This is a genomic window from Spongiactinospora sp. TRM90649 (genome assembly GCF_029382225.1).
Taxonomy (GTDB): Bacteria; Actinomycetota; Actinomycetes; order Streptosporangiales; family Streptosporangiaceae; genus Spongiactinospora.
The window spans coordinates 1-41,631 of record NZ_JARLTC010000055.1 but is presented as its reverse complement, the minus strand read 5'-3'; the positions used below and the strand labels follow the sequence as shown (position 1 = coordinate 41,631).

Sequence of the window (41,631 nt, the reverse complement as noted above, 5' to 3'; positions counted from 1 at the left end):
CTTCACAAACCGATCGTCAACACCCTTCGCCATTCCCGCACTCCACGCGGCAGCGACTTAAGACTTACTCGTCTAGCCACCCTGCCCACCAAGGGCGGCGGCCAGCGCGGGCAGGCTTCCCAGCGCGCGGGCGAAGCCGACGTGGTCGCCGTAGTCGCGCGATTCGACGATGACACCGTCGCGTACCCGCACCCACGGTCTTTCGTCACTTCCCCACGAAGGAAGCGCTGATCGAGGCGACCCTGCTGCGCCACTTCGACAGGCTCACCGCCCGCGCACAGATCCTCGCCGACGCTCCCGACCCGGTCGAAGGCCTCCACACGCTGATCCGGGAAATGATCGAGACCAGCGCCACCAATCTGACCCTCGCCTCCCTGCTAACCGAGAGTGACGGCGTACCGGCCAGCGCCCGAGAGGCATCCCTACGTCTCCGGGACGCCGTCGAACGGGCCCTGCACCGGGCACGTGCCACAGCGGCCGTCCGCTCTTCGATCGACATCGAGGAGGTCTACCTTCTTATCCGCCCCCTCTCCCAGGCGTCCGCCACCCTCCGCCCCTCCCCCGATGTCCTCACCCGCGCCATCGACGTCATCCTCACCGGCCTATCGGCCCCCCCAAGGCGCCGTCAGGAAGCCCACTGCCTCATCTTTCAGGGCGAGAGTGTCACCTGGAGTATTTCATCGCGCAGAATGCGATGAATCTCAACCACGTCGGCGTTGTAGCCCGTCTGGCGCCGGAGCTCCTTCCGTACGGCGTCGATGACCGTCTCGGACAAAAGCGCCTGAGCCAGGGACCTCGGCGAAGTTGCTGCCCGCGCCTTCCAGAGATCGTCGATCAGACGCCGCTTGAAGGCTTCCTTGGTGAGGTAAAAGAGCACGTCAGCCTTGCTCGCCAGACTCGATTCGTCGAGGAGATCCGCTTCGAGCGCAAGATCAATCGCCACCGGGAGACCAGGCGTCATGTGGTATGCCCGCCATACCTGTCCATTCGAAAGGATCATCCATTCGACGCCCTCATTCACCGCGTACATCTGCACCTGCCGCAGATGTTTGGCGGTGAGCTTCTGGCTACAGCGCTTGACCTCGATGAACGCTACCAACTGCTTGTCGATACGCACCCCGTAGTCGGCGAACTCTCCTTTGACCTGATACTCGGTCGTAAGGTCCTCGTACTTGTCGTATCCGAGGGCCTCGCACAGGAAGTCGGTGATGAGAAGCCGGGTGTCACCTTCGTTCGCGTCGCGAACGACCAGGTCATTGAGTGGCTTGTTGAAGCGACGCACCGCCGCACGAACACGACTCCGCGCGTCACTCTCCCACTTCGGAACCACCTTTACGGCCGGGGCCTTCCGAGCTGTGGAAGTAGGCGCCTCTCCCTCGACGACCGGCTGTGCTGCCTGCTCACTCATGGCTTCCTCTGATCTCCAGTGGGGGACATCGCGCGGTACACGCAAAACGCACCCTAAGCACGGAAGAAGATCAATCATCATGACGGTTTGGATCGATGCGGAATCGACTCCGATCGAGATCCATAAACTGCCGTCAATAACACATCTTTCGCAAGTCGCGCAAATAGTCTTCAAATGGGCGTTGCGGCGGTAACGCGACAGACCTCAGAGTTGCTGGACCAAGCCAGGCATCGCCCTGCACGGCGGTTTAGCACGACGGTCAACAAGAAGACCCCTTCCGAGACCGGAAGGGGTCTTCTGAGCTGGAGCCGCCTAAGGGAATCGAACCCTTGACCTACGCATTACGAGTGCGTCGCTCTGGCCGACTGAGCTAAGGCGGCGTGCCGTGTGCCATGCACACAGCGATCCTGAGTCTACAGGCATCGGTGCCGTTCGCGCGCCCTCAGGGGGCGATCTAGGACAGGAAGTACAAGTCCTCCATCGGGTACGGCATGCGGGAAGCAGACGGGTGCTGGAGTGCGGTGGCCCCAGAGCGGCGTGCCGCCGGTCACTGCAGGGTGCTGCCTGGCCGCGTCCGGGACATGCGGCGAAGGCTTTTCGCAGCGGCGGCCGACTAAGGGTCGCTCGGACATCGAAGCTGTCCGATGACCGCTACCGAGTAGGGACCGGCAGGAGGACCTCCATCGCCCCGTGACCGCCAGGGCCTGTCCCACCGACTGCCTGGCGGCCTGGGCGCGCGAGCGCCGGCCGTAGGCCGCGCGATGCGCCGCCCGGGGCGGGCGGGTGGGTAGCAAGCGTGTTCCAAGGCTCCTTTGGGGAGACGGCTTCGCGGGGCCTGTATGGGAGGTGTGTACCGAATGCGTACGGGACGCGTACTCGCTCGTCCCGTACGGCCTGCCGTACTGTTCGCTGCTCCCCAACGGGCCCCGCAGAGGCATCGGGTCAGATGATGGCGGGGCAGCGGGTGTTGGGGGGCGGGGGTTTGGCCGTCAGGAGGTAGGTGTCCACGTGGCCGTCGATGCAGGGGGAGCCGGTCATGTAGGCCGTGTGGCCGTCGCCGTCGAAGCCCAGCAGGACGCCGGACGACAGCGTCGCCGCCAGTGCCTTCGCCCACCGATAGGGGGTCGCCGGGTCGCGTTCGGTGCCGACGACCAGGATGGGGGGTGCGCCCTTGGCTTCCAGGGGGTCGGGGGCGGGGGTGGCCCGGGCCGGCCAGAAGGCGCAGGGCAGGGAGCCCCACATGACCGATTCGCCGAATCTCGGCGCGTCCTTGGCCGCGCGTTCGGCCGCCTCCGTGAAGGCGTCGGTGCTCTGCGGGAACTTGCCGTCCACGCAGTTGATCGCCATGTTGGCCTCGGCCTGGTTGGAGTAGGTGCCGTCCTGGCGGCGGTCGACGAGGATGTCGGCCATCCGCAGCAGCGCGGTGCCCTCGCCCTTGAAGGCCGTGCTCAGCGCCTGCCGCAGCGCGGGCCAGGAGCGCCGGTCGTACAAGGGAGTGATCACGCCGAGCGACGCCCACGCCTCGGTGATCTGGCGGCCGTCGTTGGCGGAGTTGCGCAGCGGTTCCCGATCAGTACGGCGCAGCAGCTCGGCGAGCTCGTCCAGCGCGCCGTTCACCGTGCGCGCCTTGAACGGGCAGTCGGGCCGCTGCTGGAAGCAGTCCTGCACGAAGGCCCGCATGGCGACCTCGAACCCCTTGGCCTGGCTGAGGTTCAGATCGACAGGGTCCAGCGCGGGATCGACGGCGCCGTCGAGCACCAGCGCCCGCACCCGCTTGGGGAACAGGTCCGCGTAGACCGCCCCGAGATAGGTGCCATATGACTTACCCAGATATGTCAGCTTCGGCTCCCCCAGGGCGGACCGCAGCACGTCTATATCGCGGGCCGCGTTGACCGTGCCGACGTGCGGCAGCAGGCGTCCGGCTCCGGCCTGGCAGCCGTCCGCGAACTCCCGGGCGCTCTTCTCCAGCTCCTTGGTCTCGTCGGCCGAGTCGGGGGTGTTGTCGGTGGCCAGGTAGGCGTCGAGCCGTTCGGTGGACAGGCATCGGACGGGGCTGGAGTCCCCGACGCCGCGCGGGTCGAAGCCGACCACGTCGAAGCGGTCGCGGATCTTGGTGCTGAGCACCGAGGTGGCGGCCCGCGCGTAGGCGATGCCGGATCCGCCGGGTCCGCCGGGGTTGAGGAGGATCGCCCCGATGCGCTGGGCCATGTTCCCCGCCCGCAGGCGGTTCACACTGAGCTGGATGCGCTCGCCGTCCGGTTTGTCGTAGTCGAGCGGGACTTGCAGTTTGGCGCACTGGTAACCGTCGCCGCACTCGTCCCATTCGAGCCGCTGGTGGTAGTACGGCTGGAGTTCGGCGGACGGCGGCTTCTCGGTGGGCGCCGGGTCGGGGTGGGCGTCGCTGGCGGCGGGACGCAGCGGCGGGGCCTGAGGTGTCGAGCAGGCACCCGTCACCAGGACGGCGAGCAGCGTCAACGCCGCCGCCCAGGGGCGGTGATCACGCATCGCCGGTCACACCGCCGTACATGCTGTCGTGCTGCTTGCGCGGCGAGCACACCGAGGCCGAGGGGCAGGCGCAGCGGCGTCCGCCGTCGTCGAGGCGGACCACGACGGAGTCGGACGGCACGTTGCGGCCGACCACGGTGCCCGAGCCCTCGGGGGTGTCCACCTTCAGCCCGAGCCTGGGCATCCGCTCGTGGGCCTTGACGTAGAGCGGGTGCTCGTACTTCAGGCAGCACATCAGGCGTCCGCACGCACCGGCGATGCGCAGCGGATTGACCGGAAGGTCCTGGTCCTTGGCCATTCGCACGGAGACCGGCTCGAAGTCCTTCAGGAAGGTCGCGCAGCACAGATCGCGCCCACAGGGGCCGATGCCGCCCTGCAGTCGGGCCTCGTCGCGGGGACCGATCTGCCGGAGTTCGACGCGGGCGCGCAGGTTGCGGGCCAGGTCTCTGACGAGCGCGCGGAAGTCGACGCGATGCGGCGCGGAGAAGTAGACGGTGAACACGTTGTCGCCGTCGAGGTAGTCCACGCCGATGACCTTCATCGGGAGTTCGTGCCGCTTGATCAGCCGCTTGGAGACGCTCCTGGCCTCCGCGCGGCGCTTGCGGTTGGCGTCGTCGCGGCCGAGCTGCTCCTCGCCCGCGATGCCCGCGCACACGGGCAGGCCGTCGATCTCCTCGCTCACCCACTGCGGCGCCCAGACGCACTCGGCGACCTCGGGGCCCGCGTCCGTCGGCACCAGCACCTTGTCGCCGACCTTGGGAGTGTGACCGCCCGGATCAAGGTAGTAGAGCCGCCCGTAGCGGGTGAAGCTGACCGCCATGATCATGCCCATGGAGCCGTGCTCGCCTCCTCGTGCGTGCGGACACATACGTGCGAACTCGCGTACGGCGGGCACGCCGCCGACCCGCCCGGCACGCCGCCAAAGGCCACCCTACGCGTCCAGCCCGCATGGCCGGGAGACACCGGTCACTTACGGCCGCAGCGCGAGCGTCATCGCCTCCACGGCGATCTGCGGGTTGACGTTGGCCGCCAGCCGCTCCCGGCACCGCATGATCGCGTCGATCCGCCGCAGCGACCGCTCGGGGCTGGTGCTACGGGCCATGCCGTCGATGTCGGCCCGGCGGTCCTCGTTGGCCAGCTCCACCTGCGCCCCGAGCTGGACGGCGAGCACGTCGCGGTAGAACGCCACCAGGTCGAGCAGCGCCACGTCGAGGGTGTCGCGCTTGACCCGCGTCGCCCGCGACTTCTGCCGGTCTTCCAGCTCCTTCAACGCCCCCGCGGCGCCGCGCACCAGCCCCTTGTTGAGCCCCTTGCCGGTCGAGCCCTCGCCGTACACCTTGCGCAGCTCGGTCGTCTCGGACTCGTTCAGTTCGGCCGTCGCCGCTATGGCCTCCTCCTCCGCGGTCTTGACCAGCCGCTCGGCGGCGGTCACGCAGTCGCCCACCCCGGTGACGGAGACCGGAATGGACAGGACCGCCTCGCGGCGGCGCCTGGCCTCTCCGTCCAGGGCGAGCCTGCGGGCCCGCGCGATGTGCCCCTGGGCGGCCCGCGCGGCGAACTCGGCCAGTTCGGGCGGGACGGAGTCGCGGGTGGTCAGTTCGTGGGCGACGGCGGCGGTCGGCGGGGTGACCAGGGTGACCAGGCGGCACCTAGAGCGGATGGTGGTGACCATGTCGTCGGGCGAGGGCGAGCACAGCAGCCACACGGTGCGCGGCGGGGGCTCCTCGATGGCCTTGAGCAGGGCGTTGGCGGCCTGCTCTGTGGTGCGGTCGGCGTCTTCGAACAGCACGACGCGCCAGCGGCCGAGGGTGGGCGCGCCCGCGGCGCGCAGGATCAGCGCGCGGGTCTGCTTGACGCTGTAGGACAGGCCGTCGGGGCGCACCGACTCCAGGTCGGGGTGGGAGCCGATGTCCACCTGGTGGCACAGGTCGCAGTGGCCGCAGCCGCCGTCGGGGCACAGCAGCGCGGCGGCGAACGCGCGGGCGGCGGCCGACAGGCCCGAGCCGGGCGGGCCGGAGAACAGCCAGGCGTGGGTCATGCCCGCGCCGCGGCCGCCCGCCACCGCCTCGGCGGCGGCACCGGCGGCCGTGGCCAGTACGGCGGCGGCCCGCCGCTGACCTACAAGATCGTCGAAGACGCTCACGACTAAAGGCTAGTCGCGGATGGCCGGGATGGTGCCCGTGGCGTCCTCGGAGTCGTCGGGAACCGGGTCGGGCAGGATCTCGCGCACCCGGTCCTGGATCAGCCTGGAAACCTCCTCCTGCGGCTGGGTGCCGTCGATGACCACGTAGCGGTCGGGTTCGGCGGCGGCCAGCGTGCGGAACTCGCGCCTGACCCGCTCGTGGAACTCCGGCGGCTCGGACTCGATCCGGTCGGCGGGGGAGGCGAACCTGGACAGCCCGATGGCGGGCGGCACGTCGATGAGCACCGTCAGGTCGGGGGTCAAGCCGCCGGTGGCCCAGGCGTTGATCCTGGTCACGTCGGCGGGGTCGAGGGCGCGACCGGCGCCCTGGTAGGCGAGGGAGGAGTCGACGTAACGGTCGGTGATCACCATCGCGCCCCTGACCAGCGCGGGCATGATCACCTTCTCCACGTGCTCGGCGCGGTCGGCGGCGTACAGCAGCGCCTCGGAACGGGCCGACAGCCCCTGGTGGGCGGCGTCGAGCAGGATCGCCCGCAGCCGCATGCCGACCTTGGTGGAGCCGGGCTCGCGGGTCTGGACCACGTCGAAGCCCTGGTCGCGCAGCCAGATGCCGAGCAGCCGCGACTGGGTGGTCTTGCCGGAGCCCTCGCCGCCCTCGAAGGCGATGAACATGCCGCGCGGCTGCTCCTGCGTCTCCGTCGCGAACCGGCGGCCGCGCGCGGCGGCGACCAGGTCGCCGATGATCGGGATGCCCTGGCGGTCGTCCATCTGGCGCAGCGCGACGAGCCCGACGGCGGACGCGAGGACCGCGCCGACCAGCAGCACCAGGTTGGACCCGTCGAACCGGTAGGCGACCTCGGGGGCGACGCGGACCAGGCGCTCGCCGTACAGACCGGCCAGGGTCGGGGCGACGGCGACCACGAGCAGCAGCACCACACGGGCCAGCGACTGCAGGAACGCGAACGTGCGCCCGCGAAGCTGGTCCTCCACCTCAAGGCCGATCAGCGTGTAGCCGATGATCCACGCGATGCCCGCCAGCGCCCCGAGGACCACGGTCAGCAGCACCACGATGACCAGGTTGTGGATCAGCGCGATGGCCGCGAGCACCACGCCCGCCGCCACGATCGCCAGGCCGAACAGCCGCCGCCTGGACAGCTCGCGCAGCAGCCGCGGCCCGAAGAACATGCCGAACGCCATGCCGGCGAACACCGCGCCGAATACCGTGCCGTAGGCGGAGTCGCCGCCGCCCAGCGCCTCGACGTAGACCCGGGCCACGCCGATCACCGCGCCGCCCGCCGCGAACGCGCCGAGCATCCCGATGACCAGCCCGCGCACGATGCGGCTGGCGCCGACGTAACGCCAGCCCTCGCCGATCTGGCGGAGCACCGACGGGGTGGAGATGCCGGTGTGGTTCTTGGGGAAGTCGGGCAGCGTGAAGATCAGGAACGCCGAGACCAGGTAGACGGCGGCGTTGATGAACAGCGCCAGCCGCGCCGGATCCTCGGCCAGCGGCAGGATGTCGCGCAGCAGGTCGCTGGGCAGGGCCAGGACGGCGAACAGCCCGGCGGCGACGGGCGCGGTGCCGTACGTGACCAGCATATTGAGCTGATTGGCCTCCTCCAGGCGGTCCTTGGGCACCAGGTTGGGCACCGTGGCGTCCTTGGCCGGGACCCAGAACAGGTTCACGCACTCGACGAGCAGGGTGGCGATGATCACCCACTGGTAGGTGCCGGGGGACGGCGTGGACAGCAGCAGCACCAGCGGAATCGACAGCACCAGCGCGAACCGCAGCACGTCGGCGACGACCATCGCCAGCCGCCGGTCGAAGCGGTCGGCCACCGCGCCCGCCAGCGGGCCGAGCAGGATCGCGGGCAGCATCTTCGCCACGAAGACGCCGCCGATGGCCAGGCTCTGCACCTGGTAACCGGACTCGGCGGTGAGGTCGCCCGCCAGCGCGGTCAGTGCGACGATGTTCAGCCAGTCGCCCAGGCTGCACACCGACATCGCCGTCCACAGACGGCGAAACCGGGCATTGGCCAGCACATGCGGGGGTTTGCGTCGCGACGCTGCGCGGCCGGTGCCAGGGGTGGTCATAGTGTCAGCGTATCCAGGTGCCTGCTCGTCATGGGATGAAGTTGAGCCGCCCGGAATGACCCGTCCGCTCGTCGCCCGAGGGTAATACGCCCATGGTGTCCCGCGCAGGTATCGGATGCCGAATAGGTCCCCCTTGTTATCGATGGATCCGCAGCATGGTGATCTCCGGGGGCGCGCCGACGCGGACCGGCGGGCCCCAGAAACCGGCGCCGCGCGTGACGTAGACCTGCGTGCCGTCCACCGTGGCCAGGCCCCGCACCACCGGCTGCTGGAACGGGACGATCAGGTTGAAGGGCACCATCTGGCCGCCGTGCGTGTGCCCGGAGAGCTGGAGGTCCACCCCGTGCGCCGCCGCCTGCGTGACCTGCACGGGCTGGTGGGCGAGCAGCACCGTGGTCCGCGAGGTGTCACGCCCGCCGAGCGCCGCCGTGAAGTCGGGGCCCTGCCCCTCCGGCTCGCCGTAGACGTCGTTCACCCCGGCCAGGTCGAGGACGGCGCCGCCGCGCGCGATCTCCACCCGCTCGTTCTCCAGCGGGCGCACGCCCAGTTCGCGCAGCTCGGCGATCCATTCGGCCGGGCCGTTGGCGGTGTAATACTCGTGGTTGCCGGTCACGAAGTAGGCCCCGTGCGCCGACTCCAGCGAGCGCAGCGGGCGGGCCAGCGCACCCAGTTCGGCCACCGTGCCGTCCACCAGGTCGCCGACGATCGCGACGACGTCGGCCTCCAGCGAGTTGATCATCCGGACGATGCGCTCGGTGTGGGCGCGGCCGGTCAGCGGGCCGATGTGGATGTCGCTCACGACGGCGAAGCGCAGGCCGTCCAGCCGGGCGTCGAGGCCGGGGATCCGCACGGCCACGCGCTCGATCACCGGGTCGCCCAGCGCGGTGCGGACTCCGACGCCCACCGTGGCCAGCGCGCCCGCCCCGGCGACGGCCGCCGCCGTACGCCCGAGGAACAGCCGCCTGCCCATCGCCACCCGGTCCTGAGCCGCCCGGTCTTGAGCCGCCCGGTCTTGGGTCGCCGGAACGGGCGGCGGTGAGTCGGCAGGGGCCACAGGCGGAGCCGCCGAAGCACCCACCGTGGCCGGTACGGCCGGCGGCGTCCTGACGTCCGCCTTCTCACCCGACGGCACGGCACGCCACCTCAACACCAGCGCCGCGACCGCCCTCGGCACCTCCAGCAGCACCAGGAACACCAGCAGGTAGAACATGACCGCGATCCACAGGAACCCCGGCCAGGCCAGCCACCCCGGAAAGTGCGGCGCCGGGACCCGCTGGATCACCATCGTCACCGGCACCAGGACGCCGAACGCGACGGCGACCCAGGTCAGCGTCCTGCGCAGCCGTCCGGGCAAGGTGGTCGCGCAGACCAGCCGCCACCACAGATACAAGTGCACGACGGTCGTGACGACGACGCCCGTCACAACGAACCCCACGGCCACCCCACGTTGGTCCCGGCCGACGCCTGATCTTTGCGCGCCTGATCTTGTGTGCGCGTCCCCGCATGCTACGAGCGAGACGGGTAAGACGCGCACGTCCGCCTGAGAGGACTCTCAGGCGGACGTCCCAGCGCTCATCCGCGGGCCTTCAGGATCCGCGTCCACGTTTACGCGCTCCTGAAGACCACCTGAACCCTGGCCGACGACGGTGACACCATCAACGACCGGGCCCCTTGGCGACTACCCCTTGGCCGCGCCCGCCTTGGCCCGGGTGCGCTTGGGCGCGGGCCCCCGCGCCCGGCGCTCCGCCAGCAGTTCGGCCGCCCGCTCGATGGTGATGCTCTCCACCGCGTCGCCCTTGCGGAGCGAGGCGTTGGTCTCACCGTCGGTCACATAGGGCCCGAACCGGCCTTCCTTGACCACCACCGGCTTCTTGGAGGCCGGGTCGTCGCCCAGCTCCCGCAGCGGCGGCGCGGCGGCGGCCCGCCCCCTGCCCCGCTGCTTGGGCTGCGCGAACAGCTCCTTGGCCTGCTCCAGAGTCACCGTGAACAGGTCTTCCTCGGCCCCGAGCGACCGGGAATCGGTGCCCTTCTTCACATACGGACCGAACCGCCCGTTCTGTGCGGTGACCTCCTGGCCGTCCAGCTCACCGAGCACGCGAGGCAGCGACAGCAGCTTCAGCGCGTCGTCGAGGGTCACCGAGGTGAGGTCCATCGACTTGAACAGCGAGCCGGTGCGCGGCTTCGGAACGTCCTTCTTCCTGGTCTTCTTCGCGCCCTCGGCGGGCTCCTCGGGCTCCGGGATCACCTCGGTGACATACGGCCCGAACCGCCCCGACTTGGCGACGATCTTCCGCCCGGTCTTCGGGTCGGTGCCCAGCTCGCGGTCGCCGCTCGGCTGCGCGAACAGTTCCTCGGCCTTCTCCGCCGTCAGCTCGTCGGGAGCGAGGTCCTCGGGCACGTTGACCCGCGCGCCGTCGCGGTCCAGGTACGGACCGTAGCGGCCGACCCGGATCATGATGTCGGTTCCCTTGATCGGGAACGAGCTGATCTCCTTGGCGTCGATCTCGCCGAGGTCGGTGACCATCTCCTTCAGGCCCTCGTCACCGTCCTCACCGAAGTAGAACCGGCGCAACTCGGGCACCCGCTCGGCGCGGTCGTTGGCGATGTCGTCGAGGACCTTCTCCATCTCGGCGGTGAAGTCGTAGTCGACCAGGTTGCCGAAGTGCTGCTCCAGCAGGTTGACCACGGCGAACGCCAGGAAGGACGGCACCAGCGCGGTGCCCTTCTTGAAGACGTATCCGCGGTCGAGGATGGTCCCGATGATCGAGGAGTACGTGGAGGGCCGGCCGATCTCCCGGTCTTCCAGCTCCTTGATCAGCGACGCCTCGGTGTAACGGGCCGGCGGCTTGGTGGCGTGCGCCAGCACGTTCAGCTCGCTCACCGTCAGCGCGTCGCCCTCGGCCAGGTTGGGCAGCCGCTTCTCGGAGTCGTCACGGTCGGTGGACGGGTCGTCGGCGCCCTCCACGTAGGCCCGCAGGAACCCGTAGAAGGTGATCGTGCGACCGGACGCGCTGAACTCCACGCGCTCGCCGTCGCTGGACCGCCCGGCGGCCTTCACGGTGACCGACTCGCCCGTGGCGTCCTTCATCTGCGACGCGACCGTGCGCTGCCAGATCAGCTCGTACAGGCGGAACATGTCGCCGTTCAGCCCGGTCTCGCCGGGAGTGCGGAACTCCTCACCCGCGGGGCGGATCGCCTCGTGGGCCTCCTGGGCGTTCTTCACCTTGCTGGCGTAGGAACGCGGCTTGTCCGGGACGTACGCCTTGCCGTACAGCTTGATCGCCTGTGACCGCGCCGCGGCCACGGCGGTCTCCGACAGCGTGATGCTGTCGGTACGCATGTACGTGATGTAGCCGTTCTCGTACAGACGCTGGGCGACCTGCATCGTGTACTTGGCGGAGAACCCTAACTTGCGACTGGCCTCCTGCTGCAGCGTCGTCGTGCGGAACGGCGCGTACGGCTTGCGGGTGTACGGCTTGCGCTCGACCGACGCGACCTCGAACGCCGACTCCCGCAGCCGCGTGGCCAGCTCGCCCGCGGCCTGCTCGTCCAGGTGCAGCACGTCGGTGTTCTTGAGCTTGCCGGTGGGCGCGAAGTCGCGGCCCTGCGCGACGCGCTTGCCGTCGACGGAGGTCAGCGACGCCGCGAAGGCGCGCGGGTCCTCGTCCTTCTTCCCGGTGTCGAAGAGCGCGGAAAGGTCCCAGTAGTTGGCGACGGTGAACGCCAGCCGGTCGCGTTCGCGCTCCACCACCAGCCTGGTGGCCACCGACTGCACCCGCCCGGCGGACAGGCGCGGCTTGACCTTGCGCCACAGCACCGGGCTGACCTCGTAGCCGTAGAGGCGGTCGAGGATGCGCCGCGTCTCCTGGGCGTCGACGAGTCGCAGGTTGAGATCGCGGGGATTCGACACCGCTTCCCGGATCGCCTGTGGAGTGATCTCGTGGAACACCATCCGGTGCACCGGCACCTTGGGCTTCAGCACTTCGCGGAGATGCCAGGCGATGGCCTCGCCCTCGCGGTCCTCGTCCGTCGCGAGATACAGCTCGTCGGCGTCCTTGAGGAGCTGCTTCAGCTTCGTCACCTGGGACTTCTTGTCATGGTTGACGACATAGAGCGGCTCGAAGTCGTGATCGACGTTGACGCCCAATCGCGCCCACGTCTGCCCCTTGTACCGCTCCGGGATGTCGTCCGCCCGCTCGGGCAGGTCCCGGATGTGACCGATGCTCGACTCCACGACGTAGCCGCGCCCCAGGTACCCGGCGATGGTCTTCGCCTTCGCGGGCGACTCGACGATCACCAGGCGGGTCCCGGCCGAATTGCCGTTGTTCGCTGGCACGCTGCTTCCTACCTCGCTGTTCTCTAGGTTCCCCCCGAAGGTAACCCGTCACACAGGTTTCCCCATCCCCACGGGCGGCCCGGCTACCCCCGATCCCTTCCAGGTCCACCCACCAGGACGCAGAATAAGGGGCAGAGTGTGCTGCCGTCGTCGTCTAGCCCACCTCGGAGACTAATGGCTGTGCTCGACTACTCATACTTCGATATCTACATACCGCGCGACACCACACGTGAGGCCGCACGGCAGCTCCTGACCGAACACGCCGAGCACGGCGACTGGGAGCTCGACCGTCTGCGGTTGTTTCCCGACGGTACGCGGCGTATCCGCCTTCGCCGAAAAATCATACGGGCCACTCGTACGATGTGACCTGTCGGTGCTACTCATCCTGCTCGCAGGCATGGACACCACTACCTTCAGGCATGCCCAGTCAGCCGTCTCTTATTCGTTCCATGCTCTCCCGTGCCCCCTCGTACCGCTGATCACCCCTTCCCCCGGGCCGTTGTCCAAGCCGGCCCGTCCAGTTCCGGACATGGCTTTGCCCGCCCCGGGCCACGCCCCCGGAACGGGCAAAGCTTTCCACTGCTCCGGCCGTGCCCCAGATCACGGAGCGGAGCGACCGGTACTACCTGTCATCTGCTGCCGACATCGCCGAAGCGGCGCCGTCATGCGTTCCTGCGGCCTGCGTACGTGGCCGCACCTACGACTTACGACCGAAGCGCAGGCGGCGGACCGTGGCGAGCAGCGTCGCCGACACGGCGAACATCCCGCCGAGCATGAGCGCGACAAGAGCACCGGAGTTCATTCCACTGACGCCGAGCGGCTGCTCGGCGCTCATCAGGCCGGGGACCGGCAGGTTCTGCCGGACGGGCAGCCCGCTCACCGGGAGCCCGTCGACCGGCAGGTTCGACGCGGTGTCGCGCACGGCGCCACCGGCCGGGGTGCCGGTCACCAGGTCGGTCACGGGCTTGGCGACGGAAAGGGCGCCGGCGTTCCGGCCGTCCTTGGCACCGTCCTTCGCCCCGCCCTTGGGGGCGGGCGGAGGCACCGGCCGGGACGACATCGCGGTGGTGGCCGCGGCGCCCTTGCCCTTGCCCTTACCTTTACCTTTACCCTTCGGAGCCTGAACACCGGGGACCTTCGGCGCCTTGGGAGTGTTCGCGGCGGGGATCTCGGGAGTGAGGGGCAACCCCTGCAGCAGCGGCAACTGCGACAGCAGCGGAACCTCGGGGCCCGCGGCGGGCTTCGCCGGGTCTCCCGACCCTGACGGGCCGGGCAGGCCCAGCGTGGCGGCGGCGGCCTCTGGGAGCGTGGCCGGTTCTGGCAGGCCAAGGCCGTTGACGGCCTTGCCGACCTCATCGACCAGCGGCACCGGCGGCAGAGCCTCGCCGCCGCCCACCCGCTGAGCGGCCCGCGGGGCCTCCGCAGGCTTGGCCGAGTTCCCGGCGGGCCGGTTCCCGGCCGGTTTGGTCTCGGCGGGCATGTTCTCGGCGGATTGAGCCGGGTCGATCACTTCAACCACGACCGGCGACTGGGTGACATCGCCGACGACCGGCGCACGCCCGGACACCAGCGGAGCCGAACCCAGCGCCGGACCGGCGGGGAGCATGGACAGCAGGCCGTGGTCCGGCGTCTTGCCGTCCACGCCTCTGGTGCCCGGAATGCCCGGGCCCACGGTCTTGGCCCGGACGGGACTGCGGTCCCACCGGCCGTAGCCCCCGGGATCGCCGGGGGTCACCTTCGAGCCGCCCAGGCATCCGGCCGCGGCGTCGCCGAGTACGGCGGCGGCGTTGCCGCAGACGTCGGCCGGGGCGGTGATCGGCGCGATGACCTGGTTGCCGCTGCCGACACCGGCGTCACCGGACGTGTTGTTGTGCCCCGCCCCGTGCCCACCATTTGGCCCACCGTTTGGCCTGCCGTTCACCACGGTGGCGCCGCCCTTGCACCCGGCGAAGGCGTCGCCGAGCACTGCGGCGGCGTTGCCGCAGACATCGATCGGAGCGTTGACCGGCGCGACCGCCTGGTTACCCGACAGCACACCGGCGTCGCCGGAGGTCCGGTTGCCGCCCGCGCCCGATCCGGCGCGGGTGTTGACCACCGAACTTCCGCCCTTGCAGTTCGCGGTGGCGTCGCCGCCGATCGCGTTGCCGCAGACCTCCACCGGCAGGTTGACCGGGGCGACGACCTGGTTGCCGCTGCCGATACCGGCGTCGCCGCTGGTGTCGTTGCCCTGGGATCGCTGCAGGTGGGTCAGCTTGCGGTAGTGGCCGGGGCCGCCGTTGACGACCGACGCCCCGCCCTTGCAGCCGGCCAGCGCCTCCCCGAGCACGGCCGCGGAGTTGCCGCAGACGTTCAGCGGGGCGTTGATCGGCGCGATCACCTGGTTGCCGCCCAGGATGGAGGCGTCGCCGCTGGTCGAGTTGCCACGGGCCGAACCGGGCCCCGTGTTCCGCACCGTGCTGCCGCCCCGACAGCCCGCGGTCGCCTCACCGAAGATCGCGAACGCGTTGCCACAGAGGTCGAGCGGAGCGGTGATCGGCGCGAACACCTGGTTGCCGCCCAGGATGGAGGCGTCACCGCTGGTGTTGTCACCACCCGCGCCGCCGCCACCGGGATTGTGCACCGAGGCGCCGCCCTTGCAACTGGCTTCGGCCTCACCCAGGACGGCGACGGCGTTGCCACAGGCGTTGATCGGGATGTTGATCGGCGCCTCGACCTGGTTGCCGCCCAGGATGCTCGCGTCGCCGGAGGTGTGGTCACCACCGCGGCGCGGCCCGGAGTTCACCACCGTCGCCCCGCCCTGGGAGCCGGCCGACGAGGAACCCAGCACGCTGAGCGCGTTGCCGCTGATGTCGACCGGCAGGTTGACGGGCACCCTGACCTGGTTGCCTCCGCCGATGGAGGCGTCGCCACCGGTGTCCGCGGCGGCGACACCGCCACCGCCGACGGTCATCACGGCCACCGCGAGTAGTGCGGCGGGGGCCGTGCCCTTCGCCCACGTACGCATGACAAATGCTCCTAGTGGTTCTTGGGGGGTTGTACCTGACATCTCGCGACACGGCGGAGGCCGATGAGAGGCGGCTCCGGGATGACCCGTGGACCGATCAGGAGTGCCACCCCGGTGGACTGGTGCCGGGGAACGACGACTCATGGATCCGGCGCGCACCGTCGGCGGACAGGTGCGGCCTGCCTCCCGCACAGCGGGAGCCGTGGACCGTCGCGAGGGGTGAAGATGACGTATCGCCCGCGCACGGACCCGTCGTCACACGACGACAGAGGAATCCGTGGATTTCGAGCAGGACAGACGAGCTAGTCAGGAGAGAAGGAAGGCTCGTCCGCCGCTGTGCGGACGATAGGGGGAAGCATCGACGCCACCGGGGCGCGCTGCACCATAAGCCGCGGGTCGAAGACCGACCGCGCGATGTCCCCCATACCCGGCCCGAACTGGCCGGCGCCACCGCCACTCTGGGGCACGAAACCGTCGGCGCCAGAATTGTGGTCAGCGGTGGTGGGAGTGGGAAGGGCCGGCCCGGACTGACTGGTCAGCCCATCGACGCCGCGCCCTGCCATGGCCTCGGCATTGAGACTCGCCTCGGCGGATTGGGTCCCAGAAGAGGAAGGAACAGCAGAGGAAGACACAGTAGAAGACGGCACCGCAGAAGACGGCACCGCGCTCACCGCCATCGCGGTGTCCGCGGCGGCGGGCGAGGCCCCGAACAGCCCGAGCAGGACGGCCAGCAGCCACCCCGCGCCGATCAGGACACCCACGGTCAGCGATCCGGTGACGGCCTTCCTGACGAAGCCCGCGAACGCACCGGTCGTGCACGCCACTTTCGTGAACCCAGTCGTGCGCACAACGGCCGCGAACCGCGCTGGTCGGCCGCACCGGATCGCCATGCCTTCCGGGGCGGCCACGCGGACGCCCCGGACGACGCGAGGCGACTCCACCCCGCGCCGCGAAACCCGCATGCGTACCACGTGACCTCCCCTCCATGGTCGAGCCGCTCGATGAGCGAACCCAAACCCCCTCAACGGAAAGTTACGTTAGCACTACGCGGCGTCAGCGCAATGCGTTTCCACGGAAACGCTCAGCGCCGGTTCACGAACCTCAGGCGTGATCCAGGAAGCGGTCAAGCACCCGCACCCCGAACCGCAGCGAATCGAGCGGCACCCGTTCGTCCACCCCATGGAACATCCCGGAGAAGTCCAGGTCGGCCGGGAGCTTGAGCGGCGCGAAGCCGAACCCGCGAATCCCCAGCCGGCTGAACGCCTTCAGGTCCGTCCCGCCCGACAGCGTGTACGGCACCGCCCGCGCCCCCGGGTCCTCCGCCTCCAGCGCACCGGCCATCGCCCGCACCAACGGCCCGTCGAACCCGGTCTCCACCGCGATGTCGTGATACACGAACTCCCTGGTCACGTTGGGCCCGAGCAGCTCGTCCACCGTCTCGAAGAACTCCTCCTCGTAGCCCGGCAGGAACCGCCCGTCCACGTGCGCCGTCGCCGTCTGCGGGATCACGTTGGCCTTGTAGCCGCTTTCGAGCATGGTCGGGTTGGTGGTGTTTCGCAGCACCGCGCCGATCATCCTGGCCAGCGGCCCCAGCTTCGCCACCGTGGCCTCGGGGCGCTCGGCGTCGAACTCGATCTCCAGGACCTTCGAGACCTCTTCCAGGAACACCCGCACGGTCGGCGTCAGCCGCACCGGCCACTCGTGCCGGCCCAGCCGTCCAACCGCCTCGGCCAGCTCCGTCACCGCGTTCTCCGCGTTGAGCATCGACCCGTGCCCGGCCCGGCCGCGCGCCGTCAGCCGCATCCAGGCGATGCCCTTCTCCGCGGCCTCGATCAGGTACAGCCGCCGGTCCTGCCCGACGCTCACGCTGAACCCGCCGACCTCGCCGATCGCCTCGGTGCACCCCTCGAACAAGCCGGGATGCTCGGCGGCCAGCCACTGCGCGCCGTACGTGCCGCCGGCCTCCTCGTCCGCCGTGAACGCCAGCACCACATCACGCGACGGCCTGCGCCCTTCGCGCAGCCGCTTCCGCACCACCGCCAGGATCATCGCGTCCATGTCCTTCATGTCCACGGCCCCGCGACCCCACACGCACCCGTCGGCGATCTCCCCGCTCATCGGATGACGCGTCCAGTCCTCAGCGTTGAACGGCACCACGTCCAGATGCCCGTGCAACAACAACGCCTCACGCGCTGGATCGGTCCCCTCGATCCGCGCCACCACACTGGCCCGCCGCGCGTCACTCTCCAAGATCTGGGACTCCACCCCGACCTCGGACAGCCGCTCCGCCACATACTCCGCCGCCGCCCGCTCCCCGGGCCCCGCGTTGTCCCCAGCATTCGTCGAATCGATCCGGATCAGGTCCCGGCACAGCTCGACGACCTCATCCTCACCATTGAGTCCCGACATACCGGCTCCTCCACCTCTGGTACGCCTTGCGCCCCCATCCTGCCCGCCCGCCCCCCGCACCCACACACCGACGCCCCTCCGTCCCCCACCCCTCCATTACCGGTATGACTCACCCCCCGAAGTTTGCTAACCTGATGGCGCCGCCGTGGGAGGGCCACTCCCACAGGCACCCTTGTCCGGGTGGCGGAATAGGCAGACGCGCTAGCTTGAGGTGCTAGTGCCCGGTAACGGGCATGGGGGTTCAAGTCCCCCCTCGGACACTCTCCTTTTGCACACGTGGAGGCTGGGCATGACCCGGGCCTCCACGAGTCGTTTCTGGGGCCGGTAGGTCAACCGCAGCCCGATCCGCGCGTACAAGTCCGCCTTGTCCGCCGGATCAGCCTCCCGCAGAACCTTCACCAGGTCCCTCACGGCCACCAGCACCTCGTGAATCTCCTCCGCCGTCATCGGCCGCCGGGCCTCCACCCGCCGGAGCTGCGCCTGAGCCGCGGCCCGCTGGGTCTGGACCTCGGCCATCCACCCGGTCACCAACGCGGCATCGGCCCCCGCCTCCAACGCGGCCCGATGAGCGGCCAGCTTGCGATCACACTCCGCCACCCGCGCCTGAAGCGCCTCGTCCACGGCGTTACCCGCGCGGTCCTGGCCCTGCGCCGCCAGCACTCGCGCCGTCTCCATACTGTTACCCGCCCCGAACTCAGCGGCGAGCCAGTCGTCCAACGGCGGCAGCACATCCGCCTCCCGCAGATACACCGTCTTGGGATGATCGACCTCAGCAGCCAGCGCGTACTCCGCCGGATACCGGCACCGGTAGTAACACTCCCCGTGGTTGTAGTTGCCCTGCATCCGCCGCTCGCAGTACCCGCAGAACAACACCCCCCGCAGCATGTATGGCCGGCGCGTGCGATGCGGCTTGTGCGTCGTCGGCCCGCGCCCCCGCCCGGCCAGGATCACCTGCACCTGCTCGAACTCCTCCGGTGTGATCAACGCCTCGTGCGTCACCTGCGCCGACCACACCCACCCGTCCCGGTCGTTCCACCGCTGCCGGGTCATGTGCCCCAGCGCGACATCGTTGACATCGATCAGCACCTCATCCTTGCGCTGCTTGTTCCACACCTGCCGGCCGGTGTACCGCGGGTTGATGATGATCGCCCGGACCGCGCCCTTGGACCACGCCGCCCCATCCCGGTGCCGGTTCCGCTCCCGGTCATGCGCCGACGGACACGGCACCCCGTCCCGGGTCAGCCCCTCGGCGATCGCCCAGAACCCCTTCCCGGACCGGAACTCCCGGAAGATCCGCCGCACCACCTCGGCGGTCACCGGATCAGGCGCCAGCCCACGCAACCGCTTCCCATCCGCCGCCTTGGCCGGATTCGGATGCGGCCCCAGATCCACCAGCAGATACCCGTACGGCGGACGCCCGCCCAGGAACCTGCCCTCCGTCTGAGCGAGGGCGGCCATCGCCGTCCGCACCCGCACCTTGATCCGGTTACGCTCCCCCTTACTGATCCCCCCGAACATCGACATGATCAGCTCATGGGCCTCGTTCGCCGGATCGATCGGCCCGCCCACCTCCGGCACCCACAACGGCACCCGGTAATGCTCGAACAGCGGGAACGTCAGCCCGAACTGGTTGCCGTAGAACGCCCGCTGCGGCTCACCCACCACCACCGCGTCGAACCCGCGCGCCGGATCCCCCAGACACGCCAGCAGCCGGGCCGCCTCCGGACGGCGCTGAGGCGGAATCGACCGCGACTTGTCCACATCGAAGAACTCCGTGACGATCCGCCCGCCGTGCGGTTCCACCAACCCCCGCGCCCGCCGAAGCTGCCACGCCCGAGATGCCTCGGGATCCTGCCGGTCCTCCGTCGAGCACCGGCCCCAGAACGCCATATCGATCACTTCTGCTCCTTTCCATCGGTTTCTGATCGGGTCTGCTTGTCGTGGGCGGCCAGCAGGATGCGCAGCAACACCACCGCCGCTTGGGGAGTCAACTCCGGCGAATCCTCGGGAAGGATCACCCGTACGCCGGGCGACGACCGTGCACTTCCAGGCGGTTCGCCGGACGCGCCCTCAGCGGGCCGCGTGGCGTGAGCAACCGAATCATCGGGTGTGATCGACATGATGACTACGTGGGCGGGCCTCAGATCCGCAGCCGCAGTTCACCAACCACCCTTGGCGACCTTCCGGCGTTCCCTGCTCAGGGCGTCAATCGATCAGTCCCGAGCGCAGTCTGGATAGCGCTCACCGATTTCGCAGCGCCGGTACTGCCAGCGCTCGACCTCCACCTTCTCCGCCCGGCCAATGGTCAGCCGGTAGCGCTCGGGCACATACCGCGTCGCCCGTACGCATCCGTCCGGCCCAGGAACGCCGATGGGCGCCGCAACCGCTTCGCCGTCGCAGTCCCACTCCTCGGTGAGAATCCGGGGCTCCACCCGCTTGCCGGTGACCGGCCCATACGGCGCGGCCCCGCACCCCGCGACCGAGGTGAGCGCACCCATCAGGCACAGAGCCCGCGCGAGCACGCGTACCGGCGTGTTCGTCGTCATCCGGATTCCCTCCAATGCAACGAACAGGGCCGCACCGGCGTTGCCGGGGCGGCCCTGGTGGATGGTGTCGTGAAGAGGTCAGGTAAGCGCTCGAAGCAGGGTGTAGCCGGGCATATGCACGTCCGGGCGTACACCGACAGTGATCACCTCGGGCTCACCGAACACCGGCTCCCCGCTGGGGCGACGCGCATACGGCACGCGCCCGTAGTCCACCCCGTCACTGCGGTCATAGGCCATCCAGGTGATGGCCTCCTGCTCCCCCTCGCGCAGTGGATGGTTCGACACCGCACGGGTGAGAACGCCGTCCCGGGTGATCACCCACACCTGGGGAACGGCCAGCACCCACCGGCGCGCGTCGATCTCGACGGCCTTCGCCGCGGCCCTGGTCTCGAACGCCGCAGCCGTGACATCGTCACGCAGGTAGTCGTAGTCACTCAGATACAGCACCCGATCACCCGCCAGAGCAGCGATGGCGGGACAGTCACGGGCCTGAATGCTCTGCTGCAGGCGCGCGACCACATCGAACAGCAACGCCGTCACCTGGTCGTTCATCTGGCGCCCTCCATGCCGCGGCCAGTGGCATCCTGCCACGCCAGGCGCGCCCGCCCTCCGCCTCAGGCCCGGAAGGCGAACGGGCGGCGGACACCGTACGCGGGCGCGTCGGCCACGCCGCGACCGTACCGGCCGCCACGGTCACGCGGGGTTGGCGAGAACCGGCCGCGCCGAGACTCGACCCAGCATCCGCAGCGTCTCCCGGTCCAGTTCCTCGACACCGCCGGTGAGCGCGCGAAGCCGGTTGCGTTCCGCACGGGAGACGCCACGTACGGTCTGCTCATGGTGGACGTAGGTGTTCACCGCTTGCACCACCCCCCACCCGGTGCCCGCCCAAGGCGCAACCCGGTTGTCGTGCCGCCAGAGCTTGACCAGCCCGTCACGCTTGGCCTCCGCCAGAGTCCGCGAACGGCCTGGCTCCACCGGGACGGGCACGTAGGCGTCCAGGAACGCCGACCATTCGCGAGCCGTCACAACCGTGTCGCACAACCGCTTGACCTCGGCGGCGAACGCATCGGCGGTCTCGTACACGATGGCCAGCGCCTGACGGGCCTCAGCAAGCCGTGGTTTCGAGTGCCGGGAATGCTTGATCTTGATCTGCTGACCGCGTTCGGCCAGCCCGGTGGCCATGGTGTTGTCGCACACGACGTTGGTGATCGCGCGCTTGAAAGTCGTGGCGAGTGAGCCATCGAACGACGTCGCGCCGAACAGATGCGGCCGAAACTCCACCCCTTCCGGGGTACGGATGTTGTCGGGCACCTCCACCGAGACCCATGCCACCGCACCACCGCGCAGCAGACCGGCCGAACCGATGGAAAGATCGTCGTTCAGCAGGCGCGCGATCATCTCCAGCAGCCATTCGCGGTACGGATGCCGCTCGTAGCCGTCGGAGAAGATGCCCATCACGCACCCGGTGTCACTGCGCAGGATCGCCTGACGGTCCGGCACCTCGGCCAGACCGCCGGTAATCGGATCTTCCACGTACAGCGGGCGGGACAGAGCGTCCCAAGCGAACAGTCGCCGCTGAACATCGGCCACCGGGATGGCGCCGGGGTAGTGGTTGGGTTCGAGCCCTTGCAGACTCGCGCGATAGTGCCACGCCGTTCCACGCTTGTCGGTGAAACCGATCAGCGTGTTGTCGTTCAGCCACTGCAGCGATTCCTTGGACATGCCGCCTCCAGGCACGACAGGACACCGGGCTGTGATCCGGCGCCGGAGTTCAGGTGGATCGGTGAGCACTGGGCAGGACGGGCATCGCGCCTGTCGGTGCCCGCTCGGCCAGGTCGCCGATCCTCGCGGCCAGGTCAGTGAGATCTTGCTCGGCAAGGACTTCCGGTGGTACGCCGACGCTGAGCCCTTGAAGGATCAAGGTGGCGAATTGATGACCGGGGGCCTCCCGCAACGCGCGTTCGGCGGCGGCGCGCGCCAGTGGCCCGTCACCGATGCGCATGGCCAGCAAGGCGAGATTTACCGCAGGCGCGGGTGCGAACTGAGGCTCTACCCGGCGGGTCACCTCGGCCCACAGGCGTATGGACACGTCGGTCCCGTACTGATCGGCGAACGTCAAGCCGATGTCCCGGATCAGAACCGCCGTCAGCAGGACGCCCACCCAGGCGACGTCATCGGCCGGGATCGGACGGCCCGCCTCGACTTCATCGAAGCACTTCCGGAGTTGCCGCCGTCCCTCCGCGAACCAGAAGTCCGCCTTCGCCGAGCCCAGCATCCGCGTCGTCCGCCGACAGGCCAGCGCCGTCGCCCGGCGGACGGCCTCCCGGTCCGGCCCTCGCACTGGCGCGACGATCCCCTCGAAGGCGGTCCGGTCGGCCATCGCGACCTTCCCCGCGACCACGGCACTCGCCGCAGCCGGGTTGCTGCTCACGTCGTACGGTGTGCCGTCGGGAGAGCAGCAGTCCACGTCCAGGTAGGACCAGTAACGCCCGTCCTCACAACGGAGCATGTCCAAGATCTCGATGCCCGTACCGTCGAGCGCGATCGGTACCGCGTCCATGACCGGCGTGACCTGGCTTCCCGAGCCGTAGCCGATCAGATAGACCTTGGGCGTGCCCATGCGCGTCATCGTCACAGTGCACTGATGGGCGATCAGCATGGCGTCCTCGGCCCGTTCGGGAAGATCGAAGCGAAGGACGCACTTCAACTCGCTCCCTTCGATCGCGATCGCCACGCAACTGGCGCTCGGGTGGTAACCGAGCAGGTACGGCACAACGGCGATGAAGTCCGCTGGGCACTTCAACCGTATGGCGTCGAGATCGGCGCTCTGCGATTCACTCATGACAACCCCCGGATACGACTGATGCGCAAATATGGCCACGATCTGCGTGTACGCGCCGCGCCCCACTCACGCGTGTTTCTCTCTACTTAAATACGGCCGACAAAACACTTCGGACGTCCGCTTGAAAGAAGCCGCGTCTGTGGCCAAAGAAGACAAAAGCCCCGGGGACGCATGCCCCGGGGCTTTCAGAGCGCTAGGTCAGTCGCTCAGGTCCGACTCGGTTTCCACATATACGATGGCATTACGCGCATCGTCGAGGCGCTCATAGAGCTCCTGCAACTCCACGCGCGCCGCGTCACGGACACGAATCACCGCCCGCCGGGAGCCGTACGCGCCGCCCTCGCTTTCTTGGGCGACATTGGCCAGAATTCCCGCCCGCCCCAAGTTCTCCGCCTGCTCGGCCTTCGCGAGGATTCGCCGAAGGGTCGGGAACTCCCGGCCGTCACTGAACGCCTGCTGGAAGATCTCGCCGCTGTACTGAGCGGCGGAGAAAGCCACCGCCGCATGCCGCACATGCGCGCGCCGCCCCCCGGGTTGAGCGCCGGGCGTCGCATCGACGCCATTGCGGGCCACGTCCGCCCGGTAGCCGTTCCGGGCGGCGGCGTCGCGAACCGCCCATCGATGAAGGGTGGTGCGGGTGATGACCATCTCGCCCCCGTCCTTCCGCACGTACAGCCATGCCTGAGTTTCGCGCGTACCGCCGCTCTCCCGCGCTTCCTCGCACTTCGCGAGCACGTCACGCAGGCGCTGGGCGAAGAGAAGTACGGCGTCCTGGCCCACGTCGTCGGAGATGTCGTCGGTGCCGTACGGCGCGTGTCCCTCCCTGAGGACGGTCGCGCTTCCGTCCATGCGCTTACGTGACCGCGTGGAGTCCACCGTGCGGCAGTAGCCGCGCGCGAGCTTCTGGATTTCAGCCCAGTCCTCCGGCGTCACCCGCGCCATGTCGTCGGGCGTCAGGGTCGCCCCCGGCACATTCGCAGGGACGTCTTTCGTAATCTCGAATTTCGCTATGACCGCTCTCCGTTCTCGTACGGCGCACCTTTCGCACCGTCACCTTTTGGCCACCTCAATTCCATCAGAAAACGGAGTTCGCTACAACGATTTCAAGGCAAAGAATGCACTCGGCCACACATCGAACAGGGCATTCAAGGGCTTCGAATGACCCTTCCCGAACACAGGAAAGACATAAGGTCGAGCATTAAGGAAGGATCATCAGCGCAATATTCATGGAGGCAATTTTAAATGCACGACCGGCCCCCATCTACTATGTAATCGTGCCTCAGTACACGTGTCGGAGTCGCCCGAAGACATCTCCCTCGGCTCTACCTGCGGGAACCCCTCTCCAGCAACCCCCGATTAATCGGGAGAGGTAGCACGAAGGCAAGCAGGAAGGGCAGTCGATGCCGATTTCCGCCGCCAATCCAGACCAGAATCGCAGTCGGGAACCGGCTACTCCGGGTTCACCGGCCTTCGTTGTCCGAGTGCAGGTCGAGCGTGAGCTGATCCGCGTCACCTGAGGCGGGTTGGTCGGTGAGCGGGATGCCGGCCACGGCGATGAGGGCGCCCAACATTGTGGGAGTTTTGGCAGAGCGCCGATGGGCCAGGTCGGCCAGGAGAAGCGCGGCGCCGACCGCGTCCCATAGCGCCCGGTGCGGCCGCCCGCCAGGGACGTGCGTTTCCACCTCGCCATAGAGGCCGTATTCGTCGAGGAGGCCGGAGAGGTTCCAGCGTTGGGCGCCGGGTCGGAGCCGGCGGGCGAGACGGGCGGTGTCGAGCAGCCCGGCGGGCCGCACGTCGGGCAGGCGCCGGTGGAGAAGCCGCCAGTCCACGCCGATGTTGTGGCCGACGAGGATGTGGCCGTTCAGCTTCTCCGCGATGATGTCGCGCACCTCGTCCAGGGTGGGAGCGCCGGTGAGTGCGTCGCCGGTCAGGCCGGGTGAGATCCACGGACGGGGGTGGATGCGGCGGCCCGGGTTGATGACGCTGTCCCAGGCCGCCCCCATGTCGGGACGGCCGTGTGCCAGCGGAACGGCCGCGATCTCCAGGATCGCCTCGTCCTGGCGGTCCTGGGCGCCGCTGCCTTCCAGGTCGAGGGCGACGATATCGGCGGCCGTCCACGGCTGGTCGTGCATGGCGTTCTCCCGGGTAGATCAGTCGTCCTCTTCGCGAACGGCAGCGGCGAGCCGGTCGCGGGCGCTGTCGAGGGCGGCCTGCTCGGCGGCGGTCAGTTCGTAGCCTTCCAGGGCGCGGCCGTGCGCGGCGTGCACATGGGGGTGTTCGACCTCCCACATCTGGTAGCCGAGCAAGTGCTGGAGGGCGTACCGGCGCTGCTCTCCGAGCTTGCCGGTCAGCACATGCCCGTCCTCCACCGCGAAGGGCGTGTCCGGGGCGAAACCGAACGAGTCCAGCGCGGCGCGGAATTCCTCGTCGGTCGGCGGGCGCAGCGCGGCGGCGCAGCGGGCCACCTGCCCGGGCGGGCAGATGTCGCACAGCTCGGGTACGCCGAGGTGGCCGTTGTAGTCAGGGAGCTGCCAGCCGTACGTGACACCGCAGGAGGTCTTGCGGAACAGCGGTATGCCGGTCTTCGCCTCCCGCCACGCCTGGACGATGCGGACGTCGAGGTCAGGCGGACGCATCTTGCGACGCTGCCAGCACCGCCCACGCTCAAGCGCACCACAGGTCAGGGCTCGAGCATGCCACTGGACATTTCTGAAATAGTCGAATACTTGTTACCCAAGGCCTACTCTGCTGGTATGCGAGGAGGCACCTTGGGTCACAAGTACTGGTTGGCGGTATACACCGAGGACACCTGGAACGAGTTCATCGCTCACGGTGCTGATGTGGCCGGATTCCCCGTGCGCCGTCGCAAGAGCGTGCACACCATGAAGCGGGGTGATCACCTGGTGTTCTACGTCATGGGGCTGAAGCGGTTGGTTGGCATCGCAGAGATCACCGGCGGACCTTACGAATCGGACGAGCAGATTTGGGCCAGCGGAGACTACCCACTCCGAGTCGGCGTTGACCTGAGCGTACAGGTTTCCAGCCCTGAGCAAGGAGTACCGATCACTGAACTTCTTGGCGAGCTTGACCTGTTCGAGCGGCGCGGCGACCTGGGCTCGTGGGGAGTGCGGCTTCGAGGGACTCCGAAGGTTCTCTCTGACCCGGATGGCCAGGCGATCTTGGCGGCGCTCCACAAAGCTCTGTCGGGTTCAGCGTCAACGCTTCACACAGAGGCCCAATACCTACTGCTAAAGCTTGGTGCGGACCTAGGCCTCGATGTGTACGTGGCAGTGAATGATCGCAGTCGTTTGTACGGTGACGTGCCACTCGGCTCTATGCCGAGGGTTGTGGCTGCCCTACCTCAATCGCTGCCCGACAAGGCCGCTGACGTGGTCAAGTATGTCGATGTGCTCTGGTTCAAGGACGATGCGGTCGTCGCGGCGTTCGAGGTGGAATGCACCACCGACATCAGCCGAGGCTGGGGGAGAATAGCGGATCTTTTGGCTTGCCTGCCGAACCTCAGAATCCCTCACTTCATTGTTGCTCCCCGGGAGCGGCGCGAGAAGGTTCGTCGTGAGGTCAATCGTCCGGCTCTGCGCCGTCTCGGCTCAGAACTTCAACAGGAGTATGTCCGCTATATGCCCATTGAGGATATGCGGATAGAAACTCTTCATCTAGGGTCCGATCTTCGCGGGGCTGGGCCGGCCTGGATTTTACGTCGTATCAGCGAGGATGTTGTTACCCGTTCGCGAGGTATCTGAGCATCTCCGCTATTTCCTGCGCTTCTTCATGGCTTGGTCCGTAGAGAACGCGGAGGTCGTCGAACAGCGGGCTCAGTACCTCGCGTGCCGCTACGACATTACCCTCGCTGGCGAGGAGCGTCCCAATGCTGCGCCGGACCTCGATGGCGGTTTGGGAGATGTCGCTCTCCTTCGCGCGGACCAGACTCAGAACGTCGCGGTACTGCCGGAGCGCATCAGTGACGTGGCCGAGTTCCGCGCGGCAGTCGGCTGCGTGGCGGCGGCAGTCGATGACGTTGTTGCCAGTCGGTCCTTCGGTGGCCTCGTAGGCCCGATTGAGGTCGTCGAACTCCGGTAGCGATCGGCGATAATCTCCGCCGATGAACAGAATCGCGGCCCTCCTCTTGCGCAGGGCGAGGACTCGTGGATGGCGGGCCCCAAGGGCGGCTGCACCTGAGTCGATCACTTCCTGGAGGGCGTCTGCTGCCTGGACGTAGCGCTCGTCGTCCAGGAGCTCGGTGACCTTACGGTTGGCGGCGGCGACGGCATCCTTGAAGTTGGAGTCAACCAGTCCACCTGGAGAAAAAGCAGGTGCTGGCTCGGGGACGCTGGGGGCGGCCTCGGGCGGGCGTGGGGCGTTCGGGCGACGATACATCTGGGTGGGATCCGGACATCCGGCGAACTGAGGACCGCTCCGCGGCGCGGGTGATCCCGGTGGAGGTAAGAACGGTAGAAGACTGAGGTATGCCGTGTAGGCATCCGACGGGCGCTGCTCGGGCTTCTTGGCCAGCAATTCGAGGACAAGCTTCTCCAGGTCCTCGGGGACTTCGGGGCGTAGCACGCGAACCAGCGTCGGTCGGGAATGGCGATGTTGCTCGACGAAGTCGTCCTCGGTGGGGCCGTCGAAGACCGGCCGACCAGTGAGCAGCTCGTGAAGGAGGCAGCCGAGAGCGTAGAGGTCGCTCTGCGGGGTGACTTGGCGGGCCCGGGTCTGTTCGGGCGACATGTACTGGAAGGTCCCCATCGGGATGCCGAGCCTGGTCAGTTGCGGCACATCGGGGCGGAGGATCGCGGCGATGCCGAAGTCGAGCACCTTGACGGTGCCGTCCGCGCTGACCAACACATTGTCGGGCTTGAGATCGCGGTGGACGACGGGAATGGCGTGGGCATGGGACAACACGGTGGCGATCTGCGCGGCCATCGCCGCCGCCCAGGGGATCGGCAGGAGAGCGCCTGGACTGACGTAGGAACGCAAGCTGGTGCCGTGGATGTACTCCATGACCAAGTAGAGCTGGTCATAGGGCTCTTCGAGGACAGCGTCGTAGACCTGGGGAACGCCATGATGGCGAATGCGGGCGGTAATGCGGGCTTCACGGCGGAAACGGTCGGCGAGCTCCTTGGCATCTCGTGCGGACGTGACCACATCTGTCCGGATGACCTTCACCGCGACCTCGCGGTCGAGCACGGCGTCGTAGCCGCGCCAGACCGTGCCCATGCCGCCGGTACTGATCTTCTCGGTCAGCTCGTATCGCCCGGCGACGGGTTCAATCGACACGTTGTCTCCACGAGTCGGCCTCAGCACGTTTGGTGATCAGTGTGACCATGGAAGAGCTCGACTGTCCAACAGAAGCCATCAAGCCACGTCGTCGAGCCCCTCCTGCTCGCGGATAAGCCGCCAGGCCGCACGGCGGGCGGTCTTGGTGAGCGCGACCTTGAATGTGGGGTCCTTGTCGAAGAACTTGTCGCCGAGCGTCTTCAGGTTGTCAACGTGGTCGGCGACCTTCTCCTCGAAGACCTTGTTGAAGACGTGCCCGAAGTTGTCCGGGTCCACATTGGCGACGGCGGCCTGCCGTACCTCGTGGTCGGCGACGGTCTCGTTGAACGGGACGATCATGTCCTGTTCAGTGAAGCTGGTGCCGAACTTCTCATTGAACTTCTCGATCAGCTCCGACAGCAGCGACTTCTCCTCCTCCTTGGACTGGCCGGAACCGTCGCCGAAGCCCTTGAGAACGGAAGCGCCTTCCGGGGTGAGGCCGAGGTCGTGCTCGCCGGTCTTCTCGGTCTTGACATGCGTGAGGTCGATCTCGCCCAGGTCCACGTCACCCCTGGCGCCGTGGGGGAGCCGGGCCAGCAGGTAGCGACCGTAGACGTAGAGCAGCTCCAGGTCCTCGTCCTGGTAGGGGATGACCTGGGAGAGGAATCCGTACTTGCTGACATAGGCGTCCAGGTCGGACCGGAAGTTCTCGGCCTTCTCCTGGTCGTCCTCATCCTCGCTGTCCAGCAGGTCCTTGAACCGGCTGGTAGCGGGCGCGAGCAGCCGGTAGAGCTCAGCGTGCAGCTTCTCGCGAGAGACCCTGGCCTCATCGGCCGCGAAGAGCGCTGCGGCGAAGGCGAGCATCTCCTGCTTGTAGAGCACCTGGTGACCCATGACCTTGCTCAACGCCGTGTACAGCAGGTTCGGGTCCGAGGGGAGCGTCTCTGCCTCCTCGAAGTAAGGGCGGAAAGAATCCCTGATCTGCTCGGCGTCGTTGACGAAGTCGATGACGGCCAGGTCCGCCTGTGACTTGCGCTCAGCGATCCGGTTCAGCCGCGACAGGGTCTGCACGGCGGCGATGCCCGCCAGCTTCTTGTTGACGTACATCGTGGTCAGCAGCGGCTCGTCGAAGCCGGTCTGATACTTGTCGGCCACGACCAGGATCCGATACTCGGCGCGGCCCCTGCCGCCGGCTTTCACGACCTTGTCGTCGGCGCGGGTGTAGGCGAACGCCTTGGGCAGGGCGTCCTCGCCGATGCCGCCGTTCTCCTTGACCTCGGTGATGTCCTTGTCGCCGTCGTGGTCGAGGCTGCCGGAGAAGGCGACCAGCACTCCGATGTCACTGCCGCGGATCTCCAGCTCCTCCTTGATGGCACGTGACATCTGCAACGCGCTGACCCGGTAAGGAGTGACGACCATCGCCTTGGCCCGTCCGCCCATCCTGCCTCGGGTGTGGGCCAGGAAGTGCTCGACGATGACGACCGCCTGCTGCGCGACGGTAGCATCATGGGTGAGGGCGTACCGGGCCAGCTGTGGACTGGCCTTGGACTTGTCCACCTCCCGGTCATCGGGGTTGTTGCTGACCAGCTTCCAGAAGGTGTCGTAGGTGACGTAGGCGCGAAGCGGATCGAGGATGAAGCCCTCCTCGATCGCCTGGCGCATCGCGTAGGTGTGGAACGGCTTGTACGTCTCCTCGCCGTCGATCTTCGCCAGCTTGCCGAACAGCTCCAGGGTCTTGGCTTTCGGCGTGGCCGTGAAGGCGAAGTAGGAGATGTTGGAGGCCATGCCGCGCTCGGCGGCGCTCTGCTTCAGCTTGGCGTCCACACTGGTGGCCCCCTGGGCTTCGTCCTCGGCATCCAGGCCGAGATCACGCAGCGCGGCGCGGACCGCCTTGGCGGCCTCGCCGGACTGGGAGGAGTGCGCCTCGTCTACGACGATCGCGAACGTCCGGCCTTTGATCTCGGTCGGGTTGTCCTTGAGGTACTCCACCAGCACCGGGAAGGTGGCCAGCGTCACCGTGATGATCTTCCCGCTCTCCTTGGAGAGCGCGGTTGCCAACTGTGCCGACTTCGCTCCCTGCCGCTCGTCGATCTTGACGACAAGCCCGGCGGTCTGCTCGAAGCTGCCGACCGTCTCGCGGAGCTGGGCATCCAGGTTGCGCCGGTCGGTGATGATGATCGTCTTGTCGAATACCGGAATGCCCGGTTTGAGCCCTTTGGCCACCGCTGCGGGATCGAGCTCGCGGGCATCGGTCGCCGTGTGCAGCGCGCTCAAGCGGTGCGCCAGCCAGGCGATCGTGTTCGACTTGCCGGAGCCGGCCGAGTGCATGACCAGGTAGTTGTGACCGGCTCCATGCCGTACGGCATGCGCTGTGAGCTTCTTTACGGCATCCCACTGGTGGAACCTGGGGAAGATCGCCGAGCGTCCGCTGCCCTTCTTGTCCTTGGGCTGGTGGACGAAGCGCTCCAGCAGGTCCAGCCAGTTGTCACGCTCCCACACCTGCTCCCACAGGTAGGAGGTCGGATACTTTCCCGGTACGGTCGGCGTCGGGTTTCCGGTGCCGCCGGATTCCCCCGGGCCTTCCGACCCCGTGTTGAAGGGAAGGAACGGGGTGTTCTTGCCGCGCAATCTCGGAGCGACGAAGACCTGGTCGGGGTCGACGGCGAAGTTCGCCACCGACTTTTGGGCGAAGATCGGCTCGGTGGGGTCGCGGTCTTCCCGGTACTGCTTCTTGGCCTGCTCCACGCCCTGCCCGGTGAGCGGGTTCTTCAGCTCGGCGGTGGCGACCGGAATGCCGTTGACGAATAGCACCAGGTCCAGACGGTGGCCCTTGTCCGCCGCTTTGGTGGCGTAGGCGATCTCCCGGATGACCGTGAGCCGGTTGGCGCGATAGTTGGTCAGCACGTCGTCGGATTCGACCAAGTTCGGCTTGAAGTAGGCCAGCCTGATACGAACGCCGCGATCCTTCACGCCGTTCCGCAGCACATTGAGGACGCCTTCGGCGGCGATCTCCTGGTTCAGCCGTTTGACGAAACCCTGCTGGGCGGCATCGGGCTCGTTGCCGTAGAGGGTGAGCAGTTGGTTCCACTCGTCGATTTGGGTCGCGCCGATGAAGGTGAACAGTTCTGCGGCGGCCAGGCCAAGATCGACTCGATAGTCCGAGTGATGGCCCACCTCCCAGCCACACTGCTGCATTTCGGCAAGGATCGTGCTCCGAAAGGCTTCCTCGTTGTGGTGCGCAGCCATCACTACTCCACTTCACGTCCGCTCGCCGATGACACATCGAACTGCCCCGTCACTGCCGCCGTGATCAGTGCCTGTCGATATTCTGCTAGTAGTCCTCTCGACCTCTCAAGCATGGACCGCGCTCGCCGGCTCTCCTCTGCGGCCCTTTCAAGGCTCAGTGCAATTTCATCCTGCCGATTCACAGGAACATTCGGAAGCTCGCAATTCTTAACGACGCCGGTCGGTAGGTTGTTGGCCATACCATCGGCTCCAGAAATGCCGTTTTTGATGTGTTCGCGAACACGATGACTGCGCAACATATTCGCTACGAAGCCGGGTCTCATTCGGGTCTCGTTGAGGCGGATTCGATAGACTTTGTCGCACAGGAGGAGGTTGCCTTCGTAGTCCCCCACTATTCCGGCACTACCGATCAGGTCCCGTGATCCACTTGCTCTTGACATCAAAAGATCGCCCGGATAAAGGCGATACTCTTGTCGCGGGGCGGTCTCTGATGGCAGCGCCTTGTGCTGAAGAGGGTCGAATATGCCAGTGTTAACGCATCCTGCCTTTACTACTGCCCACTCACCGTCTTCTGCTAGCCGATCATCGCACTGTGGCGACCAGCCTTGCTCGATGCTCATCAAGGTGTAGCGTAGGCGAATCGCACCGTATTTGACGACGCAGACCTCATAGACCCCGGAGAGGGCGCTAATCGTGCGCGACAAAATCAGCTGGATTTGATGGGAACGGAGCATCGAGAGGCGGTCGATACGAGCAGTCTCGGCGTCGAGGAAGTTCGCGATCCGTCGCTGCGTGTCGATAGCAGGGGTAGGGATATGGAGATCGCCTACCTGTTCGAAGTTCAAACCGTCGCGGTTTCCTCCGGCCTGCAGCGACAGAATCTGTGCCCATGTTGTGTATGCAGAAAGAGCATATTCGAGGAATCGTGAATCGACGGAGCTTGTCGGCCGCAGGATGCATACGTGCTGATTTACGTTCGCCTCCCCGATTCCCTTTGGGAAGCGTGCCACCCTCCCGATTGACGCCCCAGTTATGTTGAGAAGAACGTCGCCCTCTACGAGTCGCGTGTTCTCCATCTCTCGATGTGTTTCCTCGCTAATGTAAGCGACATCCTCAAGTCTGAGGCCACCGAAATGGATGTTCTGGCTCCGTAGAAATACAACGCCCTCTTCGGGATATGTTTCCGAGCCGCCCATCGGAGTTTTTCCACTCCCGATCTTGGAAACCAAATGCTTAACTCGAGACATATTCGCGAAAGCTTTCATGAACTCGATCATTCGGTCACCTCGCTGAGGAGGGACTGGATCTCAGCCTCAAGGGACTTGAGTTCGGCGTCGATCTCGGCCAGCGGGCGGGGTGGCGTGTAGACGTAGAAGTGCCGGGTAACCGGGATCTCGTAGCCGATCTTCGTCTTCTCGTGGTCGATCCAGGCGTCAGGGACATGCGGTAGGACTTCTCGCTTCAGATAATCCTCGACGTCCTCGTCCAGCGGCACATTCTCGAAGTCGCGCAGGTCCGGGTCGGGTTCCGGATGAGGGTCGCTCTTCTTCTTGCGCTGCACCTCGCCCTTCGGGTCCTTCACGCCGATGGCGTCACGGAGCGACTTGAGGAACGGCGCCTTCGTCGGCCACGGCCTCCCGGCAGCGGCCACCGCCGCGTGCAGAGCCGAGAACGCCTCGATCTTCGTCCACCACGTGGAGCCAAGCAGCGGGCGGATCGCCTCAAGTTGGTCGCTGACACCGATGTCGCTGCCTGCGGCAATCGGATTGTAGACCGTCAGGGAGGTCCGCACCTTGGCGAGGGTCTCTTCGGTGAGCTCGAACCGGAGCTTGAGCGGGCGCTCGACGGTGATGCGGCGGTAGCCGAAATCCTCGTTGCCGAAGATCTTGACCTTGCCGTGCAACGGGTGCTCGGGGTCGTCGGCCACGCTGAGCGCTTCACCGTACAGTCTGGTGATCTCTCTGATCTGGTCCTCGCCGATCGCCTTACGCTTGTCACCGAGGGACTTGCGCATCTTCTGCCAGTACTCCCGCGCGTCCAGCAGGATGACCTTCCCCTGGTGATCGGGGGACTTGCGGTTGCTGAGGATCCAGAAGTAGGTGGAGATCCCGGTGTTGTAGAAGAGCTGGTCGGGCAGGGCGACGATCGCCTCCAGCCAGTCGTTCTCCAGGATCCAGCGGCGGATGTTCGACTCGCCCGAACCGGCGGCACCGGTGAACAGCGGGGAGCCGTTGAAGACGATCGCGATGCGACTCCCGCCCAGCGCGGGCGTCTTCATCTTGGAGATCATGTGCTGGAGAAAGAGCAGCGAGCCGTCGTTGATCCGGGGCAGACCGGCCTGGAACTTGCCCTCCGGTTCGCGTGCCGCCTCGTCCTCGATCTGGGTCTTGATCTTCTTCCACTCGACGCCGAACGGCGGGTTGGCCAGCAGGTAGTCGAACCGCTCCCGCAGGTGGCCGTCGTCGGTGAAGGAGTTGCCGAAGGCGATGTGGTCCGGGTCCTGGCCCTTGATCATGAGGTCGGAGCGGCAGATAGCCCACGACTCGGGGTTAAGCTCCTGGCCGAACGCCTTTACGGTCGCGCCGGGGTTGAACGTCTTGATGTGCTCCTCGGCGGCGCTGAGCATGCCGCCGGTGCCGCACGCCGGGTCGAGCACGGTGCGTACGACACCGCTATCCCGCAGCAGATCGGCGTCAGGTGCGATGAGTAGGTTGACCATCAGCTCGATGACCTCACGCGGGGTGAAGTGCTCACCTGCAGTCTCGTTCGAGGCCTCGGCGAAGCGCCGGATCAGGTCCTCGAAGATGTAGCCCATGGCCTGGTTGGGGACCGCTCGCGGGTCCAGGTCGAGGTCGGCGAACTTGCCCACGACCTGGTAGAGCAGGTCGGCCTCGTCCAGCTTCTTGATCTGCTGGGCGAAGTCGTACTTCTCTAGCACCTCGCGGGCGTTGTCGGAGAAGGCCGCCACGTACTGGTTCATCAGCAAGGCGGCATGCTTCGGATCACCCGCGATCTTCTTAAGTGTGTAGCGGCTGATGTTGTAGAAGTTGTGCCCGGCCGCTCGGCGTAGGAAAAACTCCCGCTCCTCCCCCTTGTCGGCGGCGTCGGCGACGGCGTCACGGGTGGAGTCCAGGACGCATTCGAGGCGGCGCAGCACGGTGAACGGCAGGATCACCTTGCCGTAGTCATGCCTGCGATAGTCACCGCGCAGCAGGTCGGCGACGGCCCAAGCGTGATTGGACAGTTGGGAGTGCTTACCGAGGTCCAACGGGGTCCTTCTCTCGTGGCGACCGGGAGGACAGCGTCCTCCAGTGTGAGGGGACTGCGAAGAGCGGAAGGGCTGATCCAGCGGAAAACTCAACGTTGCGGAGGTTTTAGCCCACCGCCGGTCAGGGCTGAGGAGACGGTTCTGGCGGTTTCGACGGCCAGTTCGTGTATCTGCCGGGCTGCCTCCTCCAACCGGTGCAGCTCACGGAAGGCGGAGCCGTACCGGATCTGCTCCTCCAGTGGGAGGAGCGGCACCTTGAACCGCAGCGGATCGATGGGGATGTAGGAACGCAGACCGGATGCGGCTGCGAGATTCTCCTCCGTGAGTGAGAAGCCGGCCAGGAACCACGGGTCCAGCCGGGACGGGTCGACCCGGAGGGCGACCAGATCGGCGTCCAGCACGGCTCCCGCGTGGCGATCGTCAACCACCCGGAACCTCGCTCGCTCTCGCAAGGCGACCCCCTTGGGAAGGAGGACATCGCCCGCCGCCACGATGACCGGCGTGGCCGGTTCAGGCCGGAGAACGGCAAGCAGGCCACCCCGGACGAGATCGCTGATCAAGGCGGTGCGCCATGTCCTCGGCTGGTCTGACGCAGACCATCGTTGAGAGGAGATCGCTGTGTCTAGATCGGCATGGCTCTGGGAGAGCTCGCTGAGAAGAAGAGCGGCCTGCTGGGAAACCTCTGCCGGGTCGAGCTGCGCACGGTGCAGGTGCCGGATCGGTGTGAGATCGACGTTGTCGCCGAAGAGTTCGACCACGGGGACCGCTCTGGCTCTACCGGGCACCGGTTCAAATTCGTCCGGGTGGTTGAGGAAGGCCCGCCAGGTGGCGAGGGTGGTGCCCGTGAGGGTCTCCCACGCAGGCGTTTCATCGCCGCTTCCTTCGGACAGGTCGAGCATCAGGATCGGTTCGGCAGTCGCATTGGAAGGAGGATTGCGCAACACCCACAGGTGAAGGCCAACGTGCAGCGGAACTGCGAGGCCGGGTGGTAGGGCGATCACTGCTCGGATGGCACCTGCTTTGAGTAGCTCGGTGCGAATCTTCCGGCTGGGCGTGCGCGTGGCCGTGGACGGCGGTAGCAGGAGCACCGCATGGCCACCGGGGGCAAGGTGGGCGAGTGCGTGCTGTACCCATGCCAGCTCGCTTTCACCGCGGGACGGCGTGCCGTACGTCCAGCGAGGGTCGTAGGCCAGTTCGTCGTGACCCCACTCGCGGTCCCCGAACGGTGGGTTGCACAGAACCGCGTCCGCCTTCAGCCCATGGAAGGCATCGGCGCGAAGACTGTCGCCGGCGCGCACCAGCGTCAAGGCCTCCGGTCTGGACAGCGTCAGGCGGAGGGTGCTGCGCAGAGCCTGCACCTCCACCCGATCCTGCCCGAGCAACTCGGTCGCTCCCCGACTGCCGGCAGCATCGAGGAGCGACCCACCGCCGCAGGCAGGGTCGAACACCGTCTCAGGGTAGTGGTCATCCGTCCCCAGCAGGGCTGCCATGAGGTCAGCGAGCTGGCGTGGGGTGGTGAAGGCGCCAGGGGAGTTGCTGTCGGCGAGCTCTCGTTCGGCCAAGACGTCCACGACAGCAAGACCACCCTGGTCGCGCACGCTGTTCACGATGGCTCGGAGCACCGGTGCATCGTCGGTCTCATAGGTCAGTGTGGAGCTTCCTGGGAGGTCAGCGAGACTGACCACGGCCTGGTTGGCCGCTTCAGCGAGCGCCTTGTCCGGCAGTGCGGTCAGGTCGCGCTCGGCTTGCACAGCGGCGAGCACGAAGGGCAGAAGTTGGTGCGCGATGGCGGATCCCTGCCGGAGCCGTAGCAGCGTGCGGAGCTCAGCCAGAGCAGAACCCGATTTTGTCGGCCCGTGAGCTGCCAACCAGACCCGTACGGCATCCAAGTCGTAGAGCGGACTGGTGTCGGCTCCAGCCGCAGGAGGGGGAAAGTCCGCGTGACGCCGCCGCCAGTTGCTGACGGTGGCTCTGGTGACCCCGGCCAGCCGGGAGATCTCGGCGGCGGTCACGTACACCGGCTGCTGCGACATGGTCTCCTCGTTCCCTTGGCGACTGCCGTGATGGTAGCTGCGAAAAGCAGCCTTAGACAAGCAGGAACTATTTAACGGCGCTTTCAGTCATACTTGATGCAAGCGGTCCTACTCATCCTCCGTCCTCGCTTGGAGTGCGCCATGGCACCTGCGACCCTCCCCGCCACCATCTACCGGCTCACCGGCATCACTCCCACCGCGGACGCGATGTTCGAAGCCACCTCCACCGGCCGTCTCGCTGCGCCGGGCGTCGATGTTATGGAGCTCGACATCGACGGTTCGCCAGCGGTTCTCTACTTCCGCCAGCACCCACCCTCCAAGGCCGGGTGGACTCCTGGCCTCTCCGCGCTCACAGGCGTATCGCTTCCGCTGATCAGGCAGGACTGCGAGGCGGTACTGATCGTGGCGGCGGGGCCGTACGTCTATGGGATCGGTTTCGGTCAGGGGTACCTCGCGGTCACTGACTCCCGTGAGCTGGGCTTCGGCCTGCACTGCGCGCTGCGCGCGGTCGACCCGGCACGGGTGCGCGACGTGGACCGACGGGCGCTCGGCGGCCTGTCACGGCACGATTCCACCTACGTCCCGGACGGCATCCCTATCGGTGGTGTCGGCATCCGAGACTACGCCGAGCTGGTCAAGAAGCTCGGCGGCCTGATCAAGGCCGCCGACCTCGGTCTCAACCACCGGGAAAGTGTCTCTGTCGAAGGTGCGGACGGGTTGCGCTTGCCCATCCCGCTGGAGCCGACGGCGTTTCGAGCCCTGCTGCACCGGTTGAACGAGATCAGCGAGCGCGAGGTGCCACCTGACTTCGAACGGCTGGAAGCCATCCGGCCGGTGGGCTCCGAGTCACTCCGCGACAAGTTGGACGCGCTGCTGGATGAGGCACTCCGCGGGCAGGGCGATGCCCGGCTGCATGTGGCGGTCCCGGCCGCCCTGGTCGACCTGCGCCACGAGGCTCGCTCGTACCGCATCAAGGTCGGTAGCGTCGCGATCGTCCGGGAGGAGCTCGACCTCGACGACCTCCGCCTGCGGTGCAAGGTACAGCACTGCACCAGCCCCTCCGTCGCGCTCCGCGACGGGACTGTCGAGATGTGTGCCGACCGTGAAGGAAAGGAGCCGATCGGCAGGGCCCGGGCCATCCGCTGGTTCGAGGCTGTGGCGGCGATTGGGTCACGCATCTACCAGCTCAACGGCGGGGAATGGTACGAGTGTGGTGCCGGCTACGTCGAGTCGATGCGGCGCCGCCTGCAGGAGCTCATCGTGCCCGAGTCGGAGGTGACCATGTTGCCGTGGCGGGCTGGTGAGTCCGAGGAGGAGTACAACATCCGCATGCAGAACACGTTTGGACGAGGTCGGTACCTGTGCCTCGATCGCCAGTTCAGCCGGACCCGGCAGCAGCGCCGGGGTAAGGGTTACGAGGCGTGTGACGGGCTGACCGACCGGCACACGCTTGTGCATGTCAAGGCGGCGCACAGCTCGGAGCCCCTCAGCCATCAGTTCGCCCAGGCGCTGATCTCGACTCGGACGTTGTACAACGAGCCGGATGCTCGCGCAAAGTTTAGCGCGAAGGTGGCGAAGCTGAGCGGCGGCCTGCTCACCGTGCCAGAGAACTTCGTGCCGGGCAAGATCGTGCTGGCCATCCTCCTCAAGGGCAAGGAACTGACTCCCGACTCGCTCTACCCGTTCGCCCAGGTCGCGCTCGTTGCACTCGCCGAGACGCTCCAGCGTGACCACGGGGTGATCGTCGAGGTCGTCGGCATCCCGAGCGATTCCTCGGCTGAGGACGGCGGCTGAGAACCCGCCCACACCACTACCTGGCCTGAATTGGATTGGAAGTCCTCGGCTAACGTAGCTCCGCTGGAAGCGGAAGGCCACGCTGTGGGCTCGGACCGGGGCGCGGTTATCAGCCTTGCGACTGGCCCGTTTCCTCGGCCCGCCCGCCAAACCCGGCGTGCGACTCTCACCGCACCGGGCTCTCCACAAACCCCAGACCGGTACCTTCGCCTCCCCGGACGGTGGCGTCCTCGGGTACGTCGTGGAGGGACAGGCCCGGATCCTGTCCACACCGCGGGAGCGGGTCACGCTTCGCGTCCCGGCCCATGCCGCCTTTGCCCGTGTTCCGCTGTACACGGCTGTTCTGGGGGACGACGCGGAATCGCTGCGGGCCATCGCCGCCGGGGCCGACGGACTGGTCGTCGCCGCCATGGGGGCCGGGCATGTGCCCGCCTGTTACCTGGACACACTGACCGAACTGGCGGGACGGATCCCGGTGGTGCTGGCCTCTCGTACCGGCTCGGGCCCCGTGCTGACCGCCACTTACAGCTTCCCCGGCTCCGAACGCGATCTCCTGGCCCGGGGACTCCTCCACGCCGGTTTCCTGCATCCCTACAAGGCGCGCATCCTGCTCACCGCGCTCGTCACCGCCGGAGCTTCCACCGCCGAGATCAAGGACACGTTCGCGACGGCGGGAGGGGTCAATGCATAGCCACGAACTCGCTCTCGGCCGCACCTTCGGCGTCACTTTCGACCATGGCGAGGACTTCTTCACCGCCTTGGGCGACTTCTGCCGAACCAACGGCGTACGCCAGGGCTACATCCCGATGTTCATCGCCGGGCTCGCAGCGGTCGACATCGTCGGCACCTGCGAAAAGCTCGCCAACCCGCAAGCGCCGGTGTGGTCCAAGGTCCAGCTCTCCAACGTCGAAGCGCTCGGTGGCGGGACCATCGCCCACGACCCTGACACCGGCGGCATCCTCCCTCACATCCACATCGCCGTCGGCCTCAAAGAACACTCAGCCACCTGCTCGCAGCTCAGGTTCAATTCCTCACAGAAATGGTCATCGTCGAGGTGGTGCATCCCACGATGAACCGCGTCCGCAATCTCGACCTTTATGACATACCGCTACTCGGGTTCTCTGTGTAGCCATCGTCCCGACTCAATACCCAATCGGCAGTCGGCGAGCGGATTTCGGCCTCAATTAGACTCGCCCAAAGTCCGCCATTTCCATTTTAGCATCACGAAGCGTGCATTTCGGGCGCCTATTTGTCAGCACGCCGACTTATCCCCTACGCCGCTCCTCGCATTCCAGCAGGCCGCCGAAGGGGGCACGCGGGCAAGATGTCCAAGTGTAGGCAAAATATCAGGCCATACCTGATAGCCATGTCTTCGATTGCCATTCTGGCCATAACGGGCTGCCAATCGGAAGAAGCAACCCAACAAGCTGGGAAAACGCCCGTCCCAACATCCCGAACAACGCGCTCGCCCCACCCTTCACCATCCACCGCGCACGACGCCGTACTGGCCGCCTACCGCAACTACTGGAAGCTTCTCCCACAAGCGGGCCAATCAACGCCCGCACAAGCGCGCGTTTTACTCAAACCACATGTGAGCGGCAAATACTTGGACCATCTGGTCGACGGCGTCAGAAGGATGCGATCAGAGGGCCGCGAGCCGTACGGACAGGTGATCCCGCGCGTGAAAGAAGTGTGGGTGGCCCAGGGGCAGGCGAAGGTCATCGACTGCCAGGACATCGTGAATACCGGCATGGCCGATGCCACCACGCACGAGCGCATACCCGAGACAGGCGAGGCACAGTCCTCGGCCAATGTTGAGGCCATGCTGCAGCGGGCCCCCGGCGGACGATGGGTGCTCACCGGAATGGCCTTCAAGGAGGCGCCGTGCACTCCGCCGTCGCCGTGACCATGGCCGCGTCCGCGCTCGCCGGCGGTTTCCACGGCAGCGCCGACGATGACAGGGGCGCCTCTCCATGGGATGACCACTGGCTGGTTTACGGCCGGCACGAGCAGGCGCGACCCCGACCAGCGACCACCACGGGAGACAATGGCTATCGCGACTGCCACACCCTCTCTGGACGGCACGAATTCGGTACATCCAGTGCGACGAGGCACCGGGTGGCCGGACCAACCTGTTCAACGCCATCGTGCCGAGCAGACCCGGCGCCACTGTCGACGACACGTGAAAACTGGATCAGGCACACATTCCGTGATCGGAGCCTGGTCAATCAGTCAGCAGGATGCGTTTGCGCAGGAGATCGGCGCCTTCTCGGTCGGCTGGGCGCTGCGTCGTCGCTCCGACGCACTGGCCAGAATCAGCAAGGACTGGGGCGCGTATCTCATCGTCGGGGTAATCAGTCTGTCGATCACGCTAATCACCCAAGGGCGGGTTCCGCTACCCATAGGCGCAGCGTTGGTCGCCCTCGGCGGATGGTGCGTGACCTACGGTCTGGTCGGCGTGTGTATGCGCTTCCTCACCCGCCCCCGCCCGGCGATCCGATACCTGGCCGACGCCTCCTACTGGATGTACCTCATGCACCTGCCGATCGTGGTCGCCATCGGGATCAGCCTTGCCGACCTGAGCCTCCCGGTCATGGTCAAGCTGTTGATCACCCTGATCGCTTCCAGCGCGATACTGCTCTTCACGTATCAGCTAGTGGTGCATCACGCAACCTTGGTGGGGTAACTGGTCCATGATCGAATCGGGGAGCTTGCGGCGAAGCTGACCT

30 protein-coding genes and 2 tRNA genes are annotated in these 41,631 nt (G+C 67.1%); 8 read left to right on the top strand and 24 right to left on the bottom strand.

The window, feature by feature from the left end:
• Positions 1-649: 649 nt before the first annotated feature.
• The 8 genes from P3X83_RS41415 to topA form a co-directional block, all read right to left on the bottom strand.
• Positions 650-1,408: a type I restriction enzyme HsdR N-terminal domain-containing protein gene (locus tag P3X83_RS41415; protein WP_277310916.1), complete on the bottom strand. Its 759-nt coding sequence runs from the start codon at positions 1,406-1,408 to the stop codon at positions 650-652.
• A gap of 303 nt (positions 1,409-1,711) precedes the next feature.
• Positions 1,712-1,788, bottom strand: a tRNA-Thr gene (locus tag P3X83_RS41410).
• Positions 1,789-2,350: 562 nt separating this feature from the next.
• Complete coding sequence (locus P3X83_RS41405; RefSeq protein WP_277310915.1) at positions 2,351-3,913, bottom strand: alpha/beta hydrolase; 1,563 nt, start codon at positions 3,911-3,913, stop codon at positions 2,351-2,353.
• Positions 3,906-4,739, bottom strand: a complete 834-nt coding sequence (gene ricT, locus P3X83_RS41400) for a regulatory iron-sulfur-containing complex subunit RicT (protein ID WP_277310918.1) — start codon at positions 4,737-4,739, stop codon at positions 3,906-3,908. Before ricT ends, P3X83_RS41405 begins: the two co-directional genes overlap by 8 nt.
• Before the next feature lie 144 nt (positions 4,740-4,883).
• Positions 4,884-6,056 (bottom strand): DNA polymerase III subunit delta', encoded by a 1,173-nt coding sequence (locus tag P3X83_RS41395; RefSeq protein ID WP_277310914.1) that lies wholly within the window; start codon positions 6,054-6,056, stop codon positions 4,884-4,886.
• 9 nt (positions 6,057-6,065) lie between these two features.
• Positions 6,066-8,150 carry a dTMP kinase gene (gene tmk, locus P3X83_RS41390; protein WP_277310913.1) on the bottom strand — a complete coding sequence of 695 codons (2,085 nt, stop codon included), beginning with the start codon at positions 8,148-8,150 and terminating at the stop codon, positions 6,066-6,068.
• Between the two features lie 136 nt (positions 8,151-8,286).
• Positions 8,287-9,585, bottom strand: coding sequence for a metallophosphoesterase (locus P3X83_RS41385; protein ID WP_277310912.1), 1,299 nt, complete (start codon positions 9,583-9,585; stop codon positions 8,287-8,289).
• 243 nt (positions 9,586-9,828) lie between these two features.
• On the bottom strand, positions 9,829-12,486 hold the full coding sequence (gene topA / locus P3X83_RS41380) for a type I DNA topoisomerase (protein WP_277310911.1): 2,658 nt from the start codon (positions 12,484-12,486) through the stop codon (positions 9,829-9,831).
• A gap of 180 nt (positions 12,487-12,666) precedes the next feature.
• Here topA and P3X83_RS41375 point away from each other — a divergent pair, with 180 nt between their 5' ends.
• Positions 12,667-12,852 carry a DUF5703 family protein gene (locus P3X83_RS41375; protein ID WP_277310910.1) on the top strand — a complete coding sequence of 62 codons (186 nt, stop codon included), beginning with the start codon at positions 12,667-12,669 and terminating at the stop codon, positions 12,850-12,852.
• Positions 12,853-13,183: 331 nt separating this feature from the next.
• On the opposite strand, the gene P3X83_RS41370 is transcribed toward P3X83_RS41375, so the two are convergent.
• The 3 genes from P3X83_RS41370 to P3X83_RS41360 all read right to left on the bottom strand — a co-directional run bounded on the left by P3X83_RS41370 (position 13,184) and on the right by P3X83_RS41360 (position 17,899).
• On the bottom strand, positions 13,184-15,490 hold the full coding sequence (locus P3X83_RS41370; RefSeq protein ID WP_277310909.1) for a chaplin family protein: 2,307 nt from the start codon (positions 15,488-15,490) through the stop codon (positions 13,184-13,186).
• 302 nt (positions 15,491-15,792) lie between these two features.
• Positions 15,793-16,314: a hypothetical protein gene (locus P3X83_RS41365; RefSeq protein ID WP_277310908.1), complete on the bottom strand. Its 522-nt coding sequence runs from the start codon at positions 16,312-16,314 to the stop codon at positions 15,793-15,795.
• Between the two features lie 277 nt (positions 16,315-16,591).
• Positions 16,592-17,899 carry a M20/M25/M40 family metallo-hydrolase gene (locus P3X83_RS41360; RefSeq protein ID WP_277310907.1) on the bottom strand — a complete coding sequence of 436 codons (1,308 nt, stop codon included), beginning with the start codon at positions 17,897-17,899 and terminating at the stop codon, positions 16,592-16,594.
• A 174-nt stretch (positions 17,900-18,073) separates the two neighbouring features.
• Between P3X83_RS41360 and P3X83_RS41355 the strand changes: the two genes are divergently transcribed.
• Positions 18,074-18,159 (top strand) — tRNA-Leu (locus P3X83_RS41355).
• A gap of 1,635 nt (positions 18,160-19,794) precedes the next feature.
• Here P3X83_RS41355 and P3X83_RS41350 read toward each other — a convergent pair.
• The 8 genes from P3X83_RS41350 to P3X83_RS41315 all read right to left on the bottom strand — a co-directional run bounded on the left by P3X83_RS41350 (position 19,795) and on the right by P3X83_RS41315 (position 25,923).
• On the bottom strand, positions 19,795-20,019 hold the full coding sequence (locus tag P3X83_RS41350; protein ID WP_277310906.1) for a hypothetical protein: 225 nt from the start codon (positions 20,017-20,019) through the stop codon (positions 19,795-19,797).
• Between the two features lie 93 nt (positions 20,020-20,112).
• Complete coding sequence (locus P3X83_RS41345; protein WP_277310905.1) at positions 20,113-20,445, bottom strand: hypothetical protein; 333 nt, start codon at positions 20,443-20,445, stop codon at positions 20,113-20,115.
• A 78-nt stretch (positions 20,446-20,523) separates the two neighbouring features.
• Complete coding sequence (locus P3X83_RS41340; protein ID WP_277310904.1) at positions 20,524-20,997, bottom strand: hypothetical protein; 474 nt, start codon at positions 20,995-20,997, stop codon at positions 20,524-20,526.
• 141 nt (positions 20,998-21,138) lie between these two features.
• Positions 21,139-22,167 carry a DUF932 domain-containing protein gene (locus P3X83_RS41335; protein WP_277310903.1) on the bottom strand — a complete coding sequence of 343 codons (1,029 nt, stop codon included), beginning with the start codon at positions 22,165-22,167 and terminating at the stop codon, positions 21,139-21,141.
• Positions 22,168-22,216: 49 nt separating this feature from the next.
• Positions 22,217-23,326, bottom strand: coding sequence for a DUF4192 domain-containing protein (locus P3X83_RS41330; RefSeq protein ID WP_277310902.1), 1,110 nt, complete (start codon positions 23,324-23,326; stop codon positions 22,217-22,219).
• 159 nt (positions 23,327-23,485) lie between these two features.
• Positions 23,486-24,229: a hypothetical protein gene (locus tag P3X83_RS41325; RefSeq protein ID WP_277310901.1), complete on the bottom strand. Its 744-nt coding sequence runs from the start codon at positions 24,227-24,229 to the stop codon at positions 23,486-23,488.
• A gap of 518 nt (positions 24,230-24,747) precedes the next feature.
• Positions 24,748-25,419 carry a 3'-5' exonuclease gene (locus tag P3X83_RS41320; RefSeq protein ID WP_277310900.1) on the bottom strand — a complete coding sequence of 224 codons (672 nt, stop codon included), beginning with the start codon at positions 25,417-25,419 and terminating at the stop codon, positions 24,748-24,750.
• Between the two features lie 18 nt (positions 25,420-25,437).
• On the bottom strand, positions 25,438-25,923 hold the full coding sequence (locus P3X83_RS41315) for a hypothetical protein (RefSeq protein ID WP_277310899.1): 486 nt from the start codon (positions 25,921-25,923) through the stop codon (positions 25,438-25,440).
• Between the two features lie 57 nt (positions 25,924-25,980).
• On the opposite strand from P3X83_RS41315, the gene P3X83_RS41310 reads away from it, so the two are divergent.
• Complete coding sequence (locus P3X83_RS41310) at positions 25,981-27,048, top strand: EVE domain-containing protein (RefSeq protein WP_277310898.1); 1,068 nt, start codon at positions 25,981-25,983, stop codon at positions 27,046-27,048.
• On the opposite strand, the gene P3X83_RS41305 is transcribed toward P3X83_RS41310, so the two are convergent.
• From P3X83_RS41305 to P3X83_RS41285, 5 genes are all read right to left on the bottom strand, one after another.
• On the bottom strand, positions 27,026-28,582 hold the full coding sequence (locus tag P3X83_RS41305; protein ID WP_277310897.1) for a serine/threonine-protein kinase: 1,557 nt from the start codon (positions 28,580-28,582) through the stop codon (positions 27,026-27,028). The genes P3X83_RS41310 and P3X83_RS41305 overlap by 23 nt on opposite strands.
• Before the next feature lie 78 nt (positions 28,583-28,660).
• Positions 28,661-31,807: a type I restriction endonuclease gene (locus tag P3X83_RS41300; RefSeq protein ID WP_277310896.1), complete on the bottom strand. Its 3,147-nt coding sequence runs from the start codon at positions 31,805-31,807 to the stop codon at positions 28,661-28,663.
• A gap of 2 nt (positions 31,808-31,809) precedes the next feature.
• The gene (locus P3X83_RS41295) at positions 31,810-33,084 is read right to left on the bottom strand and encodes a restriction endonuclease subunit S (protein WP_277310895.1); all 1,275 of its coding nucleotides are present in this window, start codon (positions 33,082-33,084) and stop codon (positions 31,810-31,812) included.
• Complete coding sequence (locus P3X83_RS41290; RefSeq protein WP_277310894.1) at positions 33,081-35,075, bottom strand: class I SAM-dependent DNA methyltransferase; 1,995 nt, start codon at positions 35,073-35,075, stop codon at positions 33,081-33,083. Before P3X83_RS41290 ends, P3X83_RS41295 begins: the two co-directional genes overlap by 4 nt.
• A gap of 89 nt (positions 35,076-35,164) precedes the next feature.
• Positions 35,165-37,108: an N-6 DNA methylase gene (locus tag P3X83_RS41285; protein ID WP_277310893.1), complete on the bottom strand. Its 1,944-nt coding sequence runs from the start codon at positions 37,106-37,108 to the stop codon at positions 35,165-35,167.
• Between the two features lie 141 nt (positions 37,109-37,249).
• Between P3X83_RS41285 and P3X83_RS41280 the strand changes: the two genes are divergently transcribed.
• From P3X83_RS41280 to P3X83_RS41260, 5 genes are all read left to right on the top strand, one after another.
• Complete coding sequence (locus tag P3X83_RS41280; RefSeq protein WP_277310892.1) at positions 37,250-38,902, top strand: DUF6119 family protein; 1,653 nt, start codon at positions 37,250-37,252, stop codon at positions 38,900-38,902.
• A gap of 115 nt (positions 38,903-39,017) precedes the next feature.
• Positions 39,018-39,593: a hypothetical protein gene (locus tag P3X83_RS41275; RefSeq protein ID WP_277310891.1), complete on the top strand. Its 576-nt coding sequence runs from the start codon at positions 39,018-39,020 to the stop codon at positions 39,591-39,593.
• Positions 39,586-39,975, top strand: a complete 390-nt coding sequence (locus tag P3X83_RS41270) for a DUF296 domain-containing protein (RefSeq protein WP_277310890.1) — start codon at positions 39,586-39,588, stop codon at positions 39,973-39,975. Before P3X83_RS41275 ends, P3X83_RS41270 begins: the two co-directional genes overlap by 8 nt.
• Positions 39,976-40,268: 293 nt before the next feature.
• A complete protein-coding gene (locus tag P3X83_RS41265; protein WP_277310889.1) occupies positions 40,269-40,808 on the top strand; it encodes a hypothetical protein in 540 nt (179 codons plus the stop codon).
• Positions 40,809-41,111: 303 nt separating this feature from the next.
• Positions 41,112-41,588 carry an acyltransferase family protein gene (locus P3X83_RS41260; protein WP_277310888.1) on the top strand — a complete coding sequence of 159 codons (477 nt, stop codon included), beginning with the start codon at positions 41,112-41,114 and terminating at the stop codon, positions 41,586-41,588.
• The last annotated feature ends 43 nt before the right edge of the window (positions 41,589-41,631 follow it).

What these genes read in the sequence shown, in the direction of transcription:
- P3X83_RS41415 (WP_277310916.1), bottom strand. Translation starts at nt 1,408, where the DNA reads ATGAGTGAGCAGGCAGCACAGCCGGTCGTCGAGGGAGAGGCGCCTACT.
- P3X83_RS41405 (WP_277310915.1), bottom strand. Translation starts at nt 3,913, where the DNA reads ATGCGTGATCACCGCCCCTGGGCGGCGGCGTTGACGCTGCTCGCCGTC.
- ricT (WP_277310918.1), bottom strand. Translation starts at nt 4,739, where the DNA reads ATGATCATGGCGGTCAGCTTCACCCGCTACGGGCGGCTCTACTACCTT.
- tmk (WP_277310913.1), bottom strand. Translation starts at nt 8,150, where the DNA reads ATGACCACCCCTGGCACCGGCCGCGCAGCGTCGCGACGCAAACCCCCG.
- P3X83_RS41370 (WP_277310909.1), bottom strand. Translation starts at nt 15,490, where the DNA reads ATGCGTACGTGGGCGAAGGGCACGGCCCCCGCCGCACTACTCGCGGTG.
- P3X83_RS41360 (WP_277310907.1), bottom strand. Translation starts at nt 17,899, where the DNA reads ATGTCGGGACTCAATGGTGAGGATGAGGTCGTCGAGCTGTGCCGGGAC.
- P3X83_RS41350 (WP_277310906.1), bottom strand. Translation starts at nt 20,019, where the DNA reads ATGTCGATCACACCCGATGATTCGGTTGCTCACGCCACGCGGCCCGCT.
- P3X83_RS41345 (WP_277310905.1), bottom strand. Translation starts at nt 20,445, where the DNA reads ATGACGACGAACACGCCGGTACGCGTGCTCGCGCGGGCTCTGTGCCTG.
- P3X83_RS41340 (WP_277310904.1), bottom strand. Translation starts at nt 20,997, where the DNA reads ATGAACGACCAGGTGACGGCGTTGCTGTTCGATGTGGTCGCGCGCCTG.
- P3X83_RS41335 (WP_277310903.1), bottom strand. Translation starts at nt 22,167, where the DNA reads ATGTCCAAGGAATCGCTGCAGTGGCTGAACGACAACACGCTGATCGGT.
- P3X83_RS41325 (WP_277310901.1), bottom strand. Translation starts at nt 24,229, where the DNA reads ATGGCGCGGGTGACGCCGGAGGACTGGGCTGAAATCCAGAAGCTCGCG.
- P3X83_RS41320 (WP_277310900.1), bottom strand. Translation starts at nt 25,419, where the DNA reads ATGCACGACCAGCCGTGGACGGCCGCCGATATCGTCGCCCTCGACCTG.
- P3X83_RS41315 (WP_277310899.1), bottom strand. Translation starts at nt 25,923, where the DNA reads ATGCGTCCGCCTGACCTCGACGTCCGCATCGTCCAGGCGTGGCGGGAG.
- P3X83_RS41310 (WP_277310898.1), top strand. Translation starts at nt 25,981, where the DNA reads ATGCCACTGGACATTTCTGAAATAGTCGAATACTTGTTACCCAAGGCC.
- P3X83_RS41300 (WP_277310896.1), bottom strand. Translation starts at nt 31,807, where the DNA reads ATGGCTGCGCACCACAACGAGGAAGCCTTTCGGAGCACGATCCTTGCC.
- P3X83_RS41295 (WP_277310895.1), bottom strand. Translation starts at nt 33,084, where the DNA reads ATGATCGAGTTCATGAAAGCTTTCGCGAATATGTCTCGAGTTAAGCAT.
- P3X83_RS41285 (WP_277310893.1), bottom strand. Translation starts at nt 37,108, where the DNA reads ATGTCGCAGCAGCCGGTGTACGTGACCGCCGCCGAGATCTCCCGGCTG.
- P3X83_RS41280 (WP_277310892.1), top strand. Translation starts at nt 37,250, where the DNA reads ATGGCACCTGCGACCCTCCCCGCCACCATCTACCGGCTCACCGGCATC.
- P3X83_RS41270 (WP_277310890.1), top strand. Translation starts at nt 39,586, where the DNA reads ATGCATAGCCACGAACTCGCTCTCGGCCGCACCTTCGGCGTCACTTTC.
- P3X83_RS41265 (WP_277310889.1), top strand. Translation starts at nt 40,269, where the DNA reads ATGTCTTCGATTGCCATTCTGGCCATAACGGGCTGCCAATCGGAAGAA.